Here is a 56,817-nt window from a genome sequence, read left to right as displayed (position 1 = left end):
CGAAATCCTCGCCGGCCGTGCGATGCACGGCGATGTAGGCCGAGCGCCGGCGGTACGCGGTCGACAGCCACAGCTCGTCCTCCGCCGCGAAGCGCACCTCGATCGGGAACGAGATGCGCCATCCGGCCCGGTCGATGGCGGCCCGCACCTCGGCGAAGGCCTCGACGACGTGCTCGGCGGAGATGGCGTACTCCATCTCGACGAACCGCACGGAGCGCCGCGTCGTGAACACCTTCGACGAGACGTCCGAGAATGCGCGCTCTCCCGACAGCACCGCGGCGGCCCGGTTCAGCACGGGCACGGCTGCGGGGACAGCGCGGCTGAATGCCGTCGTGGCCCCGAACACGCCGTTGGCCATGAACGACTCGTCGAACCAGCGCCGGGTCGACGAGAGCGGGGCGCGGCTCGCTCCGGCCGCGACTCTCGTGTTGCTCTTCGTCAGCGCGCGGTCGGTGTGCGGGAACCAGTAGAACTCGAAGTGGTCGGTCGTGGCGACGCGCTCGTCGAGCGTGCCGAGCACATCGTGCAGCGGCTCCGCCGTCTCGACGGCCGCGAGGTCGAAGGCTTCCACGCATTGCAGGGTGACCTCGACGAGCACGCCGAGAGCGCCGAGTCCGAGCGCGACGGCGGGCAGCAGCTCGGGTCGGTGATCCGCGTCGACGCGCAGCAGCTCGCCGTCGGCCGTCACGAGCACGGCGCCCCGCACCTGCGCCGCGATGCCGCGGAACCCGCGGCCGGTGCCGTGCGTGCCCGTCGAGATCGCACCGGCGATCGACTGCGCATCGATGTCCCCGACGTTCTCCATGGCGAGCGCGTACGGTGCGAGCAGCTCCGGAATCGCGTGCAACCTGGTCCCCGCGCGCAGCGTGACCGTGCGCGCAGCGGCATCGACGCGCACCAGACCGGTCATGCGGTCGAGCGTCATCTGCACCTCTTCGGGCTGCGCGATCCCGGTGAAGCTGTGCCCGGCGCCCACCGCCTTGACCCGATGGCCCGCAGCGGCCGCGATGCGCACGAGGGTGCTCACCTCGTCGGCGGAGGCGGGCGCGACGACCGACAGCGGGCGGGCTTCGACCGTGCGCCCCCAGTTGCGCCAGACTGTCTCGGACCCGGCTGACCTGCTCCGCCTCATAGGAATGCCTTCCCCTCGCCGCGGTACGTCGGCAGGCGCTCGACGATGCGGCCCTCCTCGACGCACACGAATTCGTTCACGTGCTCGCTGAGCTCCCCCGACTTCGCGTGGCGCAGCCAGACGCGGTCGCCGATGCCGAGCCGCCGCGCGGCCTCGCCGATGAGCGGGGTCTGCACCTCGCCCGCCATCTCACGCGCCGCCATGCGCAGCCCCGCGGGGTGCGCGACGAGAGGCAGCCGGTCGGTGCCGGGCGGGCCCGAGGCGACCCAGCCGCCGCCGAGCACCGTGACGCAGTCGGGGCGCGGCTTGCGCACAACACTGAGGGCGAACCCGGTCGCGGGTCTCGGGCTGAAACCCGCGTAGCCGTCGAAGTAGTGGCCGGCGAACAGACCGCTGCCCGCGGCGACCTCGGTCACCGACGCATCGGCGGCAGTGCTCTCCAGGGATCCCGTACCCCCGCCGTTCACGAACTCGAGCGGGGCGACCGCCGAGACCGCCGCCACCGTCTGCGTCCGCCGTTCCGCGATCTCGGCCCGGGACCGTCGCTTGATCGCGGCGATCGCGGCGTTCATGGCCCCGCGATGCGGGACACCGTCTGCGACGCCGGCGATCTGCGCCTCGTAGGCCATGAGCCCGACGAGGCGGAACCCGGGGCGACGGGCCACGACCTCGGCGAGCGCCCGCACCTCGTCGGGGGTGCCGAGCGGCGAACGGAGCACCCCCAGCCGCCCGAGCGGGGGAGGGCCTGGCCAGGAGGCGTCCAGCTCCAGGCAGATGCGGATCGGGGGCCGCTTCGCGGGCGGGGCGATCGCATCGATGAGGTCGAGCTGCGCGGAATCGTCGATCATGAGCGTGACACGCGCGGCCGCCCGCTCGTCCGCGGCGAGCCGAGCGATCGCCGCACGGTCGACGCTCGGGTAGCCGACGACGACATCGGCGCAATCGGTGGCCAGCCACAGCGCTTCGGGCAGGGTGAATGCGAGCGCGCCCGCATACCCCGGCATCCGCAGCACCCGTTCGATCGCGCCGCGCACGCGCAGCGACTTCGTCGCGAGGCGGATGGGCTTGCCCGATGCGCGGTAGACCATGCTCGCAGCGTTGGTGCGCAGCGCCTCCAGATCGAGCACCGCGAACGGCGGCTCCTCGTCGGCGGTCGCCGTGCTCCAGGCCTCCCAGAGAAGCGCATCCCGCCGAGATCGCCTGAGCACCATCGCCTCCTCGCGAGTCGCAGCGGCGGGCCTGAAACGACCGCCACTGCGCATAGAGTGTAGGTGGGCGCCGAGGCCGGATCAAGTGCCCTCGCATGCACCGGTCGGCACAGCGGCGCTCGTGTCACCAGGAGGCCTCATGAGCACCGAAAGCGCAGACGCCGGCATCGACGGAACGGAAGTCGTGCATGCCCCGAGCGACACGGCGCAGCTCCGCCACGCCTTCGACGCGGGGGTGACCCGGCCCCTCCGGTGGCGACGCCGGCAGCTGCGCGCGATCCGCCGCCTGCTGCTCGAGAACCGCTCCGAGATCGAGGCGGCGCTGCGCAACGACCTCGGCAAGCACGCGGCAGAAGCCGCCATCACCGAGACCGGCATCGTGCTCGGCGAGATCGCGCACGCCGAGAAGCATCTGCGGCGGTGGGCCCGGCCGCGCCGCGTCTCCCTGCCGCTGGTGCTCGCCCCGGCCTCGGGCCGCGTCGTCGCCGAACCGCTCGGCGTCGTGCTCGTCATCGGCCCCTGGAACTACCCGTTGCAGCTCATGCTCGGCCCGCTCGTCGGCGCGATCGCCGCCGGCAACGCCGCGGTGCTCAAGCCGAGCGAGATCGCGGCGGCGACGGCCGAGACGCTCGCCCGGCTGGTGCCGCGCTACCTCGACCCCCGTGCCGTGGCCGTCGCCCAGGGCGGCGCCGAGACGACCGGGAGGCTGCTCGAGCAGCGTTTCGACCACGTGTTCTTCACCGGCTCCGAACGCGTCGGCACCCTCGTCGCGCAGGCTGCCGCGCGCACGCTCACCCCCGTGACGCTCGAGCTCGGCGGCAAGTCTCCGGTCTACGTCGACGGCACCGTCGATCTCGCCGCCGCAGCGCGCCGCATCATGTGGGGCAAGCTGCTCAACGCCGGGCAGACCTGCGTCGCCCCCGACTACCTGCTCGCGACGCCGGAGACGGCGCGCGCCCTGCTGCCGCATCTCGAGCGCGCGGTGCACGAGATGTACGGTGCAGACCCCGAGTTGAGCGAGGACTACGGGCGCATCATCACCACCGGTCATGCCGAGCGCCTCGCCCGCCTGCTGCAGGGCCAGCAGCCCGCCTTCGGAGGCGGGGTCGCGGCCGAGCGGCGCTACGCCGCCCCCACCGTCATCGACGGCACCGACCCGGAGTCCCCGCTCATGCAGGAGGAGATCTTCGGCCCGATCCTCCCGATCGTCCACGTGCGATCCGCCGACGACGCTCGAGCGTTCATCAGGCGCCGCCCGAAACCGCTCTCGGCGTACGTCTTCACGGACGACCGCCGGGTGCGTCGCGCCTTCCTCGAGCAGACCTCTTCGGGCGCGCTCGCCTTCGGCGTGCCGGCGGCGCACTTGAGCGCCCCGAACCTGCCGTTCGGCGGCGTCGGCCCGAGCGGCATCGGCGGCTATCACGGCGAGCGCTCGTTCACCGCGTTCAGCCACCTGAAGTCCGTGCTCGACAAGCCGTTGAAGCCCGACACGCTGCGACTCGTCTACCCGCCGTATCGGGGCGCCGCGACCGCGCTCATCGTGCGCCTCATGACGGGAGCTCCGCGTCGTCGTGGCGCCCGCGCCCGACCGACCCGACCGGAATGACTCCGGCTCGGGCGGGTAGGCTGGCAGCAATGAGCACCATCGGACCGGACGAGATGAGCGCGGGCCTGCCCGACACCGTCGAGCTGCTGCGCGCGATGATCCGCGAGGCCTGCGTCAACGACGGCGCGCTCGACTCGGGGCAGGAGATCCGCAACGTCCGCGTGCTCCAGCGGTTCCTCGCCGAGGCCGCCGCGACCGAACGGGTCGACGTGCAGGTCTTCGAGGCCGCTCCCGGCCGGGCCTCGCTGATCGCCCGCGTGCACGGCACCGACCCCGATGCCCCCGCGCTCGGCCTGCTCGGCCACCTCGACGTCGTGCCCGTCGACCCCGAGGGCTGGAGCCGCAACCCCTTCGGCGGCGACCTCATCGACGGCGAGGTGTGGGGCCGCGGCGCCGTCGACATGCTCTACCTCACGGCCGCCTTCGCGACGGTGGTGCGAGACGCCGCGCTCGCCGCAGAGCCGCCCCGCGGCGACCTCGTGCTGCTCGCCGTGGCCGACGAGGAGGCCGGCAGCGAGCACGGCATCCACTGGCTCGTGCGCGAGCACCCCGACGTCGTGCGCGTCACCGAGGCGATCTCGGAGTCGGGAGGCATGCGCATGGGCGAGCACGTCGCCATCGAGGTGGCGGAGAAGGGATCGGCCGGCCGCCGCCTCGTCATCCGCGGCAGGCCCGGGCACGCCTCGACCCCGTACGGCGCCGCCGGCGCCGCCTACAAGGTGGGCGAAGTACTGCAGCGGCTCGCCGAGGTGCAGCCCGCAGCCGAGCTCGGCCCGCTCTGGGCATCGTTCGTCGCCGCCCGCATCGCCGACCCCGACCTCGCCGAAAAGCTGCTCGACCCGGTGCGACTCGACGCCGCGCTGCCGCAGCTCGGCGGCATCGCCGGCTACGCGCACGCGGTCTCACGCACCACGCTGTCGCCGACCGTCGTGCGCGCGGGGCGCGTGCACAACGTGATCCCCGCCGTCGGCACCATCGACCTCGACATCCGCACCCTCCCAGGCACCGGCGACGCCGAGGTCGACTCCCTGCTTGCGGCGGTGCTCGGCTCGCATGCCGAGCGCATCGAGATCCAGCACCTGCGCGGCTGGGCGGCGACGGCCTCGCCTGCCGACACCCCGCTCTACGGCGCGATCGAGCGCGCGGTGACCGCGGTATCGGGCGCGCCGGTCGTGCCGATCATGGCGGCGGGCGGCTCAGACAACCGCGTCATTCGCGAGCTCGGCATCCCTGCCTACGGCTTCGGGCTGCTCGGCCCGGGCTGGACGTACGAGCGCTACCGCGAGGGCGTGCACGGCAATGACGAGCGCATCGACCTCGAGTCGATCGAGTTGTCGCTGGCGGCGCTCAGGCTGATCGTCGCCGACCGCGTCGGGGCGCAGCCAGCCCCCTGAGTGGTTGCCGAAGGGCGAGTCTTCGCGGCGATCCCTGTCGAAACGTACGATTTCTCGCCCCTCGAGCCCCTAGCCGTAGCGCCGAGGAAGTAGATCGCGCTTGCATCCCAAAATGGGATGTATCATGAGATCATGAGCACCCAGATCGCCGTTCGCCTCCCGGAGCGCATGGTCGAATTTCTCGACAATGCCGTCGCCGAGGGTCGCGCATCGAGTCGTGCCGCGCTCGTGTCCTCTGCGATCGAGCGAGAGATGCGGCGCATGCTGGCCGAGCGCGATGTCGAGCTCTTGCAGCGCCATGGCGCAGCAGATGATCTCGACGGGCTCGTGGATTGGACCGCCTCGAATATTCGCATCGAGGATTGATCGTGCGCGAGATCTGCCTCGTGCGGCTCGATAAGACACGGCCCGCGGTGATCCTCACTCGGGAGATCGCGCGGCAGGCGATGACCAAGGTCACCATCGCCCCTATCACCTCGACGGTGAAGGGGCTGAGCAGCGAAGTGCTGGTCGGGCCCGAGAACGGCCTTGATCGCGTGAGCGCCGTATCTATAGACAACGTCATGACGGTGCCGGCCCATGCGCTCGGCCGGTCGATCGGGCTGCTCACCGAGCGCCAGGAGGCAGAACTCGCTCGAGCGATCGTGCTCGCCTTCGACCTCGATGTTCCCTTGCTGGGGCTCGACCGCTGAGCCGTTTCCTCGCCGCCAGGGGTTTCGGGGCGCGCTACCCGAAGACGATGCCCGGGTGCGTGAGGCGCCACCAGAAGTCGGGCTCGCTGATCGCGCCGCCCGTCACGACCGGCACCTCCTGCACCCCGGTGGGCGTCGCGACGCGCACGGTGCCGATCTCGCTGCCGGCCTCGCTCGCCGTCTGCGCGACGCCGAGCACGACCTCGAAGGTCGCCTCCTCGCCCGGCAGCATGACGGCGCTCGCCGACCCCGCGGTGATGAGCGGCACCGTCGAGCCGTCGATGAGGGTCGCCTCGCCGACGGTCGTGCCCTCGGCGAGCAGCGGCACCTCCTGCGGCAGCGGCGCCATCGCCTCGAGCATCTCCGCGCCCGAAGCCGCGCGCTCCTCGTTCGACTGGCGGCCGAGCGTCACCGAGATGTTGGTGATGGGGCGACCGAGGGCGTCGACCTGCTGCGACACGATGAGGTTGCGGCCGAAGGAGTTGAGCGTGCCGGTCTTCGTGCCGATGACGCCCGGCACGACGCCGAGCAGCGGGTTCGAGTTCTCGATGATGCCGACGCCCCAGGGCATGTCGGCGTACTTCATGCCGTTGAACTCGGCGATCGTCGGGTTCGCGAGGGCGAGTCGCGCCACGCGTACGAGGTCGGCGGCGCTCGCGACGTCCTCCGCCTCCATACCGGTCGGTTCGATCAGCGAGATCGACTCGAGGCCGTGCTCCGCCGTCCACGCGGCGAGCGCTTCGAGATACGCCTCGTTCGTGCCGAAGGTCCACAGCGCGTACGCGTGGGCGTAGTCGTTGGCCGAGGGCAGGAAGATGAACTTGAGCATGTCGCGCTGCGTGAGCTCGGTGCCGACAGGGATCGAGTACGCCACCCCGTCGACCGCGAGGTAGGAGTCGGTGCGCGCCGCGTCCTCCTCCGTCCACACGTAGGTGTCGCCCTCGGCTCCGGGCTCGAGGGGCTTGGCGTCCATGCACACGAGGATCGTGATGAGCTTGGTGATGCTGCCGAGCGGGTATGCGGTGTCGTCGTTCGCCCAGACCGCGTCGCTCTCCGCGAATCCGATGGCGGTCGGCAGCGTCTGCGCGTCGACCGCGGCCTGCGCGGCAGCAGCGTCGGCGATGACCGGTTGGGCGATATCGGCGGCGGGCGCGACCTCGGGTGCAGGGATCGGCGCTCGGGCCGCGGCGACCGCGTATCCCGCCCCGGCGACGACGATGGCTGTCACCAGGAGCGTCGTGGCGAGCCTGCGGGCGCGGCGGCGACGGCGGAGGCGGGCGTCTGTTGCTGGGGAACTCACCCCACCACCCTAACGAGCGCGCACCGTCCGACCCGGTGCACGGCCCCGGCGCTGCGGAATGTGCATGATGGGCTCCCGCGGTGATTCGCGATCCGGCATGATGAGAGCACCGCACCGAACAGATGGAGACTCCGCCATGACCGCGCTCATCGCAGGCTACGCCCGCACCCCGTTCGCCCGATTCACCGGCCAGCTGGCCGCGCAGCCGGCGACGGTGCTGGGAGCCGGTGCGGTCGCCGCTGCGCTCGAGCGTGCGGGCGTCTCGCCCGCGCAGGTCGACGCCGTGATTGCGGGTCAGGTGCTGCAGGCGGGAGCCGGGCAGAACCCGGCGCGCCAGACCGCGGTCGGTGCAGGGATCCCGTTCACCGTGCCCGCGCTGACCCTGAACGCGGTCTGCCTCTCGGGCATGGAAGCCGTGGCACATGCGGCCCGGCTCGTGAACGCCGGCGAGGCCGACATCGTCGTGGCGGTCGGGCAGGAGTCCATGTCGCTCGCGCCCCACATCGTGCCGATGCGCGCCGGGGTCAAGTACGGATCGGCGGCCCTCGTTGATACCGTCGATCACGACGGCCTCTCCGACGCGTTCGACCGGGTCGCGATGGGCGAGCTCACCGAGCAGGGCAATGGCCCGCTCGAGCTGACGCGCGAGGAGCAGGACGCGTTCGCGGCCGCCTCGCACCAGCGCGCAGCGGCCTCAGCCGCATTCTTCGCCGGCGAGATCGCGCCGTTCACGGTCGCGTCGCGCCGGGGCGAGACCGTGGTCTCGGCCGACGACGGCGTGCGCGAGAGCACGAGCACAGAGTCGCTCGCAGCCCTGCGCCCGGCATTCGCGCAGGGCGGAACCATCACCGCGGGCAACGCCTCCCAGATCACCGACGGCGCCGCGGCGCTCGTGATCGTGAGCGAGCAGGCGGCCTCCCGCCTCGGCCTCGCGCCGCTCGCGCGCATCGAGGCGACCGCGCTCGTCGCCGGCCCCGATACGCAGCTCCACTCGCAGCCGTCGCGCGCCATCGCGGCCGCGCTCGGCAGGGTAGCGGGCGGCGCCTCGGCCGCCGATCTCGTGGCCGTCGAGATCAACGAGGCCTTCGCCGCGGTCGGCATCCAGTCGACGCGCGAGCTCGGGCTCGACTCGGCCACCGTGAATCCGCACGGCGGGGCCATCGCCCTCGGCCATCCGATCGGGGCGTCGGGCGCCCGCATCGTCGGCACTCTCGCGCGCCAGCTCGCCGCTGCGGGCCCGGGCTCGCTCGGTGCCGCCGGTATCTGCGGCGGCGGCGGCCAGGGCAGCGCGGTCGTGCTGCGCGCGGTGTAGCGCCGGGCGCCCCCGCGGGCGAACTGTCCGGGTCGCCGGCGAACTGGAACCCGCGGCACCGCTGGGCCAGGATGGAGGCATGCGTCTCGTCCTGGTCCGACACGGACAAACCCCTCGAACGTCGCCGGTCTGCTCGATACCGCCGCCCCCGGGCCCGGCCTGACCGAGCTCGGGCTGCGGCAGGCGGCGGCGATCCCTGCCGCGTTCGCCGCCCGCGGCATCGACACGGTCGCGGTGTCGCCGCTCGTGCGCACTTCGCTCACCGCGGCGCCGCTCGCCGAGGCTCGGGCGCTCGAGCTCGGTGTGCTCGACGGCCTCAGCGAGGTGCGCGCCGGCGACCTCGAGATGCTCGGCGAGCACGAAGCCATCGGCACCTACATCTCGACGATCTTCGGATGGGTGCGGGGCGACACCGCGCGGCGCATGCCCGGCGGCGAGAGCGGGGCCGAGTTCTTCGCGCGGTACGATGCGGCGATCGAGCAGCTCGTCGCCACGGGCACGGAGTCGGCGGTGGTGGTGTCGCACGGCGCCGCGATCCGCGCATGGGCGGCGTTGCGCGCCCAGGGCGCCGATGTCGCGGTCGTCGAGCACCGGTCGATGCCGAACACGGGCTTCGTCGTGGTCGAAGGCGACTTCCGCCGCGGGTGGGATCTCGTCGAATGGTCGGAGCACCCGGCGGGCGGCGCCGAGCTCTCCTCGGGCCTCCTGCCCGACCCCACCGCCGCGCCGCTCGAGATGTAGCTCGTCAGCGCCGTGCCGGTGAGTTCATTCGGATGTGAGAGCTCGTTCGGACGTTCCCTCGCAGTTTCGTCCGAACGAGCTCTCAGATCCGACTGAAGTGACGCGGTGCGTCAGTCGAGTGCTCGCCACCCCTCGCTGCGCTCCGTGGGCTGCCGCCGTGTGCGGCACTGCGAGTGCTCGCCCGACGCGGTGCGTCAGTCGAGTGCTCGCACTCTCACCGACAGGCAAGTGGGGCAGCCCTCGAGCTTCTCGTACTCCGAGATCTCGACTTCGGTGACCGCGTAGCCGAAGCCGCGCAGCATCTCGGCCGTCTGCGGCGCCGAGGCCGAGATGAGCAGCTCGGAGTCGCTCAGGCAGACGACGGCGGTGCCGTGGGGCTCGGGCACCGCGACGAAGCGGCTGAAGACCGCCGGGTTGTCGACGAAGTCGGGGTAGCCGATGACGGTGCCGTCGGGCAGCGCCGTCACCGCGGTCTTGAGGTGCAGCACCTTCGTGACGGGCACCGCGACGACGTTGCCGCCCAGCGGTGCGAGGATGCGGCGCAGTTGCGCGACGCCCTCGGCGTTCGTGCGGCCGCCGCGGCCGACGTAGACGGTGTCGCCGATCTTCAGCACGTCGCCGCCGTCGAGCGTGCCGGGCGCCTGGATCTCGACCACCGGGCAGCCGAGCGCCTCGAGCGCGCGCCGGGTGCCGGCGGTCTCGGGCTTGCGGCTGTCGGCGCCGGGGCGCGAGATCACGGCGACGTTCTTGAACATCACGACCGTGTCCTCGATGAACACCGAGTCGGGGCAGTCGTCGGCGGCTTCGACCTCGACGGTCTTCCAGCCGTGCTGCTGCAGCGCCGCGACGTAGCCCTGCCACTGATCACGGGCGCGCTCCAGATCGACCGTCACCTTCTCGATGTGATCGACGATGCCGTTGTCGAGCAACGGGCTGGGCTGGCGCACGAGCGCAATCTTCGACATGAATTCTCCTACTCCCAAGATCTGGCTTTTTTCACGATTCAGGGTACCGGTTCGGGAATGCGGCGCAGAGCTAGGATGGTGATCGGGTCCTGATCGGGCCTGCATTGAGTTCAGAACAGGACGTAGAGGTTCATGGGTCGCGACGCCGCATTTGCCACCATTCAAGAAGCGTTGGAGACGGTCGACCCGACCCTGAGACCCGTGCTTGAGCGACTGCTGAAGAAGCTGGGCGATGCCGACCTCGATGCACGCGAGCCCCGCGACATCGTCGGCGCGGCCGGCTCGATGCACGAGCTCGCCTCGAAGCGCGCACCCGGCGAGACCCTCGTCTCGGTGTTCACGCCGACCCTCGCCGAGCACGGCTGGACCTCGCGCCGCACGATCGTCAACATCTGCACCGCCGACTCGCCGTTCCTCGTCGACTCGGTCGCCATGACCGTCGCCCAGCAGGGCCTCTCGGTGCACGCGCTGCTGCACCCCGTCGTCTCGGTGCGCCGCGACGACGACGGCACCCTGCTCGAGACCGACGCGCACGGCGGCGAGCTCGAATCGTGGATCCATCTCGAAGTCGACCGTATCCCGACCGAAGAGGGCCGCGTCGAGCTCACCGAGCGCCTGGACGGCGCCCTCGGCGATGTGCACGCCGCCGTCGGCGACTGGCAGGCCATGCGCCGCGCCTGCCTCGACATCATCACCGACCTGCGTACGGGCGCCCCGGCGACGGCCGACCCCGCGACGGTCGCGCCGACGATCGACTTCCTGAGCTGGCTGGCCGACGACAACTTCACCTTCCTCGGCTACCGCGAGCACGTGCTCGAGACCGATGAGAACGGCCTGGAGGTGCTGCGCTCGCTGCCGCAGTCGGGTCTCGGCATTCTGCGCAAGTCGACCGAGACCGTCGCCCATCTGACCCCCGAGGCCGAGCGCACCGCCCGCGAGCCGCGCCTCCTGACCATCACCAAGGCGAACTCGCGCGCCACGGTGCACCGCGACGTCTACCTCGACTACATCGGCCTGCGCACCTTCGACGCGGAGGGCAACGTCACCGGCGAACGCCGCTTCCTCGGCATGTTCACCTCGACCGCCTACGCCGCATCGGTGCTGACGCTCCCGATCGTCGCGAACAAGGTGCGCGCGGTGCAGGAGGCGTCGGGCTTCTCGCCGACCTCGCACTCGGGCAAGGACCTGCTGCAGGTGCTCGAGCAGTTCCCGCGCGACGAGCTGTTCCAGGATTCGGCCGAGCACCTGCTCGAGGTCGCGACCGAGGTGAGCCGCCTGCGCGAGCGCCGCCGTGCCCGCCTTTTCCTGCGCAGCGACGAGTTCGGCCGCTTCGTCTCGGCCCTCGTCTTCCTGCCCAGGGATCGCTACAACACCTCCGTGCGTCTGCGCGTCGAGGCGCTGCTGCGTTCGACCTTCGGCGCCGAGTTCGTCGATCATACGACCCGCGTCGGCGACTCCCCGCTCGCGCAGCTGCACTTCGTCGTGCGGCTGCCGAAGGGCGCGTCGATTCCCGAGGTCGACGAGACCGCGCTGCAGGCCGAGCTCGAGCGCGCCATCCGCGGCTGGGAGGAGGGCCTCGTCGACGCCCTGCACCAGACCGTGGGCGAGGAGGAGGCGGCGCAGCTGCTCGGCGAGTACGGCGACGCCTTCCCCGGCGCCTACAAGGAGGCCATCACCCCCGAGGAGGCGCTCGGCGACATCGCCCTGCTCGAGAGTCTCGAGGAGCGCGACTTCGCGGTGCGCCTCTACGAGCCCGAGACCGACGACCCGGGCCGACGCGTGCTGACGGTCGCCTCGCACCGCCAGTACCCGCTCACCCAGGTGCTGCCGATCCTCACCGACCTCGGCGTCGACGTCGTCGATGAGCACCCGTACACGATCACGCGCGCCGACGGGGGTATCCGCTACATCTCCGACTTCGGGCTCACCGCGCCCGACGTCGAGTCGTGGAGCGACCCCGCATGGGGCGCGACGTTCGAGGACGCCTTCGCGGCCTCCTGGACGGGCGAGGCCGAGAGCGACCGGCTCAACACCCTCGTGCTGTTCGCGGGGCTCGACTCGCGGCGCATCGTCATCTTGCGCGCCATCAGCATGTACCTCGGCCAGATCGGCTCGGCGTTCTCGGTGGAGTACATCGAACAGGCGCTCACCGCGAACCCCGAACTCGCCAAGGGGCTCGTGCGCCTCTTCGAGCTGCGCTTCGACCCGACCGAATCGAACGACCGCGACGCGCGCGTCGCCGAGCAGACCGCCGCGCTGCGCAGCGGCCTCGACGCTGTCTCGAGCCTCGACCACGACCGCATTCTGCGCTCCATGATCGGCGTCATTGAGGCGACGTGGCGCACCAACTTCTACCAGAAGGCGGCCGACGGCTCGGCGAAGCCGTGGGTGTCGATGAAGCTCGACTGCGCCCGCGTGCCCGGCCTGCCGAAGCCGCACCCGATGGCCGAGATCTGGGTGTACTCGCCCGAGGTCGAAGGCGTGCACATGCGCTTCGGAGCGGTCGCCCGCGGCGGCCTCCGCTGGAGCGACCGGCGCGAGGACTTCCGCACCGAGGTGCTCGGCCTCGTCAAGGCGCAGATGGTGAAGAACGCCGTCATCGTTCCCACCGGTTCGAAGGGCGGCTTCGTCGCGAAGCGCCTGCCGGCGCCGAGCGACCGCGCAGCCTGGCTCGAGGGCGGCAAGGCCGCCTATCGCACCTTCATCCGCGCGATGCTCGACATCACCGATAACCGCGACGGCGCCGAGGTGATCCCTCCAGTCGACGTCGTGCGCCACGACGGCGACGACCCGTACCTCGTGGTCGCCGCAGACAAGGGCACCGCCTCGTTCTCGGACATCGCCAACGCGATCTCAGAGGAGTACGGCTTCTGGCTCGGCGACGCCTTCGCGTCGGGCGGTTCGGCGGGCTACGACCACAAGGGCATGGGCATCACCGCCCGCGGTGCCTGGGAGTCGGTCAAGCGCCACTTCCGCGAGCTCGGGCACAACACGCAGGCCGAGGACTTCACGGTCGTCGGCGTCGGCGATATGTCGGGCGACGTGTTCGGCAACGGCATGCTGCGTTCCGAGCACATCCGCCTCGTGGCGGCGTTCGACCACCGGCACGTGTTCGTCGACCCGAACCCCGATGCGGCGTCGACCTTCGTCGAGCGCCAGCGCCTCTTCAACCTGCCCGGCTCGTCGTGGGACGACTTCGACCGTTCGGTCATGTCGCAGGGCGGCGGCGTGTTCCCGCTCTCGGCGAAGTCGGTCGAGCTCACCCCCGAGATCATCGAGGCGCTCGGCATCGACCCGTCGGTGAAGACTCTGACCCCGCTCGAGCTGAAGAAGGCCGTGCTGCTCGCGCCGGTCGACCTGCTGTGGAACGGTGCCATCGGCACTTACATCAAGTCGAGCGAGGAGACGAACGGCCAGATCGGCGACCGCGCGAACGACCCGGTACGCGTGAACGGCAACGAGCTGCGGGTGCGCGTCGTCGGCGAGGGCGGCAACCTCGGCGCCAGCCAGCGCGGGCGCATCGAGGCCGCGCTCTCCGGCGTCTCGATCAACACCGACGCGATCGACAACTCCGCGGGCGTCGGCACCTCCGATCGCGAGGTGAACATCAAGATCCTGCTCGGCGCCGTCGAGCGCGACGGTCGGCTCGAGCGCGAGGCGCGCAATGAGCTGCTGCACTCCATGACCGACGAGGTCGGCGTGCAGGTGCTGCGCGACAACTACGAGCAGAACGTGCTGCTCGGCAACTCCCGGTCGAATGCGGTCGAGATGCTGCCGTCGCACGAGCGTCTCATCGAGTGGCTCGAGGGGCGCGACGAGCTCGACCGCGAGCTCGAGTACCTGCCGAACCCGGCCGAGGTGGCGCGCCGCATCGAAGAAGGCCGGGGGCTCACGCGCCCCGAGTTCGCGGTGCTGCTCGCCTACTCGAAGCTCGCGCTCAAGCGCGACCTCGGGGAGACCGAGCTCTCGAGCGACCCCTGGTTCGACGCGCACACGCTCTCCGAATACTTCCCGGGGCCCATTCGTGAGCAGTACGAGGCCGACCTCTCGGGCCACCCGCTGCGCACCGAGATCATCGTGAACTCGGTCGTGAACTCGATGGTCAACCGCGGCGGCATCACCTTCGCCTACCGCGCCGCCGATGAGACCGGCGCGTCGAGCGAGCAGATCGCCCGGGCCTATGTCGCGGCACGCGAGATCTTCGACCTGCGCGGCTTCGTCGTCGACGTCGAGGCGACCGACAACGTCGTGCCCTCAGCCGTGCAGACCGATCTCTACCTCACCTTCCGCCGCCTGCTCGACCGCGCGACGCGCTGGTTCGTGCAGCACCGCCCCGAGGGCGTGAGCATCGGCGAGGAGATCGAGCTGTTCAGCGAGTCGGTGCAGCGCTTCACGGGTCGCATGGGCGAGCTGATGCGCGGCGAGGAGCTCGCCCGCTTCGAGGCCCGCGCGACGGAGTTCGAGGCGGCGGCCGTGCCGCAGGGCCTCGCACGTCTCGGCGCCGGCCTGCTCGAGGCGATGCCGCTGCTCGACATCATCGAGCGCTCGCGCGTGCGCGGTTGGGATCTCGAGGAGCTCGCGAAGGTCTACTACGTGCTCTCGGAGCGCGTGCACTTCGATGACACGCTCACCCGTGTGACCGCGCTGCCGCAGGACGACCGCTGGGGTTCGATGGCCCGTGCGGCCATGCGCGATGACCTCTACGCCGTGATGATCGAGCTCGCCTCGGCCGTCATGGAGAAGACCGAGTCGGGCGATCCCGAGGCGCGCGTCGAGGCCTGGGTCGAGCAGTCGGGCGAGGCCGGTCGCCGCGCCCTCGGCGAGGCGAGCGAAGCCGTGCACGCTGGCGAGGAGACCGGGCTCGCGACGCTGTCGGTCGCGCTGCGCCGCCTGCGCTCGCTGACGCGCTGACGCATCGACCGCCTGCAGCACGGGCCCGAACCCGTGCTGCAGGCGACAAAGGGTCGCAAGTTGGGGGATCCCTGTCCCGGGAACCCCAGATTGCGACCCTGTGCTGCGCTCGGCGGCGGGCATCGACGGGCACCGCAGGGATCACCGCCGCGCGGTAGCCTGGACCCATGACTGATGCCGCACCGACCTTCGATCTGCCGTGGGACGCATTGACGCCCGAAGCGGTCGGGAGCCTCTTCGGGGCGTCGCCCGTGCGCTGGTGGCTCTCGGGCGGTGCGGCGCTCGACCGCTGGCTCGGCGAACCCATCCGCGAACGCCGCAACATCGATGCGAGCGTCGTGCTCGCCGACCTCCCGGCGCTCATCGAGAGCCTGCCCGAGGGCGTCGACGCGTGGGCCGTGCGCGACGAGCGGCTCGTACCCTTCGCCGAGGTGACGGCCGAAGACGAGGTGCAGCCGGTGCTCGTGCGCGATATCGGGCGCGACGTCTGGGTGCTGCGCATCAACGTCGAAGACGGCGCCCCGCGCGCCTGGGTCTACAAGCGCGACCCGCGGCTGAATCTGGCGTGGGATCGCGCCGTGCTCGACCTCGACGGGATTCCGACCGGAGCCCCCGAGGTGCAGCTCGTGTGGAAGGCGCTGCGCCCGCGGCCCGAGGACGACGTCGACAAGGACGCGGTCGTGCCGAAGCTGTCCGACGAGGCGCGCGCCTGGTACGAGCGCTGCATCCTGTCGATCCACCCGCACTCGTCGTGGTCGATCCACGTGCGCAGCCCCTTCGCGCCGGCGAAGGCGAGCTGGAACCGCACGAAGCGCCAATAGCCCCGAGGGTCGCCCGGGCGCCGGGCCTCAGCGCGCGGCGACCGCCTGCAGCACGAGGGCGCGGAACCAGCGCTGCGCCGGCGACAGGCCCGCGTCGCTGCGCGTGTACAGCGACACGGGCGTGCTGTGCGCGGGCCAGGGGAGCTCGGCGAGCCGCAGCCCGGGGTACCAGCCGATGAACACTTCGGCGACGTGGCGCGGCACGAGCACGACGAGGTTCGTCGCCTCGAGCACGGCCGGCACGGTCGCGTACTCCTCGACGGTGAGCGCGACCCGCGGCATGAGGCCGTGGTCGGTGAGCGCCTGCAGGGGGAAGATGTGGCCGCCGCGGGCCGACACCCGCATGAAGCGGCGCCCCTCGAACATGTCGGGGCCGGTCTCGGGCAGCGGGTGCTCGCCCGAGGTGAGCGCCACGTACTCGACCGCGCGCACATGGCTGCGCCAGAGGCGAGGGCTCGCGATCATCGATACGGTCATCGCGAGGTCGACGGTGCCGCGGGTCAGCCCGTCCTCCACCTGATCGGAGTCGAGGCGGGAGACCTGCAGGTGCGGGAACGAACCGGCGCGGGCGAGGGCCGTCATGATCGGGGGGAGGAAGGTCTGCTCGCCGATCGAGGTGAGCCCGAGCTTCAGCTCGCCGCTGAACTCGGAGGGGTCGAAGGCGTCCGCCTCGTCGACGGTGGTGTCGATCTGGGCCAGGGCCTCGTGCAGCGGCCCGAAGAGCTGGGTCGCCTTGCCGGTCGGCACCATCGCGTGCCCCTCGCGCTGGAAGAGCGCGTCGTCGAACTGCTCGCGCAGGCGCCGCAGCGTGTAGCTGACGGTCGGCTGCGTGACGTGCAGCAGGTCGGCGACGGCCGTCACGCTGCGCAGCTCGTAGAGCGCGACGAAGGTGCGCAGGTGGTTCAGATCCGAAAGCGCCATGCATAGATTGTATCTATACAGGGATCCCTGAGTATCTATTCGACTATATGCATGAAGCGACCTAACCTGGAGGTCATCAGCCACTCAGTGATAAGGACGTCCCGCGTTGATCATCGATATTCACGGCCATTACACGACCGCTCCCGCACAGCTCGGCGCCTGGCGCGATCTGCAGATCGCGTTCGCCGATGGGACGGGCGAGGCGCCGGACCCGAAGACGCTGCATATCTCCGATGACGACATCCGCGAGACGATCGAGGCGAACCAGCTGCGCCTCATGAACGACCGCGGCAGCGACATCACGGTGTTCAGCCCCCGCGCCTCGTTCATGGCGCACCACATCGGCGACTTCGCGGTCAGCGAGACCTGGGCGCGCATCTGCAACGACCTCGTCGCCCGCGTCAGCGAGCTGTTCCCCGACCGCTTCCTCATGGGCGCCATGCTGCCCCAGTCGCCCGGCGTCGACCAGAAGACCACGCTCGACGAGCTTACCCGCGCGGTCGAGGAGCTCGGCGCGGTGACCGTCAACATCAATCCCGACCCCTCGGGCGGCAAGTGGTCGGCGCCCGCCATCACCGACCGCTCGTGGTACCCGATCTACGAGAAGCTCGTCGAGTACGAGATCCCTGCCATGGTGCACGTGAGCACCACCTGCCGCCCCGACGTCTTCCACACCACCGGAGACCACTACCTCGGCGCCGACACCACGGCGTTCATGCAGCTGCTCAAGGGCGACCTCTTCCGCGACTTCCCCGACCTGAAGCTCGTCATCCCGCACGGCGGCGGCGCGGTGCCCTACCACTGGGGGCGCTTCCGCGGCCTCGCCATGGCGCTCGGCAAGCCCGAGCTCGAAGAGCACCTGCTGAACAACGTCTACTTCGACACCTGCGTCTACCACCAGCCGGGCATCGACCTGCTCACCGACGTCATCCCGACCGACAACATCCTGTTCGCGAGCGAGATGATCGGCGCCGTGCGCGATGTCGACCCCCGCACCGGGCACTACTTCGACGACACCAAGCGCTACGTCGACGCGACGCCGAACCTGAGCGACGAGGCGCGTGCGCAGATCTTCGAGGGCAACGCCCGCCGTATCTACCCGCGCCTCGACCGCGCCCTGACCGCCCGCGGTCTCTGACACCGCCGAAGATCGAGAGAGGATCTCCATGCGCACCAACAACCTGGGTATCGTCCGGACCGCGATCGAGCGGCCCGACCCCGCCGAGGTCGCGCGTCTGTCGAAGTTCGGCGTCGCGACCATCCACGAGGCGATGGGCCGCGTCGGCCTCATGCGCCCCTACATCCGCCCCGTCTACCACGGCGCGAAGCTCTGCGGCCCCGCGGTGACCGTACTGCTGCAGCCCGGCGACAACTGGATGTTCCACGTCGTCGCCGAGCAGGTGCAGGAGGGCGACGTCGTCGTCGCCGGCTGCACCACCGAGAGCGAGGACGGCTTCTTCGGCGACCTGCTCGCGACCTCGCTCACCGCCCGCGGCTGCAAGGGCCTCGTCATCGACGGCGGCGTGCGCGATGTCGCCGACCTCGAGGAGATGGGCTTCCCCGTCTTCTCGCGCGCCATCAACGCGAAGGGCACCGTCAAGGCGACGCTCGGCTCGGTCAACGTGCCGGTCGTCGTGGCGAACGCGCTCGTGAACCCGGGCGATGTGGTCGTCGCCGATGTCGACGGCGTCGTTGTCGTGCCGCGCGAGTACGTGTCGGCGGTCGCCGATGCGAGCCAGAAGCGCGAGGACAACGAGGAGGCGAAGCGCCAGCAGTTCCGCGACGGCGTGCTCGGCCTCGACATCTACGGCATGCGCGAACGTCTCGCCGACGCCGGCATCGAGTACGTGGAGGGTTGAGCATGGCGCACGGAGACACCACCGGCGATTTCGAGAAGACCCCGGGCTGGCTCGACTGGTACGACGGGCCCGCGAAGCCCGCGTTCCAGCTGCCCGCGGGGGCGGTTGACGCCCACTGCCACGTCTTCGGGCCGGGCGAGCAGTTCCCGTACGCGCCCGAGCGCAAGTACACGCCCTGCGACGCCTCGGCCGAGCAGCTGTTCGCCCTGCGCGACCACCTCGGCTTCGAGCGCAACGTCATCGTGCAGGCCACCTGCCACGGCGCAGACAACCGGGCGCTGGTCGATGCACTCGAGCGCAGCGAGGGCCGGGCGCGCGGCGTCGCCACGGTGCGGCGCGACGTCACGGCCGAGCAGCTGGCCGAACTCCACGCGGCCGGCGTGCGCGGCGTGCGCTTCAACTTCGTGAAGCGCCTCGTCGATCGCGTACCGACCGATTCGCTCGAGGAGATCGTCGCGAAGATCGCGCCGCTCGGCTGGCACGTGGTCATCTACTTCGAGGCCGCCGACCTGCCCGAGCTCTACGACTTCTTCTCGGCCATCCCGACCGACGTGGTCGTCGACCACATGGGCCGCCCCGACGTCTCGAAGGATCCGGACGGACCGGATTTCGAGCTGTTCCTCCGGTTCATGCGCGAGAATCCGAATGTGTGGACGAAGGTCTCGTGCCCCGAGCGGCTGAGCATCACGGGCCCCCGGGCCCTCGCTGGGGAGCAGCACGCCTACACCGACGTCGTCCCGTTCGCCCGTCGCGTGGTCGAGGAGTTCCCCGACCGCGTGCTGTGGGGCACCGACTGGCCCCACCCCAATCTCAAGGACCACATGCCCGACGACGGGCTGCTGGTCGACTACATCCCCCGGATCGCGCCGACCCCCGAACTGCAGCGGCAGCTGCTGGTCGACAACCCCGCGCGACTCTACTGGCCCGAAGGAGCATGACATGGCACTCGACAAACCGTACAAGGACGTTCCCGGCACCATCATCTTCGACGCCGAGATGGCCCGGAAGGGCTACCACCTCAATCAGTTCTCGATGTCGCTGATGAAGCCCGAGAACCGCGAGCGCTTCCTCGCCGACCAGGAGGCCTACCTCGACGAGTGGCCGCTCTCGCCGAAGCAGCGCCAGGCCGTGCTCGACATGGATCTCAACTCCATGATGGAAGAGGGCGGCAACATCTACTTCCTGTCGAAGATCGGCGCGACCCACGGCCTCAGCTTCCAGCAGATGGCCGGCTCGATGACCGGCATGTCCGAGGCCGCGTACCGCGACATGATGGTGAACGGCGGTCGCCGCCCCGAGGGCGCGCGCGCCAAGGATCTCGACGGCTGGCAGCCGCCGAAGCCCGGCGAGAAGTCCGAGGTCATGCGCGAGAACCCGCCCGCCAAGTACACCTCGGCGCTCTTCACCTCGCACGTGCCCGCGATCGGCGCCGCGATGGATCTCGGCAAGACCGAGGAGCCGTACTGGAAGAAGGTGTTCACCGGGTACGAATGGACCCGCAAGTGGGCGCGCGAGAACCGCCCCGACGTCGTGATCCTCGTCTACAACGACCACGCGACCGCCTTCGACTCGTCGATCATCCCGACCTTCGTGCTCGGCACGGGCGTCGAATACCCGGTCGCCGACGAGGGCTACGGCCCGCGCCCGGTGCCCGACGTGAAGGGCTACCCCGAACTCGCCGCGCACATCGCGCAGTCGGTGATCCAGGACGACTTCGACCTCACCCTCGTCAACGAGATGGTCGTCGACCACGGCCTCACGGTGCCGCTGTCGCTCGTCTACGGCGAGATCGACCCGGCAGACGAGTGGCCCGTGCGCGTCATCCCGCTCGCCGTCAACGTCGTGCAGTACCCCGTGCCCTCGGGCCGCCGCTGCTACGAGCTCGGCAAGGCGCTGCGCCGCGCGCTCGACAAGTGGGACGGCCCCGAGCTCAACGTGCAGATCTGGGGCACCGGCGGCATGAGCCACCAGCTCCAGGGCCCCCGCGCCGGCCTCATCAACGAGGAGTGGGACAACGCTTTCCTCGACCACCTGATCGCCGACCCGCTGGGCCTCACCGAGTGGCATCACATGGAGTACGTCGACGAGGCGGGCTCCGAGGGCATCGAGCTCGTCGACTGGCTCATCGCCCGCGGCGCGATGGACGACCAGTTCGGCGGCGGCGCCCCGTCGGTCGACCACCGCTTCTACCACGTGCCCGCCTCGAACACGGCGGTCGGGCACCTGGTGCTGAGCAATCCGGTCGCCGGGACCGTCGACATCGCCGACGACGCGAATGTCGCCGAGCCGGTCGAGCAGGCGCCCGTCCCCGAGCCCGAGGCGACCGCAGCCATTGCGACCGCCTGAGATCATGATTCTGAATCGCGAAAGGGAGAGCGAATGAGCGACAAGATCCGCATTGCCGTCGTCGGCGCGAACGGCGCGTTCGGCATGAAGCACCTTGACGGCCTGAAGAACATCGAGGACGCGGAGGTGACGGTCGTCGCGGCGACGTCGCAGAAGAAGGCCGACGGCGTCGCCGCGAAGTACGGCGTGCCGAACGCCGTGGTGGGGCTCGAGGCCGTGCTCGAGCGCGACGACGTGGATGCGGTCATCCTGGCGACGCCGACCGGCATGCACGCCGAGCAGACGCAGGCCGTGCTCGCGGCCGGCAAGCACGTGCAGGTCGAGATCCCGCTCGCCGACTCCCTCGCCGACGCGGAGGCCGCGCTCGCCGCCGCCGATTCCGCCGCCGGGTCGGGGCTCGTCGCCATGGTCGGCCACACCCGTCGTTTCAACCCGTCGCACCAGCTCGTGCACGATCGCATCGTCGCGGGAGAGTTCAACGTGCAGCAGATGGACGTGCAGACGTACTTCTTCCGCCGCACGAACACGAATGCCAAGGGCGAGCCGCGCTCGTGGACCGACCACCTGCTGTGGCACCACGCCGCGCACACCGTCGACCTGTTCGCCTACCAGGCGGGCAAGATCGTCGAAGCGCACGCGATCCAGGGCCCCATCCACCCCGAGCTCGGCATCGCGATGGACATGTCGATCCAGCTCAAGAGCGAGAGCGGCGCGATCTGCACGCTCTCCCTCTCGTTCAACAACAACGGCCCGTTCGGCACGTTCTTCCGCTACATCGGCGACACCGAGACCTACATCGCGCGCTACGACGACCTGTTCAACGGTCGCGAAGAGCAGATCGATGTCTCGGGCGTCGCAGTCGGCATGAACGGCATCGAGCTGCAGGATCGCGAGTTCGTCAGCGCCATCCGCGAGGGCCGCGAGCCGAACTCGTCGCTCGCCCAGGTCATCGACTGCTACCGCGTGCTCGGCGCGCTCGAAGAGCAGCTCGCATGATGCTGCCCCGCACCGGCCTCGGATGCATGAACCTGAGCCACGCGTACGGCACCCCGCCCTCAGAGGCGGAGGGCCTCGCGGTGCTCGACGCCGCCTTCGAGGCCGGTGCGGGCTTGCTCGATACGGCCACCCTCTACGGCGGCGGCCGCAACGAGGAGCTCGTAGGCCGGGCTCTTCGCGGGCGTCGCGACGAGGTCGTGCTCGCGAGCAAGTGCGGCATGGCGATCGTCGACGGCGTCAAGAAGATCGACGGCCGCCCCGAGACGCTGCGCCAGCAGATCGACGCGTCGCTGCGGCGCCTCGACGTCGAGCACATCGACCTCTACTACCTGCACCGGTGGGACAAGCAGGTGCCCATCGCCGAGAGCGTCGGCGCCCTCGCCGAGATCCGCGACGCCGGCAAGATCGGCGCCATCGGCCTCTCCGAGGTGTCGGTGCAGCGGTTGCGCGAGGCGCAGGCCGAGACGCCGATCGCCGCGGTGCAGAACGAGTACTCGCTGTGGAGCCGCAACCCCGAACTCGGCATGCTCGACGCCACCCGCGAGACCGGCGTCGCGTTCGTCGCGTTCTCGCCGCTCGCGCGCGGTTTCCTGAGCGACGGCGTCGACGACCCGGCCGAGTTCGCCCCGAAGGACATCCGCCGCAACATGCCCCGCTTCCAGCCCGAGCACTGGCCGGCGAATGCCGCGCTGCTGCCGGCCTGGCGCGCCCTCGCTGTCGAGGCCGGGTGCACCCCGGGCCAGCTCGCCCTCGCCTGGGTGCTCTCGCGCGGCGACCACGTCACCGTCATTCCCGGCACCACGAGCATCGCGCACCTGCGCGAGAACGAGGCCGCGGCCGATCTCGCGATCGATGCCGCGCTCCTCGCGCGGGCGGGCGAGATCATCGGCACCGAGACGGTGTCGGGCCCCCGTTACAACGCGGCCTCGTCGGCCGAGGTCGACGCCGAGACCTTCGAGGTCGCGGCATGAGGGCGATCTCGTCGATGGCCACCCGCCACGTGCTGACGGCCCTCGGCGCCGAAGCCGGGCGGGCGGGCCTTCCCGGTCTCGAACTCGAGTCGGTGGGCGGCGTCGATGCGGCGACGCGCGTCGCCGCGGGCGAGCCGTTCGACCTCGTGTTCCTCGCATCGGGCGCGCTCTCGAAGCTCGCGCAGGCCGGGCATGTGCGCGCCGAGACGGTGACGCCGCTCGTCGTGTCCCAGGTCGCCGTCGCGGTGCCCGCACCGGGCGTCGAGGCGGCGGAGGCCCCCTCGAGGCCCGCGTTCGCCGATGCGGCCGCGCTGCGGGAGGCGCTCCGCGGCGCCGCGCGCATCGGGTACTCGACCGGGCCGAGCGGCACCGCGCTCGTCGGCATGATCGAGGAGTGGGGCCTCTCCGGTGAGATCGGCGAGCGCCTGACCCAGGCGCGGCCCGGCATCCCCGTCGCCCGTTCGCTCGCCGACGGAGAGGTCGACCTCGGCTTCCAGCAGCTGAGCGAGCTGGTCGGCGCCCCCGGCATCCGGATACTCGGCGTGATGCCCGCCGACTGCGCGATCGACACCGTGTTCTCCGGGGCGGTCGCCGCGACCGCCGCCGATGTCGCGGGGGCCGAAGCGGTGCTGCGCTTCTTCGGCTCGGCCGACGCCGCTCCCGTCAAGGCCGCGCACAGCTTCGCGGCGGCCTGACCCGGGCGTGGCCGAGGCGGCCGTTCTCACGGCGCGACAGCGGCCGAGGAGCGGGTGCACAACAGTGGAGAGGACGCGAAGGTGACGGATTCTGCGAGGGGCGTGCTGCTCAGGTTCGCTCCGGCGATCTACGGGCCGAACCTGCTCTTCGCACTCGGCGAGGGCGCGGTCGTGCCGCTGATCCCGGTGATCGCGACGAAGCTGGGCGCCGATCTGTCGCTGTCCGCGTTCATCGCGACCGCCCTCGTCGTCGGGCAGCTGTGCGGCAATCTGCCGGCCGGCTGGTTCGTCGCGCGCCTCGGCGAGCGCAAGACGATGGTGCTCGCGGCCGTGGTGGCGCTCGTCGGCGCGGCAGGCATCGGCCTCGCCCCGAACCTCGGCGTGCTCGCCGCGTCGGTGTTCGTCATCGGTCTCGCCGCGGCGGCGTTCGGCCTGGCGCGGCATGCGTTCATGGTGGTGCACGTGCCGCTGGCCTTCCGCGCCCGCGCGCTCGCGCTGCTCGGCGGCACCTTCCGTTTCGGCATGTTCGCGGGGCCCATGTGCGCCGCCCTGCTGCTGACCCTCACGGGCGCGACGGAGTCGGCCGCCTGGTTCTTCGTCGCCTGCCTCGTCGGCTGCGCGGCGCTGGCGGGTCTCGGGCCCGATCCCGAGCTCGAGATGCAGCGGCAGGAGTCGCGGGGCCCGGCCGATGCCGTGACCGCGACGGGCCCGATCGTCGGCCCGAGCGGGGTGCTCGCGACCATGTGGCGCCATCGCGGGGTGCTCGCGCGCATGGGCGTCTCGGCCTCGGCGCTGTCGGCGGTGCGCCAGTCGAGGCAGGTCGTGCTGCCGCTGTGGGGCGTCTCCCTCGGCCTCGACCCCGAGGCCATCGCGCTCGTCATCGGTGTGACCGGCGCGATCGACTTCGCGCTGTTCTACGCGAGCGGTCAAGTGATGGATCGCTTCGGGCGGCTGATGGCGGTGCTGCCTTCGATGCTGATCATGGGCCTCGGCTTCCTGCTGCTCGCCCTCTCGCACGACCTCCCGGGCGCCGGGGTCTGGTACGCGGCGATGGCGGTGCTCACGGGCGTCGGCAACGGCCTCTCGACCGGCATCCTGATGACGCTCGGTGCCGATCTGTCGCCGAGGGGCGACCCCGCGCCGTTCCTCGGGTCGTGGCGCCTCATCGGCGATGCGGGCGGTGCGGCGGCGCCGCTGCTGTTCTCGGCCCTCGCGGGGGTCGCTACGATCGGCATCGCGACGGCCGCGGTCGGCGTCATCTCGCTCGCCGGCGCCTGCGGGTTCGCGCGCTGGATCCCGCGCTACATCACCGCGAAGCGGTAGGCGCGACCGCCTCAGGGGAGGTGTTGCTCCAGGGATCGACGGGCGTATCGGCGCCGAACGACCGGACAGTCGAAGTGCAGTGATTCCGCTATCCGGTCGTTCCGCGCCTCTACGCCGGCCTCGCGTCAGGGGCCCGGAGCCAGGGTGCGGAGCCGAAGGTGCCGGCCGCAGCTCCCGGCGCTCAGACGTCGGTGCGCAGCGGCCAGCCCGTGTAGGCCTCGGCCAGATACTTCTGGCCCGCCTCGGAGTCGACGACCGAGCGCAGCTCTCCGAGCTGGCGCAGGCGGTCGAATTCGCTCGCCTCGGGCTGCAGGTGCAGCATGCTCGTCATCCACCACGAGAAGTGCTGCGACTTCCAGATGCGCTTGCGGGCGGCCTCGCTGTAGTTGTCGATGCCCGACGCGTCGTTCTCCGTGAGCAGGCGGCGCAGCGCCTCGTTGAGCAGCACGACGTCGGCGATGGCGAGGTTCATGCCCTTCGCGCCGGTCGGCGGCACGGTGTGCGCGGCATCGCCGACGAGGGCGACACGGCCGTGGCGCAGCTCGCTCGCGACGAAGCTGCGGAAGCGCAGCACATCGCGCTGGAAGATGTGCCCTTCCTCGAGATCGTGGCCGGGGGTGCGCCGCTGCAGGATGTCCCAGATCTCGCTCTCGCTCAGCGACTCGGGGTCGGTCAGCGGGTCGCACTGGAAGTACATGCGCTGCACCGAGGGGCTGCGCTGGCTGATGAGCGCGAAGCCGTCGGGCGAGTTGCTGTAGATGAGCTCCTCCGCGCTCATCGGCGCCTCGGCGAGTACGCCGAACCAGGCGAAGGGGTATTCGCGGAAGTGGCCCGACGAGCGCGAGCCCGTGACCGTGGGGCGTACGGCGCTGTGCGATCCGTCGGCGCCGACGACGAAGTCGGCGACGATCTCGAAGTCGTTCCCGTCGGCGTCGGTGCCGAGCACGCGGGGCGTGTCGGTCTCGGCGCCCTCGACGGCGGTCACCCGGGCGCCGAAGCGCAGATCCTGCCCGGCCTCGAGGCGGGCCGCGATGAGGTCTTTCAGCACCTCGTGCTGCGGGTAGAGCCATACGCTGCGGTCGATGAGGGTCTTGAAGTCGATGCGATGGGCCTCGTCGTCGAAGTGCAGCTCGATGCCGTCGTGGCGGTCGCCGATCTCGTGCACGCGGCTGTGCGGGATCTTCTCGAGCAGCTCGACGGTGCCCTGCTCGAGGATGCCGGCGCGGATGGTCGACTCGATCGATTCGCGGTCGCGCGAGTCGACGATGATCGAGTCGATGCCGGCCTCGGCGAGCATGTGCGAGAGGAGGAGGCCCGCGGGGCCTGCTCCGACGATGGCGACGCGGGTGCGTTCTGCGGTCATGGGGTGTCTCCTTCGACTCGGTCTGATGCCAGTGTGCGATGCCGTGCGCCCGCTCGCACATTCTTCCCAATCAATGAGAAACGACCGAGCCGGGGGGCGATCAGGGGCGGTTGGCGCGCAGCTGCTCCTCGATGCGCGCGGCAGCCCGTTTCAGCGACTCGACGGCTCCCGCGACCGGCGCATCCCGCGGCAGGATGACCGATAGCGCCGCGATCACGACGCCCGCATCGCGCACCGGCACCGCGACGCCCGTCGACACCGACTCGATCGAGCCGGGTGCGACGACGAGCCCCGTGCGCCTGATCTCGGCCAGGGATCGCCGCAGACGGTCGGGGTCGGTGATCGTCGCCGGCCCGACCGACGCGAGCGGAGCCGACAGCAGGCGATCCCTCACCCGCGCCGGGGCGAAGGCCAGCAGCACGAGGCCCGAAGACGAGGCGTGCAGGGGCAGGCGCCCGGCGATGCGCGTGATGTTGGCGCCGGCGTCGGGGTGCGAGAGGCGCTCGATGAACAGCGCCTCCTCCTGCTCGAGCACCGCGAGCTGCGTGTGCTCGCGGATCTCGGCCTGCACCGCCTCCATGTAGGGCAGCGCGGCTTGACGCAGCCGCAGCGCCGTCGAGCCGCGCAGGGCGAGCTCCCACAGGCGCATGCCGAGCCTGATGCGCCGATCCTCGTCGCGCTCGAGCATGCCGGCCTCGATGAGCTCGTCGATGAGGCGGTGCGCGGTCGACGAGGGGAGCCCGGCCCGACGCCCGATCTCGCTCGCCGATTGCAGCGTGCGGTCGGCCTCGAAGGTCTCGAGCACCCGCACCACGCGCGTGATCATCGAGTCGCCGCTCGCCGAATTCGCCATGCTGAAAGCATGCCACGTGCGGAGCTCGACCCGGGCCCCGCGATCCGCTAGCGTTTCGATTGGGCGGAAACGCGGCTTGCCGATGGGCACGAAGGAGTGTGAGATCGATCCATGTTGCCGAAACTCGAACCGACCGAGAACCAGTACGGCGCACCCGTTGCGCAGTTCATTCCCGCAGAGGTCACGGGCATCTTCGCGATGGAGCCCGAGCACCGCGCCGTCTGGGAGCTCGCGGAGCCGTACCTGAAGGTGCGCGACAACGACGCGCATACCGTCTACGCCTACGGGCTCGCCCGCACGATCTGCGCATCGGAGCCCGACGCCGACCCCGGCATCGTGCTGCCCGCCATCCTGCTGCACGACACGGGCTGGTCGCAGGTGCCCGAGGAGCTCGTGCTGCGGGCGATCAGCCCGGCGGGCGGCGACCCCGAACTCGTACTGCTGCACGAGCGGGAGGGGGTGCGCCTCGCTACCGGCATCCTCGAATCCCTCGGCTTCGCTCCGAATCGCATCGCCGAGATCGTCGATATCATCTCGACGCACGACAGCATGAAGGCGGCGAAGTCGCTCAACGATGCGATCGTGAAAGACGCCGACAAGCTCTGGCGCCTGAGCCCGCACGGCATCGACACAGTCATGGACTGGTTCGGCCTCGACCGCGCGGCAGCAGCGCGCCTCTGCTCGTGGCGCGTGCAGGATTTCGTGCATACCGACGCCGCACGGACCCTCGCGCGCGGCCTCGCCGCCATCGCCTCGATCGACGCCGCGCCCGAGCGGGTCGCGCTGGGCTGATGGAGGCGGGTAGTTGAGGCGGAGCGGATGAGGACCGGCGACCCGGGGCGCAGTGTGGCCTCCCGCATCTTCGCCGTGTTCGAGGCCTTCGAAGACCACGGCCCCCTGCTCTCGCTCACGCAGATCGCGGAGTACTCGGGCCTGCCGATATCGACGACGCACCGCATCGTCGCCGAGCTGCAGGAGTGGGGTGCGCTCGCGCGCGACGCGCACGGGCGCTATCAGGTCGGTCTGCGCCTGTGGGAGCTCGCGCAGAACGCGAGCCGACGGCTGCGCGAGGCGTCGCGGCCGTTCATCCAGGATCTCTTCTCGCTCACCGGCGAGACCGCGCACCTCGCCATCCGCGAGGGCAACGAGGTGCTCTACGTCGACCGCATCTACGGTTCCAAGCGCGTGCCGAAGGCGTCGCGCATCGGCGGCCGCCTGCCGCTACACGCGACCGCGGTCGGCAAAGTGCTGCTCGCCGGCGAAGAGCAGTGGTTCAAGGACGCCTATCTCGCGGGCGAACTGGTGAGCCTGACGCCGTATACGCACGTCGACCCCGTCGCGCTCGCCGCAGAGCTCGACGAGATCGCCGAGCAGGGCTTCGCGGTGGCGGGAGAAGAAGCGCGCACCGGAGCCTGCTCGATCGCCGTGCCGATGCTCGTGGGCCGCGGCTCGGTACCGAATATCGTGGATGCGGCGATCGGGCTCGTGTGCCCGCTCGACCAGTGGTCGAGCCTCACCAACCACCTGCCGGCGCTGCAGGGCATCGCTCGGCGCATCGAGCAGAACTTCCAGCCTCGACTCGGCTCCCTCGGTGCCACGAGCGACGACCCAAGTCGTTTCCGCTGAGTGGAAGCCTTGGTTCGCTCCCCGCGGGCCGCGACGCATACTTTCGACAGACGCATTTTCGAAGAAGAATTCGTGGAGGACAGGTCATGACCGCATCGGAGAGCGCCGCGCAGGGCGGCTGCCCCGTGGCTCACGGGCATCACGGCTTCGAGCCGTTCGCGCAGAAGGATCCCTTCCCCGCCTATGCGGAGCTGCGGCGCGAAGAGCCCGTCATGTTCGACGAGCGGGTGGGGTACTGGGTGGTCACCCGGTACGACGACGTGAAGGCCGTCTTCGACGACTGGGAGACCTTCAGCAGTGAGAACGCGCAGGCCCCCGTGCGCCAGCGCGGCGCGGAGACGAAGCGGATCATGGAGGAGGGCGGTTTCACGGCCTACTCGGGCCTCTCGGCCCGTCGACCGCCCGAGCACTCGCGCATCCGCAAGGTCGCGCAGAAGGCTTTCACCCCGCGCCGGTTCAAGGCGCTCGAGCCATCCATCCGCGAACACATCGTCACACGTCTCGAGGCCATGAAGGCGCGCCCCGAGGCGACGGGAGACTTCTTCGCCGACCTCGCCTACGACGTGCCGACCGTCACCATCCTCACGCTCATCGGCGCCGACACGAGCCAGGTCGACCTTTTCAAACAGTGGAGCGACTCGCGGGCCGCGATGACCTGGGGCGACCTCTCCGACGACGAGCAGATTCCGCACGCGCACAATCTCGTCGACTACTGGCAGGAGTGCCTGCGGCTCGTCGCGGACGCCCACGAGCACGAACGCGACACCCTCGTCGGCGACATGATCCGCGCGCAGCAGGCGGGCGACGAGATCAGCGACCACGAGATCGCCTCGGTCGTGTACAGTCTGCTCTTCGCCGGGCACGAGACGACCACGACCCTCATCGCGAATTCGCTGCGCGTGCTGCTCGCCCACCCCGAGCAGTGGCAGCGCATCATCGACGACCCGAGCCGCATCGCAGCGGCCGTCGACGAAGTGCTGCGCTACAGCGGCTCGATCGTCGCCTGGCGGCGCAAGGCCCTCCAGGACACAGAGGTCGGCGGCGTCGCGATCCCCGAGGGGGCCGAGCTGCTGCTCGTCATGGGCTCGGCCAACCGCGACGCCGAGCGCTTCGCCGACGGCGAGGCCTTCGACATCGGTCGCGAGAACGCCCGCGAGCACCTGAGCTTCGGCTTCGGCATCCACTACTGCCTCGGCAACATGCTCGCCAAGCTGCAGGCGAAGATCGCGATCGAAGAGACCGCCCGCCTGCTGCCCGGGCTGCGGCTCGCCGAGGGCGCGGACATCGGGTTCCGCGAGAACCTCTCGTTCCGGGTGCCCCTCGAGGTTCCCGTGACCTGGGCCGAGACCGAGGAGGCGGCGGCATGAACGCCATCGACACCCGCTACGTGCAGTTCTTCGACGCAGGGATCGCACCCGACCACGACCAGCTCGGCGGCAAGTGCGCCTCGCTCGTCACAATGACCGCGGCCGGCATGCCGGTGCCTCCGGGCTTCGCCGTCACGACCGCGGCCTACGACCTCTTCGTCACCGAATCCGGCCTCGCAGGCTTCATCGTCGGCGCGCTCGAGGGGCTCGACCCCGAGGATGTCGGGGTCATCGACCGCATCTCGCAGACGATCAGGGATCGCATCTGCGAGAGCCCCGTGCCCGAGGCGCTGTACGACGCCGTCTCGGCCGGCTGGGCCGAACTGCAGAGCCGCTTCCCGCAGCCGGTGCCGGTCGCGGTGCGCAGCTCGGCGACCGCGGAGGATCTGCCCGACGCGAGCTTCGCCGGTCAGCAGGACACCTATCTCTGGCTGACCGACGAGGCCGAGATGCGCGAGCACATCCGCAAATGCTGGGCCTCGCTCTACACGAGCCGCGCCATCACCTACCGGCTCAAGAACGACATCCCCGAAGAGGGCCTGTCGATGGCCGTCGCCGTGCAGAAGATGGTGTCGGCGCGCACCGCCGGCGTCGCGATGACGCTGAACCCGAGCACCGGAGACCGATCGAAGGTCGTCATCGACGCCTCCTGGGGCATCGGCGAGGCGGTCGTCTCGGGCTTCGTCACCCCCGACAACCTGATGCTCGACAAGGTGATGCTCAGCATCATCGAGGAGCACATCGGCGACAAGCACATCGAGATGGTGCCGGTCGCGGGCGAGAAGGGCCTCGTCGAACGGCCGGTCGAAGAAGCGCGCCGTACCGTGCGCTGCCTGAGCGACGCCGAGGTGCGCGCGGTGGCCGAGCTCGCCAAGCGCGCCGAGCAGCACTACGGCACTCCGCAGGATGTCGAGTGGGCGATCGACCACGACCTCCCCGACGGCGAGAACCTGCTGCTGCTCCAGGCGCGCCCCGAGACGGTGCACTCCTCGAAGCCGCAGGAGGCGAAGCCCGTCACCGCGACCATCGGCGTGAGCAGCCTCACCTCGATGCTCACGGGCTCGATCAAACTCCCCTGAACACATCACCTTACGAACAGGATCAGAACAATGACGTCAGAATCCCCGGCACACGCCCTCAAATCGTTCCCCAGCGCCGCCGACATCCCGGTGCCCGAGGGCGCCGAAGGGTGGGAGAAGCTCTACCCCTACTACCTGCCGTTCCGCGAGGGCGACGGCTCCGAGCACAAGTTCTGGTTCTGCGACAGCCAGCACTGGCCGACCGCGTACAAGCCGTTCGAGACGATCGGCGGCGAGTTCGCCGTGAAGTGCCTCGGCCAGTACAACACCCGCCACCTGCTCATCCCGCCGGCCAACGGCATCGAATTCAAGGTGCACCTCGGCTACCTCTACATGAGCCCCGTCGCAGTGGCGCCCGAGGACATGGCGGCCCGCGTTCCCGAATTCGAGCGCCGCGTCGGCCACTACTTCGGCAACTGGGAGCGCCTGCTCGACGACTGGCGCGTCAAGGTGCGCGGCACAATCGCCGATATGGAGGCGCTGAGCTTCGCACCGCTGCCCGACATGGTGCCGTTCGAGGACATCGAGAGCGGCAAGGCGAAGGACGGCTCGGAGGTGCTGCTCGAGGGCTACGACCGCCTCATCCAGCTCGCCTACCAGAACTGGCAGTACCACTTCGAGTTCCTGAACCTCGGCTATCTCGCCTACCTCGACTTCTTCAACTTCGCGAAGGAGGCCTTCCCGGGCATCCCCGACCAGGCCATCGCCAAGATGGTGCAGGGCGTCGACATGGAGCTCTTCCGCCCCGACGACGAGCTCAAGACGCTCGCGACGCTCGCCTCGGAGCTCGGGCTGCAGAGCGCGTTCGAGAACACCGACGACGTGGCCGGCACGCTCTCGGCCGTCGGCGCGCTGCCCGGCGGTGAGCGCTGGCTCGCCCGCTACGAGGAGGCGCAGGATCCCTGGTTCAACTTCACGGTCGGCAACGGCTTCTACGGGCACGACAAGTACTGGAACGAGTACCAGGAGATCCCGCTCGGCTACATCAGGGACTACATGCGCCGGGTCGATGCGGGCCAGACCATCCTGCGCCCGAAGGAGGAGCTGATCGCCGAACGCGACCGCATCATCGGCGAATACCGCGGCATGCTCGACGCCGACAACGCGGCCGTCTTCGACGCCAAGTGCGGCCTCGCCGCGACGGCCTACCCCTATGTCGAGAACCACAACTTCTACATCGAGCACTGGACGATGGGCGTCTTCTGGCGGAAGGTCCGCGAGCTCGGCCGCGTCTTCGTCGCAGCAGGGTTCTGGGACGACGAGAGCGACATCCTCTACCTCACCCGTAACGAGGTGCGCGACGCCCTCTTCGACTACGTCACCGGTTGGGCCGTCGGGTGCGACTCGGTCGGCCCGCAGTACTGGCCGGCCGAGATCGCCCGCCGTGCGAAGATCGTCGACGCGCTGCAGGGCCAGCGGCCCCAGCCAGCCCTCGGCACGCCGCCCGCAGAGATCACCGAGCCGTTCACCCAGATGCTCTGGGGCATCACGACCGAGCAGGTGCAGACCTGGCTCGAAGACGACGATGCCGACGACAGCGGTGCGATCAAGGGCATGGCCGCATCGCCGGGCCTCGTCGAGGGCCGCGCGCGCGTCGTCTACCACGCCGACGACCTCGGAGAGGTGCAGGACGGCGAGATCCTCGTCGCCACCATCACGGCACCGTCGTGGGGGCCGGTGTTCGGCAAGATCAAGGCCACCGTCACCGATATCGGCGGCATGATGAGCCACGCGGCCATCGTCTGCCGCGAGTACGGCCTCCCGGCGGTCACGGGAACCGGCAACGGCTCGACGAGCATCCGCACCGGCCAGCTCATCCGCGTCGACGGCAACGCCGGCCGCGTCGAAGTGCTCGAGGGGTGACCGGTATGACGCAGGCATCCGCAGCAGCCGGCCGCACCGTCCTCGTGACGGGCGCGGCCGGCGGCCTCGGGCGGTCGTTCGCCCTGGGATTCGCCGAGCGCGGCTACGCCGTCGCCGTCGCCGATGTCGATGAGTCGGGGGCCGCGGAGACCGCGGCGCTCATCGCCGACGCCGGCGGCCGCGCCTGGCACGGCCGCCTCGACGTGACCTCGGTGGGTTCGACCGAGGAGGTCGCCGCCGCGGTCGCCGAGTTCGGCGGCGGGCGCATCGATGTGCTCGTCAACAACGCCGCCCTCTACGCGGGCATCACCCGCGCCCCCATCGAGGAGCTCGACCCGGCCGAGTGGGATCGGGTCATGGCGGTGAATGCGAAGGGGCCGTGGCTCATGACCCGCGCCGCGAGCCCGCACCTCGGCGCCGGCTCGAGCGTTGTCAACATCGCCTCGGCGACCGTCATGTCGGGGTCGGCGCAGTGGGCGCACTACGTCTCGTCGAAGGGCGCGGTCATCGCGCTCACCCGGGTCATGGCGAAGGAGCTGGGCGTGCGCGAGATCACCGTCAATGCGATCGCCCCGGGGTTCACCCTCACCGAGGCGAGCTACGGGCACATGGCCGATGCCGACAGCTACGGCGTCGATCGCGGCGCCCTGCACCGGGCCAGCACGCCCGAGGACATCGTCGGCGCAGCGCTATTCCTCGCCGGCCCCGACGCGGCCTTCATCAGCGGCCAGACCCTCGTCGTCGACGGCGGCCGGCAGTTCATCTGACAACGAAGCAACGAAGCAAAGGAGCAGTCATGCCTCAGGTAACTTTCACCGATTCGAGCGGCGCCGAGACCGTTATCGCGGCGAACGTCGGCGACTCCGTCATGGAGACCGCGGTGCGCAACGGCATCACGGGCATCGTCGCCGAGTGCGGGGGATCCCTGTCGTGCGCCACCTGCCACGTCTTCGTGCGCGAGGATCAGCTCGCCTCGCTGGCCCCGATGGAGGAGATGGAGGACGAGATGCTCTGGGGCACTTCGGTCGACCGCCAGGACAACTCGCGCCTGAGCTGCCAGCTGCGCATTGATGAGGGCTCCGATCTGCACGTGACCCTGCCCGAGACCCAGGTCTGATCGTGACCGCCCCCGCCTCGTCTTCCGAGCACGGCCTGCTCATCATCGGTTCGTCGCAGGCCGGCGTGCAGCTCGCGGTGTCGCTGAGAGCGCTCGGCTACGAGCCGCCGATCCGACTGCTCGGCGATGAGGATCACCGACCGTATCAGCGACCGGCCCTCTCGAAGGAGTTCCTGCAGGACAAGATCTCGAAGGAGTCCCTCATCTTCCGCACGCAGGAGTACTGGGACGAGCACCGCATCGAGGTCGTCAAGGGCGAGTGGATCGTGCGGCTGGACCAGCGGCCCGACGGCTCGGGCACCGCGATCTCGGCGACGGGTGCGACCTTCGACTATGACCGCCTCGCGTTGGCGGTGGGCGCCCGCGCCCGCCACCTCGAGAAGCCGGGGGCGATGCTCGACGGCGTGCTCTACCTGCGCAACGCCGACGACGCCCTCGACCTCAAGGCGCGCGTCGCCCGGGCCCAGAGCATCGTCGTGGTCGGCGGCGGCTTCATCGGCATCGAAGCGGCCGCGAGCCTGCACTCGATGGGGAAGACCGTGACGCTCATCGACCGCGGCGACCGGCTCGTGCGGCGGGCAGTCGGCCCCGAGACGTCCGACTTCATCCTGCGCCATCACCGCGGGCAGGGCATCGACATCCGCCTCGGCACCGATATCGACGAGATCGTCGGGATGGACGGCCGGGTGCGCGCGGTGCGTGCGGGCGGCGAAGAGATCGCCGCCGATATCGTGCTGGTGGGCATCGGTGTGATCCCGAACACCGGGCTCGCCGAGCAGCTGGGCCTCGAGGTGTCGAACGGCATCGTCGTCGACCGGTACGCGACCGCATCCGATGGCAGCACGCTCGCCATCGGCGACTGCGCGAACCTGCCGAACCCCATCCCGGGGGCGCCCGAGGGGGAGCGCGTGCGGTTCGAGAGCGTGAACCACGCGATCGAGCAGGCGAAGGTCGCGGCCTACGCGCTCACCGGACGCCAGGCCGAGTACGAGAACATCCCGTGGTTCTGGTCGAACCAGGCCGACCTCAAGCTCCAGATCGCCGGCGTCTCGACGGGCTACGATCGCGTCGTCGACCGCAGCCCCGAGGGCCCGAACAAGTTCTCGCTGCTCTACTACCGCGGCGACCGGCTCATCGCGGCCGATTGCATCAACGCGCCCCTCGATTTCATGATGGTGCGCCAAACGCTCACCCAGGGCATCAACCTCTCCGCCGAAGCCGTTGCCGACCCGGCGACTCCGCTGAAGACGCTCATCGCGGCGTCGCAGAATTCCTAGGGAAGTGACCATCATGCAGACGCATCCTCTGCCCCAGCTGCCGATCCGGGCCGCGGGGCCGGTCGACACCTCGCCCATTTCGAGCACCCCCGCCGCGGGCGACGACCTCGACCCGATCTGGGCCGCCGTCGTACCCGAGACGCGGGCGCGCTCGAACGACATCCATCTGCCGATCTCGTTGGCCTACGCCGAGCGACTGCTCGCCGCCCACCCCGAGGCCGATGCGCTGCTCGTGCGGGTCGCCATCCTGCTGCACGACACCGGCTGGGGGCGCGTCGACGAAGACCGCATCCTCTCGGAGGGATTCACCGGCGACTGGCGCAAGGCCGACATCCGGTACCAGCACGAGCAGCAGGGCTGCGAGATCGCCCGCGAAGTGCTGCCGCCGCTCGGCTACGACGTCGGCTTCGTCGAGGCGGTCTGCGCCATCATCGACGGGCACGACACCCGGCCGGTGGCGCACTCGCTCGAGGATGCGCTCGTGCGCGACGCCGACCGGCTCTGGCGCTTCGATCATGCGGGCATCGCGCTCGCGTCGGGCTGGTTCGGCCTCGACCCCGCGACCTACACTGCGCGCCTGCGATCCGAGATCGTGCCCGAGCTCTTGAGCGAGGCCGCGATCGAGATGGCGCGCGCCGACCTCGATCGTTCGGACGCGCTGCTCAAGACGGCGGTGCTGCGATGAGCGGGGCGGGCGCGGCTGCGGGGGCGCCGAGCATCGAGCCCGGCGGCCCTCGCGAATCGACGTGGCACCCGACCGACCAGTTCATCGGGGGCGCCTGGGTGCCCTCGCACGGCACCGAGCGCATCGACGTCGTCGACCCCGCCACCGGCGAAGCGTGGGCGAGCGTGCCCGCCGGCGACGCCGCAGACGTCGACGCCGCAGTCCAAGCCGCCCGTGCCGCCTTCGTCGAAGGGCCGTGGGCGCGGATGCGCCCGAGCGAGCGCGCCGCGGTGCTGCTGCGCTTCGCCGACGAGGTCGAGGCGCGGGCCGACGAGCTTTCGGCGACGAACACCCGCGAGAACGGTTCGCCGGTCGCCGAATCCGGAGGAGCCGCCGCGAATGCCGCCGGCATCCTGAGCTACTACGCGTCGCTCGCGGGCCACCTCGAGCAGGAGGACGTGCGGGAGTTCCCGAACGGGTCGGGTCGAAGCGTCGTGCGCCGCGACCCGCTGGGGGTCTGCGCCCTGATCGCGCCGTGGAACTTCCCGATCAACCTCGTCGTCATCAAGCTCGCGCCGGCGCTCCTCGCCGGCAATTCGGTCGTCATCAAGCCGGCCTCACCCACCCCGCTGTCGATCCGGCACATCGTTCTGGCCGCTGCCGCTGCCGGCGTACCCGACGGAGTCGTCAACCTCATCACCGGCCCGGGCCGCATGGGCGACGTGCTCGTCAAGCACCCGCTCGTGAACAAGGTGGCCTTCACCGGGTCGACCGAAGTCGGCCGCCGCATCGCCGCGGCGTGCGGCGAGCTGCTGAGGCCGGTCACGCTCGAGCTCGGAGGCAAGTCGGCCGCGATCCTGCTCGATGACGTCGATCTCGACGCGTTCGCCGAGGTGTTCGTTCGTTCGAGCATGCGCAACACGGGGCAGACCTGCTACATCTCGACGCGCATCCTCGCTCCCGAGTCGCGGTACGAGGAGATCGTAGCGCGCATCACCGAGGTGGTCGAGAGCAGCCCGCAGGGAGATCCGTTCGACCCGTCGACGGTGTTCGGGCCGGTCGCGAACCGCCCGCAGTACGAGTCGGTGCTCGAGCACCTCGAATCGGCGAGGGCCGAGGGCGCGAGGTTCGCGACGGGCGGCGAGCCGCTGCCGGGGCCGGGCTTCTTCGTGGCCCCGACGGTGCTCGCCGACGTCACACCGGGGATGCGCGTCGCCCGCGAGGAGATCTTCGGCCCGGTCGTCACGGTGCAGCGGTACTCGACCGAGGATGAGGCGATCGAGCTCGCCAACAGCACTCCCTTCGGGCTCGGCGGCATCGTCTTCTCGGCCGACCCCGACCGGGCCTTCGCGGTCGCCGAGCAGGTCGACAGCGGGTCGGTCGGCGTGAACTTCTTCGCCTCGAACCACGCCGCGCCGTTCGGCGGTCGGCACGACTCGGGTCTCGGCGTGGAGTACGGCATCGAGGGCCTCGAGCAGTACGTCTCGTACAAGTCGATCCACCGCAAATAGGCGAGCGCGGTCCCGTGTCGGTGCGCTCCGCCGGGTGAGCGGGACGCTGCGGGCGCGGCTGCCGGACTCGGCTCCGGTGACGCTACCCGTCGAGCTCGTCGAGCATCTCGAGCCCGCGTTCGGCCCAGGCGATCTCGGTGTCGGCGCGCGAGATCTTGCCCTCGTAGGCGAAAGTCTTGAAGGCGGCCACGCGATCCCTGTCGGCCGGGTCAGTCACGGCGAAGCGGCGCTGGATCGCGGGGCTCGTGCGATCCCTGATCTCGTCGATCTGCCGCTGCGCGACGCGCTTCACTTCGCGGAACGCCTCCCGGTGCTCGATGAGTCGTCCGCGCGCCGACTCGGCATCGCCCCACTCGAAGTAGGCGGCGAGCAGGTGGGCCTGATCGCGTTCGGGCGCGTAGCTGAGCGGTGTGCGCTGCCAGGTCGCGAGCGCGGCCCGCCCCGCATCGGTGATCGAGTACTGGGTCTTCGTCGCCTGCTTCCTGCCCCACGGCACCTGCTCGGCCTCGAGCAGCCCTTCCGCCTGCATCTTGCGCAGCTCGGGGTAGATCTGCGAATCGGGCGCGTGCCAGAGGTGGCCGACCGATCCCCTGAACTGCTTCGCCGCGTCGTACCCGGTGAGCGGGCCGGCCGAGATGAGCGCGAGGAGCGCCGAGCGAAGACTCACTGCGGGGGTCCTTTCGTCATGACTCATATTCTCGCGCAAAACCAAATACCTATGTATATAGTTATTCGAGAACTTCGACCGGAAGCCGTCGACTGAGCAAGGGAGCTCGCAATGAATGCCGAATCGTCGTCCACCGTGGCCAAGCTGCTGTCGTACCCGTTGAACGGTTGGTACGTCGCGGCGTGGGATCACGAGGTCACCGCGAAGACGATCCTCTCGCGCACCATCGCGGGCCGGCCGCTCGCGATCTACCGCACGCAGGACGGCCGCCCGGTCGCCCTCGCAGACGCCTGCTGGCACCGCCTCGCCCCGCTCTCGCAGGGCAGGCTCATGGGCAACGACGAGATCCAGTGCCCCTACCACGGCCTGCGCTTCAACTCGGCCGGCCGCTGCACGGGCATGCCCGCGCAGGAGACCCTGAACCCGTCGGCGACCGTGCCGTCGTTTCCCGTCGTCGACCGCTACCGCTACGTCTGGGTGTGGCTCGGCGACCCGACCCTCGCCGACCCGTCGACCATCCCCGACATGCACCAGATGGACGACGCCGAGTGGACCGGCGATGGCCGCACGATCTACGCGCCCTGCAACTACCAGCTCGTGCTCGACAACCTCATGGATCTCACGCACGAGGAGTTCGTGCACAGCTCCTCGATCGGGCAGGAAGAACTCAGTGAGTCGGAGTTCAAGGTCACGCATACCGAGGACTCGGTGACCGTGACCCGGTGGATGCGCGATATCGATGCGCCGCCGTTCTGGCTGAAGAACATGCGCGACAAATTCCCCGACTTCGAGGGCAAGGTCGACCGCTGGCAAATCATCCACTACACCTACCCCTCGACGATCTGCATCGACGTGGGCGTCGCGAAGGCCGGCACCGGCGCCCCCGAGGGCGACCGCTCGCAGGGCGTGAACGGTTACGTGATGAACACGATCAGCCCCGAGCAGGATCGCAGCTGCCACTACTTCTGGTCGTTCCAGCGCAACTACCGCCTCGACAGCCAGCTCATCACGACGCAGCTGCGCGACGGCGTGCACGGCGTCTTCGGTGAGGACGAGCGCATGCTGAAGGCGCAGCAGGACGCGATCGACCTGAACCCCGACTACGAATTCACCAGCCTCAACATCGACGCCGGCGGCATGTGGGTGCGCCGTCTGCTCGAGCGGGCGATGGAGGCCGAGGGGCGCTCCACGACCGCGGCCCCCCGCGGCTTCCGCTCGGTCGGCAAGGCGCCCGCCGCCGTCGGGGCCGGGGAGTAGTCGTGGCCGACAAGCAGTCCGAATGGCAGTGGGCGACGGTCGTCGAGGCGAGCGAGATCGCGACCGGAGTGCTCAGGATCGAACTGAGCCCCGAGCAGCCGACCCCGGTGAAGCCCGGCGAGCACGTCGATGTGGCGGTCGAACTCGACGACCGCGGCGATGAGCGCTCGTACTCGATCGCGGGCGCCAGCGCGAGCGGTGACCGCATCGCGCTCAGTGTCTACGAGGCGCCGATGTCGCGCGGCGGCTCGCGCTTCATGCACGGACTCTCCGCGGGCGATCGGCTCAGGATCACCAAGCCGCTGCAGGACTTCCCGCTGCGTGTGGGGGCGCCGTCGTACACGCTCGTCGCGGGCGGAGTCGGCATCACCGCGATCCGCGGCATGGCCTCGCTGCTGAAGCGCCTCGGCGCCGACTACACCGTGCACTACGTCGGCAACTCGCCCGAGCGCATGGCCTACCTCGACAGCCTCGTCGAAGAGCACGGCGACCGCCTCGTGCCGCACATCACCGCCCAGCGCGGTCGCATGAGCGTCGCGGAGCTGATCGAATCGGTGCCGCGCGACGCCGAGCTCTACATGTGCGGGCCGATCCGCCTCATGGAGGAGATCAAGCGCACGTGGGAGCGCGGTGAGCGCGATATGACAGCGCTGCGCTTCGAGACCTTCGGCAACTCGGGCTGGTTCGAGCCCGAAGCGTTCGAGGTGAGCGTGCCGCAGTACGACGTGACGGTGCAGGTGCAGGCGGGCGAATCGATGCTCGAGGCGCTCGAGAACGCTGGCGTCGACATGATGTTCGACTGCCGGCGCGGCGAGTGCGGCCTCTGCGAGGTCGACATCCTGCAGGTCGAGGGCAAGGTGGATCACCGCGACGTCTTCTACTCGGAGCGGCAGAAGGCGCCGAACAAGAAGATGTGCTGCTGTGTCTCGCGCATGGCGGGCGGCTGCCCGGGGAAGCCCGCGCGGGTGGTCATCGAGACGAGCTGAGCCGGCGAGGCGGGCTCGGGGTCAGGCCCGGGGGTCGGCGAGCGTGCGCAGTGCGGAGAAGAGCGCATCGCGGTCGTCGGCGCTCGGCAGCTGCGCGAACCACCCCTGGTCGCTCTCGACGACGCTGTCGCGGGCTCGAGCGGCGAGCTCCCGCCCCGACTCGGTCGCGATGACGACCTTCGCGCGGCGGTCGTTCGGGTCGGGCTCGCGGCGCACCAGATCGCGGCGCTCGAGCTGATCGATGAGGGCGACGATCTGGCTCGGGTCGAGTCGCAGGAACTCCGACAGCTCGCGCTGCGACGGTCGTGCGTCGGCCGCCGCGATCGCGAGCAGCGAGTACGAGCGCGCCTGCAGCCCGTACTCGGCGAGCACGTCGTGCATGCGGGCCAGCGATAGGGCGTTGGCGCGGGCCAGCAGGAATGCCGGGTCCTTGCCGACCTGCGTGTCCCAGAGGCGGTCCGAGCTCATCGAGCCGTGCGAGGGGGCAGTGGCTGACGCGGCGGCCGCCTCCCTCGAAGGTGCGGTGGTGGTCATGCGCTTCATTGTATTCTCCAACCCCGAAATACTGGAAGTTCATAATGGTTGACTTTTTCAAGTATTTACTGTTTCATGAAACCATCTGATTCGAAGGAGCGTCAATGACCACGATGATTCCGTACGCGGAACTCCCTGATTACGTCGGCAAGGACCTCGGGTACACCGACTGGTTCGAGATCACGCAGGAGCGGGTGAACCAGTTCGCGGACGCCGCCGACGACCACCAGTGGATCCACACCGACCCCGAGCGCGCGGCCGACGGCCCGTTCGGCGGCGCGATCGCACACGGCTTCCTGACCCTGTCGCTGCTCATCCCGCTGCAGACCGAGCTCTTCGACGTCGACGGCGTCACCACCAAGGTGAACTACGGCCTCGACAAGGTGCGCTTCATCTCGCCGGTCAAGGTCGGCGCGAAGATCAGGGCGACCGCCGTGATCGCCGAGGCGAACGAGGTGCCGGGCGGCACGCAGCTCGTCATCGACGTCACGATCGAGATCGAGGGCGGATCGAAGCCCGCCGTCGTCGCGCGCAGCCTGCAACGCTTCTACGCCTGACCTCCCACCCGAATCAGCGCCACCGAACCCTCTCGAACCCCGAGAACCGCTCAGTTACAAAGGAGTCACTGAATATGAAGAAGAAGCGTCTTGCCGTCGTCGCCGCACTCGCGACGACGACGGCCCTGCTGCTGACCGCCTGCTCCGGCGGGTCCACCGGATCCGACGAAGCGGCGAAGAGCAGCGGCGACGGCCTCACCAAGGTCACCGTCGGAGTGCTGCCGATCGCCCCCTCCGCCGTCGTGCAGATGGGCATCGACGAGGGCATCTTCGAGAAGAACGGCCTCGAGGTCGAGCTGCAGAGCGGCCAGGGCGGCACCGCCCTGCTGCCCGCCGTCTCGAGCGGCTCGATGGAGTTCGCGGTCGGCAACGAGCTCGCCGTGCTGCTCGCGGCGAGCCAGGGCATCGACATGCGCATCGTCACCGGCTTTTCGAGCAACGTGCAGAACCCCGACGACCCCGAGGATCAGGCGCCTTCGGCCGTCGTCGTCAAGAGCGACTCGGGCATCGAGTCGTGGAAGGACCTCGAAGGCAAGACCGTCGCGGTCAACGTCTTCAAGGGCCTCGGCGACCTCAGCATCATGGCGCAGGTCGAGGCCGATGGCGGCGACCCCTCGAAGATCAACTTCACCGAGATCGGCTTCCCCGACCAGACCGCGCAGCTCGAGAGCGGCCACATCGACGCGGCCTGGATCCCCGAGCCCTTCCTCAGCGGCGCGAAGGCCACCGAGGGCATCGAGCAGCTCGGCGACCCGCTGCGCATCATCGACAACCTCAACACGATGGTCACCTTCACCTCGGGCAAGTTCGCCGATGAGCACCCCGACGTGGTGAAGGCCTTCGCCAAGTCGATCACCGAGTCCGCCGACCTCGCCATGAGCGATACCGACGCGTTCCGCGCCGCGATCGTCGACTTCACCGGCATGGACGCCGCGGTCGTCGACAAGGTGAACCTCGAGTACATGTCGGGCGACGTCAACCGCGAGATGCTCGAACAGCTCAACGACCTCGCCGTGAAGTACGGCGTCATCGAAGAGGCCCCCGACCTCGACAAGGTCATCTTCAAGTAATCCGCCCGAGGGCCCGGCAGTGCTGCGACGCGGTGCCGGGCCCTCGTCGCGACGGCCGGCACCACCGAAGGACACAGCTGTGCAGCATCAAGGCATCGGCACATGGATCGCCCGCAAAGCGACCCGTTACTCTGACGACATCGCTCTCGTGTACCGTGACCAGCGCATCACCTATGGCGCGTTCGCGGAGCGCATCGACCGCCTTGCGAACGCGCTCTTCGTGGGCGGCGTCGCGCGCGGCGACCGGGTCGCGTACCTCGGCAACAACCATCCGGCCTTCCTCGAGACGCTCTTCGCAGTCGCGACCCTCGGTGCGATCTTCGTTCCGCTCAACACCCGCCTGGCCGCCCCCGAGATCGAGTACGCGCTCGACGACTCGGGCTCGACCGTGCTCATCTTCCACGAGAACCTGCAGGGCGTCGCCCTCGCGGGCAGCGCCGCGACCGGCGTCACGCGCCGAATGATGGTCGAGGAGGCCGGCGGCGACCTCGCGACCGACGGCGTGGAGGACTACGACACCGTGCTGCGCGATGCCGGCACCGAACGGTACGACGTGCTCGTCGGCCTCGACGACCGCGCCATGATCCTCTACACTTCGGGCACCACCGGGCGCCCGAAGGGGGCCGTGCTCACCCATGGCAACTTCACCTGGAACAGCTTCAACGCGATCGTCGACAAGGAGATCACGAAGCACGATCGCGTGCTGCTGATCTCGCCGCTCTTCCACGTCGCGGCGCTCGGCATGGGCGCCCTGCCGTCGCTCCTGCAGGGCGGCATGCTCGTGCTGCACGAGAAGTTCGACCCGGGCCACGTGCTCGAGACCATCGAGGCCGAGCGCATCACGATGCTCTCGGGCGTGCCGACCACGTTCCAGCTGATCCAGGAGCACCCGGCCTGGGAGACCACCGACATCTCGAGCCTCACCGGGCTCACCTGCGGCGGATCGGCCGTGCCGCTGCGCGTCATCGAAGCGTACGAGCAGCGCGGCCTCGCCTTCGCGGCCAGTTACGGCATGACCGAGACGTCTCCCGGCGCGACGGCGATGCCACCGCAGATGACGCGCGCGAAGCCGGGGTCATCGGGCCTCACGCACTTCTTCAGCGACATCCGCGTCATCGATGAGACCGGCGCCGAGGTGCCCGCCGGGGTAGACGGCGAGATCTGCATGATGGGCCCGAACGTCATCGCCGAGTACTGGCAGAACTCCGAAGCGACCGAGGCCGCCTTCGTCGACGGCTGGTTCCGCTCGGGCGATATCGGCCACCTCGACGAAGACGGCTACATCTACATCTCCGACCGTCTCAAGGACATGATCATCTCGGGCGGTGAGAACATCTACCCGGCCGAGGTCGAGGCGATCGTCATGGAGCGCCCCGAGGTCGGTGCCGTCGCGATCATCGGGGTGCCCGATGACAAGTGGGGCGAGGTGCCGCTCGCGGTCGTCGAGCTGAAGGAGGGCGCGCGGCCCGACGCGCCGTCGATCATGGCGCATCTGGCCGGCCGGCTCGCGAAGTACAAGATTCCGAGGCGCGTCGAGTTCGTCGACGAGTTCCCCCGCACGGCGAGCGGCAAGATCCGCAAGGCCGACTTGCGGCGGCAGTACGGGTAGGGCGGCGTCGTGAGGCGGCGGTCGCCGCGGAGGGGATGCTGATGCGCGCACCCTCGCACGTCGGGAGTTCCGGGCATATCTCGCCGGGCCTCATGATCGCCCTCGGGTACGTGTCGATGGCGGCGTCGCTGTCGACCGACCTGTACCTCCCCTCATTCCCAGGGATCGCCGAGCACTTCGCCGTCGGCCCGTCGATCGTGCAGCTGACGCTGACCGCATTCATGCTCGGCGCGGCACTCGGCCAGCTCGTCATCGGCGCGCTGTCGGACGCGCTCGGCCGGAGACCGACGCTCATCGTCGGTCTCGCGGTCTTCGCCGCCTGCGCCTGCGCAGCGGCGATCAGCCCGTCGATCGAGCTGCTCATCGCCGCGCGTTTCGTGCAGGGCTTCGCGGGCTCCGCGGGCGCCGTGCTCGCACGGGCCGTCATCGCCGACCTGCTGCCGTCCGCCGAGACCGCGCGGGCGTACGGCACGCTGTTCGTGATGATCGCACTCGGCCCCGCCGTCGCGAACCCCTTCGGCGGCTGGCTCACCGAGCTCGGCGGTTGGCGCACCCCGCTCGCCGGCCTCGCCGTACTCACGGCGGGCATGTTCGCGGTCGCCGTGCTCGCCGTCCCCGAGAGCCTCCCGAACGGTCACCGGCAGAGGTTCCATGCCGGCCGGCTGCTCGGCAACCTGAAACGGCTCGCCTGCACGCCGTCGTTCGCGGGTTTCGCTGCCGCCTTCGGTCTGGCGTATGCGGGCATGATGGCCTACATCAGTGCGTCGTCGTTCATCGTGCAGGACGTCTTCGGGCTCTCGCCGCTCGGCTACTCGCTCACCTTCGCACTGAGCTCGGCGACGTTCATGTGCGGCGCGTGGGTCAGCCGTCGGCTCGTGCCCCGGTTCGGCGGCGTCGCGACCCTCCGGGTCGGGCAGATCGTGCAGCTGTCGGCTTCGGGTCTCGGCATCGTGCTCGTCCTCACGGGAGCCTTCCCGTTCGGCGCCTACCTCCTGGTCGTCACGGGCTTCACCTGCGGCACCGGTCTGATCATGCCGACGTCGTCGGCGCTCGCGGTCGCGCAGGCGGTCGGCGTCGTGGGGGCGGGGTCGGCGCTCGTCGGGTTCAGCCAGTTCATCTTCGCTGCGATCGGAACACCCCTCGGCGGGCTATTCGGCACGGGCACGGCGCTGCCGACGCTCATCGCGATGGCGGGTTTCGCGCTGCTCTCGTTCGTGCTCGCCGGCGTCTCCATCCGACGAGCGCGCTGAGATTCCGGCTGGCGCCCGCCGGAGCCCGTTGTATCAAGAGGGCTCCGGCGACGTCGATTCAGTCGGTGATCTTGTACAGGCTTCGCGCGTTCTCGCCGAGAATCTTCGCAAGGTTCTCGTCACTGATACCGGGGAGGCCCATCTCCTTGCCGATCCGGTCGAGGTTCCTGATCGTGTCGAGATATCCGGTCGAGAACGGGTTCTCCGAGCCGTACAGCAACTTGTCGTAGGGGTTGAGGCAACCGAAGTCGTGGATGATCTGATAGACCTTGCGCGGATGCCAGAACCCCAAGGCGCTCACATCGCCGAAGAAATTCTCGTGCCGGGCGATGACGGCCGCGGCTTCATCGGTCCAGGGATTGCCGAGGTGGCACATCACCACCTTGAGGTTCGGAAACCTGCGGCCTACGTCGTCGAGCAGCCAAGGCCGTTGGAAATCCATCTTCGCGGAGGCCACCGGCGTCCAGCCCATATGGAAGTGCACGGGAACATCGAGCGCCTGTGCGGCTTCGTAGACGGGCTCCACCGCAGGATCCCGGGGGTCGTAGTGCTGGTATGTCGGGAACAGCTTGATCGCGCGAAAGTCGTGTTCCTTGACCATGCGTTCGACCTCGGTGGCAGCACCCCAGGGGTCGGCTACTGGGTCAACGCTCGCGATTCCGAGCAGCCTGCCGTTCGACTCGCGTACTACGCTGGCGACGTAGTCGTTGCTGACGTTGTAAGGCCGTTGTTCGGGCGTGAGCACGCGGTTCCAGTCGCCGGCCATGATCAATCCGAGGTCGACGCCGGTCGCGTCGAGCGTGTCGACGAGGCCGAGCGTATCGCGCTTCTCGCCGGAGATCGGGCCGGTATTGTAGATATTTCCGCGATCGTCCCAGTTCTTCCGGAGTTCCGAGTACACCCACGCGGACACGTGCTTGTTCGGTTCTCCGACATGGAGATGGTTGTCTACCGTGAACATTCTTATCCCTTCCAGTACAGAGTCGAGTAGTCGGGGCCGTCCGTCAGGATGCCGTACCGCTTCGCGCTACCGGCGATCTTCGGCATTTCGACGAGCCCGCCGCCGAATACCGGGATCGGCATCTCGGACACGACCGCCTCCGGGAGGTCGAGATAGCCGGGAAGCGAAGCTCGGGCTTCATCCGTATGCGCATTCGTGTACTCAGCGGCTTCCGCCATTGCTGCGATGAACTTCTCGGCGGTCTGCGGATGCTCGGCGAGCCATCCGCTGGCGGCGAAGTATCCGCCCACCGCTTCGCCGGCGTACAGTTCGGAATAGGGATGTGCGATCGGCTTCAGCTTGTCCGCGTTGAGTTCGAGGAATGGCGTGACGAGAAAGCCAGCATCGACGTTGCCGGTCTCGACGGCGGCCGGGATCTCAGGGAAAGCGATTTCTACGAACTGCACGGATTCGGGATCTGCCCCGGCGGCTTCGACCGCGTCGCGTACAGCGAGCTCGCTGATACTCGCCAGCGCGTTGATCGCGACGGTCTTCCCCGCGAGGTCCGCGGCGGATTCGATGGAGGAGTCGGTGGATGCGACGATCGACGACATGTCGGCCGTCGGGTCGGAATCGACGATGAACGAGGAGGTCAGTACTTGTACCGGAACGTTCTGCTCAGCGCCGATCGCGACCGAAAGCAGGTTCCCGTCGCCGATGTCGATGCTCCCGGAGAGCGCCGCGGGTACCATGGCTGCGCCGCCGTTGAACTTCTCGAGTTCGATATCGAGTCCGTGCTTCTCGAATATGCCGTTCTCGTCTCCCAGGACGAAAGGTGCGTCGGCAACGCTTCTGAGCACGCCGACCCTGATGGTCTCAAGACCGGAAGCAGGTGCTGCATCGTCTTGGGGTGCGCCTTCCGATGCGCAGGACGACAGCAGTACGAGCCCGCACAGGGCGGCCGCAGCAGTCTGCCAGATTCGTGATGTCTTCATTGACGTTCCTTCCGGGAGGGGGGTGTGCCTCGGGGCGCCGGGAGCGCTGCACTGCGCGCTTACCGCCAGAGCTGACGATGCGTCTAGCTGCGTCCTGATGCATGGGATCGGCGGGCGAGCTGGATGATCTCCGAAGCGATGCGCTCTGCGAGGTCGGGGTCTCTCGCCGAGATCGCATCGACGAGCGCATCGTGCTTGAGATTGAGCTCGCTGTTCTCGACGGCGAACGGGCTGGAGAGCGTACTGACCATGTCCGAGATGTGGCCGGCCAGGTCGTCGATGCTCTCGTGCATGTCTGCGAGAAGCTGATTTCTGCTCGCGCGGAGCAGCGCGCGATGGAACTCGACTTCATGGCGCACATAATCCGCGGTGGTTTCAGAACAATTGCGGGCGCTGAGCGAGGCCCTGAGTGCGCTGAGATCGGCCTCGTCCGCGTTCATTGCCGCGAGTCTGGCACCGCGAACCTCGAGAAGGTCGCGAACCTCGTAGACCTCCTCGACGCGATACCTGCCGATCTGCCGACGAAGTACTGCCTGAATCTCGCTGCCCGAGACCACGTATGTCCCGTCGCCGGCGCGGGATTCGAGCAGCCCCGCATGCACGAGTGAACGCAGAGCCTCTCGAATGGTTCCGCGGCTGATGCCCATGGCCCGGGCGAGTTCGAACTCGCCGGGAATCTTCGACCCCACCGGCCATTCCCCATCGGCGATGAGCTGACGCATTTGAACTACGGCCTGGGTGGCGAGAGGAACGTTCCGGGTCGGGCTATGGAGACTCATAGATGTGACCCTTCTTGATCGGAGGCGTGTTTCGGGAAGTCGGATCAATTCTTCTCGCGCAGATGTCAAATGTCAAACATTTAACATCGGAATTGTCGAGTCGCAATGAAGTCGGCTTCTCGTCAGCGATGCGATCGTTGCAGGCTTTCGGCTTCGCGGAGACTGCGGTGCCGTACTACACGAAGGCGGAGGCGCCGGTGAGCGCGCGGCCCACGATCAGCGAGTTCACCTCATGGGTGCCCTCGTACGAGTAGACGGCCTCGGCGTCGGCGAAGAAGCGCGCCACGTCGGTGTCGATGACGATACCGTTGCCGCCGACGACCTCTCGCGCGAGCGCGACCGTCTCGCGGGCGCGCAGCGACGTCCACATCTTCGCGAGCGACGAGTTCGCGTCGCTGAAGACGCCGCGGTCCTGCAGCTCCGAGATCTGGCAGACCATGCCCAGCGACGCGACGACATTGCCCGCCATGCGGGCGAGCTTCTCCTGGATGAGCTGGAAGCCCGCGAGCGGGCGGCCGAACTGCTCGCGCTCGCGCACGTAGCGCGTCGCGGCCTCGAGGGCGCCGGCCTGCAGACCCGCGGCGATCCAGGCGACATCGGCGCGCAGGGTGCCCATGATCGAGGCGACATCGCGCCACGAGTCGATGCGCTGCAGGCGCGCGCTCTCGGGCACGCGCACATCGGTCAGCGTGAAGTCGGCGTTCTGCATCGGCCTGAGCGACACCTTGCCGGTGATCGTCGAGAGTTCGACGCCATCGGCGGTGCGCGGCACGAGGAAGCACTTGACCTGACCGTCGGCGGTGTCGCGGGCGAACACGGCGATCACGTCGGCGCTCACGGCGCCGCCGATCCACCGCTTGTGCCCGTTCAGCACCCACTCGTCGCCGTGACGGGTCGCAGACGTCGTCATGCCGCCGGCGATGTCGCTGCCGTGCTCGGGCTCGGTGAGGGCGAAGACGCCCGTGAGGTCGAAGTCGCGGATGCGTGGGTCGAGCTCCGCCGCCTGCTCGGGCGAACCGCCCTGCTGCACGGTGGCGCGGAACAGCCCGGCCTGCGCGTTGTAGACGGTCGCGACCGAGACGTCGGTGCGGGCGAGCACGTAGGTGCGAAAGCCCTTGTAGAGCGACGAGGCCGCCTCCTCGGCGGTCACGCCCTCGGGCTCCATGAGCTTCAGCGGGGCGAGGGCGCCGATGATGCCGGGGGGCATCGTGGCCGTGTCCCAGGCCTCGTTGATGAGGGGCTTCACCTCGTCGTCGAGCGCGCGCTGCAGGCGTCCGAGCGATGCCAGCGCGGCATCGCTGAGCCGGCCGGCCGCGAACTGGAAGGGGTCGATGCCGATGGGGCCGTGCGGCGCGATCTCGGGGTCGCGCAGCTCGCCGGCGCTCATGCCGTACCGCCCAGACGCAGCAGGCGCACGGCGTTGTCCTTGACGATGCCGGGCATCGCCTCGGGCTTGAGGCTCGTCTGCTCGATGTCGCTCAGCCACCGGTCGGGGCTCAGCATCGGGTAGTCGCTGCCGAACAGCACCCGCTTCTTGAGATACGTGCCGGCGGCGCGCACGAGACTCTCGGGGAAGTACTTCGGGCTCCACCCCGAGAGGTCGATCCAGGTGTTGTGCTTGTGCGTGGCGACCGAGATCGCCTCGTCCTGCCACGGCACCGAGGGGTGGGCCATGATGATCTGCAGGTCGCCGAACTCGGCCGCGACGTCGTCGAGCAGCATCGGGTTCGAGAGGCCGAGGCGCAGGCCGCGCCCGCCCTTCATCCCCGCGCCGATGCCGGTCTGGCCGGTGTGGAAGAGCGCGATCGAGCCCGCCTCCTCGAGCGCCCGATAGAGCGGGAAGTACGCGTCGTCGCTCGGGTCGAAGCCCTGCACCGTCGGGTGGAACTTGAAGCCCCGCACCCCGTGCTCCTCGATCAGGCGCCGGGCCCGGTCGACGGCCTCGGCGCCGAGGTGCGGGTCGACCGACCCGAAGGGGATCAGCACGTCGTTGTTGCGCGCCGCCCCCTCCGCGATGTCCGCGCTCGAGATCGGCGCGTGCCCGAGGTTCGTGGTCGCGTCGACGGTGAAGACGACGGCGGCCATCTTGCGCTCGCGATAGTACTCGGCGACCGAGTCGAGCTCGGGCTGCAGCCCGCCGTTCTTGAAGTACGCGGCCGCGGCTTCGGCGAGGTCGTCGGGCAGCGAGTTCTGGCCGTGCGCATCCATCTCGATGTGCACGTGCATGTCGATCGCGACGAGCTCGTCGACGTCGATCGCGGGTTCGTAACGGGTCATCGTCGGTCTCCTTGCGCGAGTGCCGGGCTTCGAGCCTACGCCCGGGCCGGGGGCTGCAGCTCGTCGGGCAGAGCCGGGAACTTCTCGCCGACGGACTGGACGTTCTCACCGATCAGCACGCCGCCCTCGCCGGCGTACGCCTCGGCGTCCCACCCGCCCTCGTGGTATGCGGTCGCGACGGGCTCGGGATGGCCCCAGACCTGCAGGCGGTCACCGCCCACGCCGATGGCCTGGCCGGTGACGCCCGCGGCGTCGTCGGATGCGAGGTAGGCGATGAGCGGTGCGACATCGCCCGCGTCGCCGAAGCCGAGATCGTGGCGGAAGAACGCGGGCATGACCTCGCCCTGCGCCTCGGCCTCGACTGCTGCGTGGAAGTACGGGACGGTGGCGGTCATCGCGGTCGCGGCGACGGGGATGACGGCGTTGGCGGTGATCCCGGCCCTCTTGAGCTCGAGCGCCCACGTGCGCACCATACCGACGATGCCCGCCTTCGCGGCGGCGTAGTTGGTCTGGCCGAAGTTGCCGCGCTGGCCGGTGGGGGAGCCGATCGCGATGATACGGCCGCCCTCGCCCTGCTCGCGCATGTAGGCGGCGGCCTCGCGCACGCAGGTGAAGGTGCCGCGCAGGTGCACGTCGATGACGAGGTCGAAGTCTTCGTCGCTCATCTTCCAGAGCACGGTATCGCGCAGCACGCCGGCATTGGTGACGAGGATGTCGAGACGACCGAAGGTCTCGACCGCGGCGGCGACGAGCTGCTGCGCGGTCTCGGTCGGGCCGACGGGGGCGACGACCGCGGTGGCCTTGCCGCCGACGGTCTCGATGGAGGCGACGGCCTCCGCAGCGGTGGCGGCGTCGACATCGTTGATGACGACGGACGCGCCCTGCCGGGCGAGCTCCTGCGCGTAGGCGAGACCCAGGCCGCGGCCCGATCCGGTGACGATGGCGACCTTGCCGGCGAGTGTCATGAAAACTCCTTCGTTTGCGGTAGTTCTATCAGATCGCATTCCATTGAAAAAGTCAATCATTGCAGAAGTCACGCGAGAGCGGAGCGATCCCTGACGCCAATAGATATGGGATCCGCCGAAGATCGGGCCGTTCCGCGGGAGGAACGACAGATCTGCGGCAGATCCCATATGGACCGGCGGCTTCCGGAGAAGCGTTCCGGGTCAGTGCGAGAGGCCGGCCTCCGCCACCGAGCGGGCGCCCTTCTTCGCGGCCTGCACGAGCTCGTACACGTGCGTGCGCAGGCGCGAGAACTCGGGGTGGCTGCGGGTCTCGAGCTGACTGCGATGATCACCGAGATCGACCTTCACGTCCTCGAGGATGATCGTCGGGCGGCCCGAGAGCACGAGCACGCGCTCGCCGAGGTAGATCGCCTCGTCGATGTCGTGCGTGACGAACACCACGGTGACCTTCAGCCGCTCCCAGAGCGAACGCACCAGATCTTCGAGCTCGAAGCGGGTCTGCGCATCGACGGCAGCGAACGGCTCGTCCATGAGCAGCACCGCCGGCTCGTACGCGACCGCGCGGGCGATCGCGACGCGCTGCTGCATGCCGCCCGAGAGCTGCCAGGGGTACTTGTCGCCGTCGTCGGGCAGGCTCACGGCCTCGAGCGCTTCGCGTACGAGCTCCTTGCGCCTCGCCGCGGGCACTTTCTTCTCCTTGAGCGGCAGCTCGACGTTCTGCGCGACGGTGAGCCACGGGAACAGCGAACGGCCGTACTCCTGCAGTACGACGGCCAGACCGGGCGGCGGGCCCGAGATGACCTTATCGGCGAGCACGACCTCGCCGCGGCTCGGGGCGAGGAGGCCCGCGAGGCAGCGCAGCAGTGTCGTCTTTCCGGCGCCCGAGGGGCCGACGATGCAGACGAGCTCGCCGGCGGCGATCGTGAAGTCGAGGCGCTGGATGGCCTCGACCGGTTCGCCGCGACCCGTGTAGGTCTTGCCCAGATCGCGGACCTCGAGAGTCGCGGATGTAATAGTGGAGTCGGTCATGGTTTACGCACCTCCGCGTTGCGTATTGAGGTACCCGTAGTACCACTTGAGGATGGCGCCGGTGACGACGCGGAAGACGAGAGCGAAGAACAGGCCGAGCAGGCCGAGCAGGATCACGCCGCCCCACATCTCGGGGATGGCGAAGCTGCGCTGGAACTGCACGATGGAGAAACCGAGGCCGTCCTTCGCAGCGAACATCTCGCTGATCACCATCAGGATGATGCCGATCGAGAGCGCCTGGCGGGCGCCCGTCACGGCCTGCGGGCTCGAACCCGGCAGGATCAGCTTGAAGAGGCGCCCGTGCCAGGTGAAGCGGTAGCTCATCGAGATGTCCTTCAGCACCGGATCGAGCGCGCGCACGCCCTCGACGGTGTTCAGCAGGATCGGCCACACGCAGCCGATCGCGATGACCGCGATCTTCATGCTGTCGCCGATGCCCATGAAGAGCATGAAGATCGGCACGAGCACGGGCGGCGGGATCGCGCGGAAGAACTCGAGCACCGGCTCGACGGTCGCGCGGAGCTTGCGCGACGATCCGATCGCGATGCCGAGCACGATGCCGATGACGAGCGCGATGCCGAAGCCGGCGATGATGCGCCAGAAGCTCGGGATCACGTCTTTCATGAAGCGGGTCTCGCCGAACGAGTCGCCGCCGAACCAGGTCGGCCCGAACTCGGCGAAGGTGGTCTGCAGCGGCGGGTTCAGGTAGTTGGTGCTGTTCGCCGAGGCGAACCACCAGATCGCGAGCAGGATCACCGGTAGCGCGATCATCATCAGGATGCGTCGAATCGCGCCGGCTGCGCGATTCGGCTTCTTGCCGCGCTTCGCGATGGTCTTGAGAACGGTCGTGGTCACGAGTTCACCTCCATGCGGATCGAGGGGTGCCACGACAGTGTGCGGCGCTCGATGACGCGCGCGAGCAGGTTGACGAGCACGCCGAGCACGCCGGCGACGATGACGTAGGCGTACATGGGGGCGACCTGACCCGATTCGCGCGAGAGCGCGAGGGCGCCGCCGATGCCGGTGCCGCTGATGAGCAGCTCGCCGGTGACGGTGAGGATCAGGGCAACGGAGGCGGCGAGGCGCAGACCGGTCATCGCGAACGGCAGCGTCGTGGGCCAGATCACCGTGCGGATGCGGGTGAGGGGGCGGAATCGGTAGGAGCGCGCCGTGTCGGATGCGACCGGGTCGACATCCTGCACACCGGCCATGACCTGCATGAGTACCTGCCAGAAGCTCGCGTAGATGACGAGCAGCAGCGTCGACTGGATGCCGGTGCCGAGCGTGAGCACGGCGACGGGGATCAGCGCGACCGAGGGCACGGGGCGCAGGAACTCGACCGTCGAAGCGGTGAACTCGCGCAGGAAACCGACGGTGCCGAGGAGTACGCCGATGACGACGCCCGCGACGAGCGAGATGGCGAGGCCGATGCCCCAGGTGAAGACGGTGCTGCCGAGCTGCTTCCAGAACTCCGCGGTCGACGCGGCCTGGCCGAGGGCCACGAGCATCTCGGAGACGGGTGGCAGGTAGCGGGCATCGATGATGCCGAGCCTCGGAATGAGCTCGAGCAGCACGAGCATGATGGCGACGCCCACCAGGCCGAGCCCCCAGTTGGGGAGGCCCGGCCTCGTGGCGCCTGACTTGGCTGTCGACATCGGAGGGTTACGGCAGCAGCTGCGTGATGTCGACGGCCTCGTCGACCATGCCGTACTTCAGGGCGAGATCGGCGAGCAACTGCACGCTGTCGGTGTTGATCTCGGTGTCGAAGCGGGGCATCGTCATCGTGGCCTTGATGTCGTCGTCGATCTTCGTGTACTGATCGAGGATCGCGCGGGTCGCGTCGGGGTTCTCTTCTGCGAAGGCGAGCGACTTCTGCATCGCCTTCGTGAACGATGCGACGACCTCGGGGTTCTCAGCGGCGTAGGGCTTGCTGGTGAAGTACGCCGAGATCATGAGGTCGGGGTCGGTCTCCATGAAATTCCAGGAGACGACGCGGGCGCCGTCGTTGAGCGCGCGGGTGAGGTGCGGCTCGAGGATCCACGCGGCGTCGACCTGCTTGCTCGACACTGCGGCGGGCATGTCGGGGAAGCCCATCTCGACGAACTGCAGCGACTCGGGGTCGCCGCCGTCGTTCTCGACGACGTTGCGGATCGTCGAGTCGCCGATGTTGTTCAGGGTGTTGACCGCGACGGTGTGGCCGGCGAGATCGGCGCTCGACTGGATGTCGGAGTCGCCCGGCACGACGACGGCACCGATGTCGGGCTCGGTGCCGGTGCTGAAGTTCGCGGCGCTCACGGCCTGCAGCGGCACGCCGTTGGCGGTGCCGAGCAGCAGCGAGGTGACGTTGCTGAAGCCGAACTGGTAGTCGCCCGAGACGACGGCCGGCGTGATGGCGGCGCCGCCCTGCGCGAGCTCGAGCGTGACGTCGAGGCCCTCCTCCTCGAAGAAGCCTTCGTCGACGCCGACGTAGATCGCGGCGACATCGACGATCGGCATGACGCCGACGGTGATGGGGGTGAGCCCGCCCGACTCCCCCTCGCCGCCCGAGGCCGGGGCCTCGGAGCCGCCACCGCTGCACGCGGTGAGAGCGAGGGCGCCCGCTGCGGCGAGTGCGAGCAGCGTTGCAGATTTGCGCATGAGAGTTCTCCTTCGAACCGTTCGAGGCCTGAATGCCAGGTCGCTCACCGAAAGCTCGATCCGCCGACGCGACGAATCATAGGATTTTCCAACATTTGAAAAAACCTTCTATCCACGTTAGACCGCGATCTCCGCTACGTCAAAACCCTCTCGCAGAAGAGACCGTTTCGTAATGAAGTCTCGCATGCGGCCCGCGCCGGCGACAGGTCCTCGCGGCAGTGGCGGCGGCGATCCCTGGAGAATCGGCCTTCGTCGCGGCTCAGCGGTCGAGCACGAAACGACGGCGCCCGACGGCGACCCCGACCGCGAACTGCACCGCCGCAGCCGCCCACAGCACCGTGAACGCGAGCGCCCAATCGCCCTGCGTGCCGAGCAGCCAGCCGAAGACGGCGGGCCCGACCCCCGCGATCAGGTACCCCACCGACTGCGCCATGCCCGAGAGGGCAGTCGAGTGCGAACTCGTGCGGGCGCGGGTCGCCATGAGCGTGAGTGACATCGTGAGCTGCGCGCCGCAGGTGAGCCCGCCGATCACGATCCATGCCGGGAGCGCGGCCGGTGCGACGATGAGCCCCGCCCAGGCGATCGTGCCGAATGCGGGTAGTAGTGCGGGCAGCCACCGGCGCAGCCCGCCGCGGGCGAGGGCGGGCATGAGCAGCGACCCCGCGATACCGAGGAACTGGAAGATCATGAGCCCGACGCCGGCCGCGACCGCCGACACCCCGAGCGAGACCTGGTAGAGCGGGAACCAAGCGGCCAGCACGTAGAAGATGGTCGACTGCGTGCCCATGTACAGCGACACGAGCCAGGCCACCGGGTCGCCCCAGATGCGCCGCCCCGCTTGATCGCCGCCCGGGCCCTGCGGCTCGCCGGCCTCCGTGCTCGCCACGGCCCGGCGCGGCGCGTTCGACCGGGTGGCCCGCATCCAGACGACGAGCGCGACAGGGATCAGCGCGCCGGTCGCCAGGAGCGCTGCCCGCCATCCGATCGGCGCGCCGCCGCTCTCGAATTCGGAGATCGGCACCACGATGCCCGCGCCCACCGCGCCGAGCCCGCCGAGCAGCGCCGAGTAGACACCCATCACGAGGGGGATGCGGTTCGGGAAGTCGCGCTTGATCACCGCGGGCAGCAGCACGTTGCTGATCGCGAGCCCGAGGCCGGTGATCGCGGTGCCCACCCAGAGGTTCGCGGGGGAGCCGGGGAGCGACCGCCAGACCGTGCCGGCCGCGAGCACTGCGAGCGACCACGAGACCGCGTTCGTCATGCCGATGCGGGCCGCGACGCCGTGGGCGAGCGGCGAGAAGAGCCCCCAGGTGAGCAGCACGAGCGAACCGAGCAGGCCGAGTACCGCGGTG

52 protein-coding genes (2 of these 52 running past the window's edge) are annotated in these 56,817 nt (G+C 69.5%); 32 read left to right on the top strand and 20 right to left on the bottom strand.

The window, feature by feature from the left end; all coding sequences use genetic code 11:
• Together NHL51_RS04940 and NHL51_RS04935 are read right to left on the bottom strand one after the other, a co-directional pair.
• Positions 1–1,132, bottom strand: partial view of a D-arabinono-1,4-lactone oxidase gene (locus NHL51_RS04940; RefSeq protein ID WP_434142140.1) — the 5' portion only. Its footprint begins 197 nt before the window's first position; 1,132 of the gene's 1,329 nt are visible here — the first part of the coding sequence; the start codon lies at positions 1,130–1,132; its stop codon lies off the left edge, out of view.
• Positions 1,129–2,343 (bottom strand): alanine racemase, encoded by a 1,215-nt coding sequence (locus tag NHL51_RS04935; RefSeq protein ID WP_434142139.1) that lies wholly within the window; start codon positions 2,341–2,343, stop codon positions 1,129–1,131. Before NHL51_RS04935 ends, NHL51_RS04940 begins: the two co-directional genes overlap by 4 nt.
• 136 nt (positions 2,344–2,479) lie before the next feature.
• Here NHL51_RS04935 and NHL51_RS04930 point away from each other — a divergent pair, with 136 nt between their 5' ends.
• From NHL51_RS04930 to NHL51_RS04915, 4 genes are all read left to right on the top strand, one after another.
• Positions 2,480–3,946, top strand: coding sequence for an aldehyde dehydrogenase family protein (locus NHL51_RS04930; protein WP_434142137.1), 1,467 nt, complete (start codon positions 2,480–2,482; stop codon positions 3,944–3,946).
• Between the two features lie 29 nt (positions 3,947–3,975).
• Positions 3,976–5,340, top strand: a complete 1,365-nt coding sequence (locus NHL51_RS04925) for a M20/M25/M40 family metallo-hydrolase (RefSeq protein ID WP_434142135.1) — start codon at positions 3,976–3,978, stop codon at positions 5,338–5,340.
• Between the two features lie 132 nt (positions 5,341–5,472).
• Positions 5,473–5,706, top strand: coding sequence for a ribbon-helix-helix domain-containing protein (locus NHL51_RS04920; RefSeq protein ID WP_434142134.1), 234 nt, complete (start codon positions 5,473–5,475; stop codon positions 5,704–5,706).
• Positions 5,707–5,708: 2 nt separating this feature from the next.
• Complete coding sequence (locus NHL51_RS04915; protein WP_434142132.1) at positions 5,709–6,032, top strand: type II toxin-antitoxin system PemK/MazF family toxin; 324 nt, start codon at positions 5,709–5,711, stop codon at positions 6,030–6,032.
• 34 nt (positions 6,033–6,066) lie between these two features.
• Here NHL51_RS04915 and NHL51_RS04910 read toward each other — a convergent pair whose 3' ends face one another.
• Positions 6,067–7,332 (bottom strand): D-alanyl-D-alanine carboxypeptidase family protein, encoded by a 1,266-nt coding sequence (locus tag NHL51_RS04910; RefSeq protein WP_434142130.1) that lies wholly within the window; start codon positions 7,330–7,332, stop codon positions 6,067–6,069.
• Between the two features lie 136 nt (positions 7,333–7,468).
• Here NHL51_RS04910 and NHL51_RS04905 point away from each other — a divergent pair, with 136 nt between their 5' ends.
• Together NHL51_RS04905 and NHL51_RS04900 are read left to right on the top strand one after the other, a co-directional pair.
• Positions 7,469–8,644, top strand: a complete 1,176-nt coding sequence (locus NHL51_RS04905; RefSeq protein ID WP_434142128.1) for an acetyl-CoA C-acyltransferase — start codon at positions 7,469–7,471, stop codon at positions 8,642–8,644.
• 129 nt (positions 8,645–8,773) lie between these two features.
• Complete coding sequence (locus tag NHL51_RS04900) at positions 8,774–9,385, top strand: histidine phosphatase family protein (RefSeq protein ID WP_434142204.1); 612 nt, start codon at positions 8,774–8,776, stop codon at positions 9,383–9,385.
• A gap of 194 nt (positions 9,386–9,579) precedes the next feature.
• On the opposite strand, the gene ddaH is transcribed toward NHL51_RS04900, so the two are convergent.
• Positions 9,580–10,350 (bottom strand): dimethylargininase, encoded by a 771-nt coding sequence (gene ddaH, locus NHL51_RS04895; RefSeq protein ID WP_434142127.1) that lies wholly within the window; start codon positions 10,348–10,350, stop codon positions 9,580–9,582.
• Between the two features lie 201 nt (positions 10,351–10,551).
• Here ddaH and NHL51_RS04890 point away from each other — a divergent pair, with 201 nt between their 5' ends.
• Together NHL51_RS04890 and NHL51_RS04885 are read left to right on the top strand one after the other, a co-directional pair.
• Entirely contained in the window at positions 10,552–15,261 is a 4,710-nt protein-coding gene (locus tag NHL51_RS04890; RefSeq protein ID WP_434142125.1) for an NAD-glutamate dehydrogenase, read from the top strand.
• Positions 15,262–15,428: 167 nt separating this feature from the next.
• On the top strand, positions 15,429–16,082 hold the full coding sequence (locus NHL51_RS04885) for a hypothetical protein (protein ID WP_434142123.1): 654 nt from the start codon (positions 15,429–15,431) through the stop codon (positions 16,080–16,082).
• A gap of 27 nt (positions 16,083–16,109) precedes the next feature.
• On the opposite strand, the gene NHL51_RS04880 is transcribed toward NHL51_RS04885, so the two are convergent.
• On the bottom strand, positions 16,110–17,003 hold the full coding sequence (locus NHL51_RS04880) for a LysR family transcriptional regulator (RefSeq protein WP_434142121.1): 894 nt from the start codon (positions 17,001–17,003) through the stop codon (positions 16,110–16,112).
• Positions 17,004–17,109: 106 nt separating this feature from the next.
• Here NHL51_RS04880 and NHL51_RS04875 point away from each other — a divergent pair, with 106 nt between their 5' ends.
• From NHL51_RS04875 to NHL51_RS04840, 8 genes are all read left to right on the top strand, one after another.
• On the top strand, positions 17,110–18,141 hold the full coding sequence (locus NHL51_RS04875) for an amidohydrolase family protein (RefSeq protein ID WP_434142119.1): 1,032 nt from the start codon (positions 17,110–17,112) through the stop codon (positions 18,139–18,141).
• A 28-nt stretch (positions 18,142–18,169) separates the two neighbouring features.
• Positions 18,170–18,862 (top strand): 4-carboxy-4-hydroxy-2-oxoadipate aldolase/oxaloacetate decarboxylase, encoded by a 693-nt coding sequence (ligK, locus tag NHL51_RS04870; RefSeq protein ID WP_434142117.1) that lies wholly within the window; start codon positions 18,170–18,172, stop codon positions 18,860–18,862.
• 2 nt (positions 18,863–18,864) lie between these two features.
• Positions 18,865–19,800, top strand: a complete 936-nt coding sequence (locus NHL51_RS04865) for an amidohydrolase family protein (protein WP_434142115.1) — start codon at positions 18,865–18,867, stop codon at positions 19,798–19,800.
• Between the two features lies 1 nt (position 19,801).
• Complete coding sequence (locus NHL51_RS04860; RefSeq protein WP_434142114.1) at positions 19,802–21,208, top strand: protocatechuate 4,5-dioxygenase subunit alpha/beta; 1,407 nt, start codon at positions 19,802–19,804, stop codon at positions 21,206–21,208.
• A 33-nt stretch (positions 21,209–21,241) separates the two neighbouring features.
• Entirely contained in the window at positions 21,242–22,204 is a 963-nt protein-coding gene (locus NHL51_RS04855) for a Gfo/Idh/MocA family oxidoreductase (protein ID WP_434142113.1), read from the top strand.
• Positions 22,201–23,175: an aldo/keto reductase gene (locus tag NHL51_RS04850; protein WP_434142110.1), complete on the top strand. Its 975-nt coding sequence runs from the start codon at positions 22,201–22,203 to the stop codon at positions 23,173–23,175. Before NHL51_RS04855 ends, NHL51_RS04850 begins: the two co-directional genes overlap by 4 nt.
• Positions 23,172–23,870 (top strand): substrate-binding domain-containing protein, encoded by a 699-nt coding sequence (locus NHL51_RS04845; protein WP_434142109.1) that lies wholly within the window; start codon positions 23,172–23,174, stop codon positions 23,868–23,870. The genes NHL51_RS04850 and NHL51_RS04845 overlap by 4 nt, the downstream gene beginning before the upstream one ends.
• Before the next feature lie 81 nt (positions 23,871–23,951).
• Entirely contained in the window at positions 23,952–25,193 is a 1,242-nt protein-coding gene (locus NHL51_RS04840) for an MFS transporter (RefSeq protein WP_434142108.1), read from the top strand.
• 181 nt (positions 25,194–25,374) lie between these two features.
• Here the strand turns inward: NHL51_RS04840 and NHL51_RS04835 are convergent, their stop codons facing one another.
• Positions 25,375–26,556: a 4-hydroxybenzoate 3-monooxygenase gene (locus NHL51_RS04835; RefSeq protein WP_434142105.1), complete on the bottom strand. Its 1,182-nt coding sequence runs from the start codon at positions 26,554–26,556 to the stop codon at positions 25,375–25,377.
• Positions 26,557–26,656: 100 nt separating this feature from the next.
• Positions 26,657–27,409, bottom strand: a complete 753-nt coding sequence (locus tag NHL51_RS04830; RefSeq protein WP_434142104.1) for an IclR family transcriptional regulator — start codon at positions 27,407–27,409, stop codon at positions 26,657–26,659.
• A 111-nt stretch (positions 27,410–27,520) separates the two neighbouring features.
• Here NHL51_RS04830 and NHL51_RS04825 point away from each other — a divergent pair, with 111 nt between their 5' ends.
• From NHL51_RS04825 to NHL51_RS04780, 10 genes are all read left to right on the top strand, one after another.
• Positions 27,521–28,201 (top strand): HD domain-containing protein, encoded by a 681-nt coding sequence (locus tag NHL51_RS04825; RefSeq protein ID WP_434142101.1) that lies wholly within the window; start codon positions 27,521–27,523, stop codon positions 28,199–28,201.
• 27 nt (positions 28,202–28,228) lie between these two features.
• Positions 28,229–29,035, top strand: a complete 807-nt coding sequence (locus NHL51_RS04820) for an IclR family transcriptional regulator (protein WP_434142100.1) — start codon at positions 28,229–28,231, stop codon at positions 29,033–29,035.
• 86 nt (positions 29,036–29,121) lie between these two features.
• Positions 29,122–30,402, top strand: a complete 1,281-nt coding sequence (locus NHL51_RS04815) for a cytochrome P450 (protein ID WP_434142099.1) — start codon at positions 29,122–29,124, stop codon at positions 30,400–30,402.
• Positions 30,399–31,481, top strand: coding sequence for a PEP/pyruvate-binding domain-containing protein (locus NHL51_RS04810; RefSeq protein ID WP_434142097.1), 1,083 nt, complete (start codon positions 30,399–30,401; stop codon positions 31,479–31,481). The genes NHL51_RS04815 and NHL51_RS04810 overlap by 4 nt, the downstream gene beginning before the upstream one ends.
• Positions 31,482–31,511: 30 nt before the next feature.
• Positions 31,512–33,344 carry a PEP-utilizing enzyme gene (locus tag NHL51_RS04805; protein WP_434142095.1) on the top strand — a complete coding sequence of 611 codons (1,833 nt, stop codon included), beginning with the start codon at positions 31,512–31,514 and terminating at the stop codon, positions 33,342–33,344.
• Positions 33,345–33,349: 5 nt separating this feature from the next.
• Entirely contained in the window at positions 33,350–34,111 is a 762-nt protein-coding gene (locus NHL51_RS04800) for an SDR family NAD(P)-dependent oxidoreductase (protein ID WP_434142094.1), read from the top strand.
• Positions 34,112–34,140: 29 nt separating this feature from the next.
• Entirely contained in the window at positions 34,141–34,461 is a 321-nt protein-coding gene (locus NHL51_RS04795; RefSeq protein ID WP_434142092.1) for a 2Fe-2S iron-sulfur cluster-binding protein, read from the top strand.
• A gap of 2 nt (positions 34,462–34,463) precedes the next feature.
• The gene (locus NHL51_RS04790) at positions 34,464–35,738 is read left to right on the top strand and encodes an NAD(P)/FAD-dependent oxidoreductase (protein ID WP_434142091.1); all 1,275 of its coding nucleotides are present in this window, start codon (positions 34,464–34,466) and stop codon (positions 35,736–35,738) included.
• Between the two features lie 13 nt (positions 35,739–35,751).
• Positions 35,752–36,423 carry an HD domain-containing protein gene (locus NHL51_RS04785; protein WP_434142089.1) on the top strand — a complete coding sequence of 224 codons (672 nt, stop codon included), beginning with the start codon at positions 35,752–35,754 and terminating at the stop codon, positions 36,421–36,423.
• Positions 36,420–37,913, top strand: coding sequence for an aldehyde dehydrogenase family protein (locus NHL51_RS04780; protein ID WP_434142087.1), 1,494 nt, complete (start codon positions 36,420–36,422; stop codon positions 37,911–37,913). The genes NHL51_RS04785 and NHL51_RS04780 overlap by 4 nt, the downstream gene beginning before the upstream one ends.
• 82 nt (positions 37,914–37,995) lie before the next feature.
• Here NHL51_RS04780 and NHL51_RS04775 read toward each other — a convergent pair whose 3' ends face one another.
• Positions 37,996–38,580, bottom strand: coding sequence for a PadR family transcriptional regulator (locus NHL51_RS04775; RefSeq protein WP_434142085.1), 585 nt, complete (start codon positions 38,578–38,580; stop codon positions 37,996–37,998).
• Between the two features lie 111 nt (positions 38,581–38,691).
• Here NHL51_RS04775 and NHL51_RS04770 point away from each other — a divergent pair, with 111 nt between their 5' ends.
• Positions 38,692–39,837: a Rieske 2Fe-2S domain-containing protein gene (locus NHL51_RS04770; RefSeq protein ID WP_434142084.1), complete on the top strand. Its 1,146-nt coding sequence runs from the start codon at positions 38,692–38,694 to the stop codon at positions 39,835–39,837.
• Between the two features lie 2 nt (positions 39,838–39,839).
• A complete protein-coding gene (locus tag NHL51_RS04765) occupies positions 39,840–40,823 on the top strand; it encodes a PDR/VanB family oxidoreductase (RefSeq protein WP_434142083.1) in 984 nt (327 codons plus the stop codon).
• Between the two features lie 21 nt (positions 40,824–40,844).
• On the opposite strand, the gene NHL51_RS04760 is transcribed toward NHL51_RS04765, so the two are convergent.
• Positions 40,845–41,357, bottom strand: a complete 513-nt coding sequence (locus NHL51_RS04760; RefSeq protein WP_434142082.1) for a MarR family winged helix-turn-helix transcriptional regulator — start codon at positions 41,355–41,357, stop codon at positions 40,845–40,847.
• Between the two features lie 104 nt (positions 41,358–41,461).
• Here NHL51_RS04760 and NHL51_RS04755 point away from each other — a divergent pair, with 104 nt between their 5' ends.
• From NHL51_RS04755 to NHL51_RS04740, 4 genes are all read left to right on the top strand, one after another.
• A complete protein-coding gene (locus NHL51_RS04755; protein ID WP_434142081.1) occupies positions 41,462–41,914 on the top strand; it encodes a MaoC family dehydratase in 453 nt (150 codons plus the stop codon).
• Between the two features lie 74 nt (positions 41,915–41,988).
• The gene (locus tag NHL51_RS04750) at positions 41,989–42,984 is read left to right on the top strand and encodes an ABC transporter substrate-binding protein (RefSeq protein WP_434142079.1); all 996 of its coding nucleotides are present in this window, start codon (positions 41,989–41,991) and stop codon (positions 42,982–42,984) included.
• A gap of 79 nt (positions 42,985–43,063) precedes the next feature.
• Positions 43,064–44,593: an acyl-CoA synthetase gene (locus NHL51_RS04745; RefSeq protein ID WP_434142076.1), complete on the top strand. Its 1,530-nt coding sequence runs from the start codon at positions 43,064–43,066 to the stop codon at positions 44,591–44,593.
• Positions 44,594–44,634: 41 nt separating this feature from the next.
• Positions 44,635–45,843 (top strand): multidrug effflux MFS transporter, encoded by a 1,209-nt coding sequence (locus NHL51_RS04740; RefSeq protein ID WP_434142074.1) that lies wholly within the window; start codon positions 44,635–44,637, stop codon positions 45,841–45,843.
• Between the two features lie 58 nt (positions 45,844–45,901).
• On the opposite strand, the gene NHL51_RS04735 is transcribed toward NHL51_RS04740, so the two are convergent.
• The 11 genes from NHL51_RS04735 to NHL51_RS04685 form a co-directional block, all read right to left on the bottom strand.
• Entirely contained in the window at positions 45,902–46,804 is a 903-nt protein-coding gene (locus NHL51_RS04735; protein WP_434142071.1) for an amidohydrolase family protein, read from the bottom strand.
• A 2-nt stretch (positions 46,805–46,806) separates the two neighbouring features.
• Positions 46,807–47,778 (bottom strand): ABC transporter substrate-binding protein, encoded by a 972-nt coding sequence (locus NHL51_RS04730; protein ID WP_434142069.1) that lies wholly within the window; start codon positions 47,776–47,778, stop codon positions 46,807–46,809.
• 83 nt (positions 47,779–47,861) lie between these two features.
• Positions 47,862–48,557, bottom strand: coding sequence for a FadR/GntR family transcriptional regulator (locus NHL51_RS04725; protein WP_434142067.1), 696 nt, complete (start codon positions 48,555–48,557; stop codon positions 47,862–47,864).
• A 175-nt stretch (positions 48,558–48,732) separates the two neighbouring features.
• Positions 48,733–49,944: an acyl-CoA dehydrogenase family protein gene (locus NHL51_RS04720; RefSeq protein ID WP_434142065.1), complete on the bottom strand. Its 1,212-nt coding sequence runs from the start codon at positions 49,942–49,944 to the stop codon at positions 48,733–48,735.
• Positions 49,941–50,834 (bottom strand): amidohydrolase family protein, encoded by an 894-nt coding sequence (locus NHL51_RS04715; protein ID WP_434142064.1) that lies wholly within the window; start codon positions 50,832–50,834, stop codon positions 49,941–49,943. Before NHL51_RS04715 ends, NHL51_RS04720 begins: the two co-directional genes overlap by 4 nt.
• A 35-nt stretch (positions 50,835–50,869) precedes the next feature.
• On the bottom strand, positions 50,870–51,799 hold the full coding sequence (locus NHL51_RS04710; RefSeq protein WP_434142063.1) for an SDR family NAD(P)-dependent oxidoreductase: 930 nt from the start codon (positions 51,797–51,799) through the stop codon (positions 50,870–50,872).
• A 201-nt stretch (positions 51,800–52,000) separates the two neighbouring features.
• Entirely contained in the window at positions 52,001–52,828 is an 828-nt protein-coding gene (locus NHL51_RS04705; RefSeq protein ID WP_434142062.1) for an ABC transporter ATP-binding protein, read from the bottom strand.
• 3 nt (positions 52,829–52,831) lie between these two features.
• Complete coding sequence (locus NHL51_RS04700; protein WP_434142061.1) at positions 52,832–53,683, bottom strand: ABC transporter permease; 852 nt, start codon at positions 53,681–53,683, stop codon at positions 52,832–52,834.
• Complete coding sequence (locus NHL51_RS04695; protein ID WP_434142059.1) at positions 53,680–54,483, bottom strand: ABC transporter permease; 804 nt, start codon at positions 54,481–54,483, stop codon at positions 53,680–53,682. The genes NHL51_RS04700 and NHL51_RS04695 overlap by 4 nt, the downstream gene beginning before the upstream one ends.
• Positions 54,484–54,490: 7 nt before the next feature.
• Positions 54,491–55,465, bottom strand: coding sequence for an ABC transporter substrate-binding protein (locus NHL51_RS04690; protein WP_434142056.1), 975 nt, complete (start codon positions 55,463–55,465; stop codon positions 54,491–54,493).
• A 259-nt stretch (positions 55,466–55,724) separates the two neighbouring features.
• Positions 55,725–56,817 carry the 3' portion of an MFS transporter gene (locus NHL51_RS04685; protein ID WP_434142055.1) on the bottom strand. 161 nt of this gene lie beyond the right edge of the window, so the window shows 1,093 of its 1,254 coding nt (coding positions 162–1,254); its start codon lies off the right edge, out of view; it ends in the stop codon at positions 55,725–55,727.

The organism is Leucobacter sp. gxy201 (genome assembly GCF_051043335.1).
Classification (GTDB): Bacteria; Actinomycetota; Actinomycetes; order Actinomycetales; family Microbacteriaceae; genus Leucobacter.
Note: the sequence above shows the minus strand (reverse complement) of the source record. Positions and strands in the feature narration are given on the sequence as shown.

What these genes read in the sequence shown, in the direction of transcription:
- NHL51_RS04935 (WP_434142139.1), bottom strand. Translation starts at nt 2,343, where the DNA reads ATGGTGCTCAGGCGATCTCGGCGGGATGCGCTTCTCTGGGAGGCCTGG.
- NHL51_RS04930 (WP_434142137.1), top strand. Translation starts at nt 2,480, where the DNA reads ATGAGCACCGAAAGCGCAGACGCCGGCATCGACGGAACGGAAGTCGTG.
- NHL51_RS04925 (WP_434142135.1), top strand. Translation starts at nt 3,976, where the DNA reads ATGAGCACCATCGGACCGGACGAGATGAGCGCGGGCCTGCCCGACACC.
- NHL51_RS04920 (WP_434142134.1), top strand. Translation starts at nt 5,473, where the DNA reads ATGAGCACCCAGATCGCCGTTCGCCTCCCGGAGCGCATGGTCGAATTT.
- NHL51_RS04905 (WP_434142128.1), top strand. Translation starts at nt 7,469, where the DNA reads ATGACCGCGCTCATCGCAGGCTACGCCCGCACCCCGTTCGCCCGATTC.
- ddaH (WP_434142127.1), bottom strand. Translation starts at nt 10,350, where the DNA reads ATGTCGAAGATTGCGCTCGTGCGCCAGCCCAGCCCGTTGCTCGACAAC.
- NHL51_RS04885 (WP_434142123.1), top strand. Translation starts at nt 15,429, where the DNA reads ATGACTGATGCCGCACCGACCTTCGATCTGCCGTGGGACGCATTGACG.
- NHL51_RS04880 (WP_434142121.1), bottom strand. Translation starts at nt 17,003, where the DNA reads ATGGCGCTTTCGGATCTGAACCACCTGCGCACCTTCGTCGCGCTCTAC.
- ligK (WP_434142117.1), top strand. Translation starts at nt 18,170, where the DNA reads ATGCGCACCAACAACCTGGGTATCGTCCGGACCGCGATCGAGCGGCCC.
- NHL51_RS04865 (WP_434142115.1), top strand. Translation starts at nt 18,865, where the DNA reads ATGGCGCACGGAGACACCACCGGCGATTTCGAGAAGACCCCGGGCTGG.
- NHL51_RS04860 (WP_434142114.1), top strand. Translation starts at nt 19,802, where the DNA reads ATGGCACTCGACAAACCGTACAAGGACGTTCCCGGCACCATCATCTTC.
- NHL51_RS04855 (WP_434142113.1), top strand. Translation starts at nt 21,242, where the DNA reads ATGAGCGACAAGATCCGCATTGCCGTCGTCGGCGCGAACGGCGCGTTC.
- NHL51_RS04850 (WP_434142110.1), top strand. Translation starts at nt 22,201, where the DNA reads ATGATGCTGCCCCGCACCGGCCTCGGATGCATGAACCTGAGCCACGCG.
- NHL51_RS04845 (WP_434142109.1), top strand. Translation starts at nt 23,172, where the DNA reads ATGAGGGCGATCTCGTCGATGGCCACCCGCCACGTGCTGACGGCCCTC.
- NHL51_RS04835 (WP_434142105.1), bottom strand. Translation starts at nt 26,556, where the DNA reads ATGACCGCAGAACGCACCCGCGTCGCCATCGTCGGAGCAGGCCCCGCG.
- NHL51_RS04830 (WP_434142104.1), bottom strand. Translation starts at nt 27,409, where the DNA reads ATGGCGAATTCGGCGAGCGGCGACTCGATGATCACGCGCGTGGTGCGG.
- NHL51_RS04825 (WP_434142101.1), top strand. Translation starts at nt 27,521, where the DNA reads ATGTTGCCGAAACTCGAACCGACCGAGAACCAGTACGGCGCACCCGTT.
- NHL51_RS04820 (WP_434142100.1), top strand. Translation starts at nt 28,229, where the DNA reads ATGAGGACCGGCGACCCGGGGCGCAGTGTGGCCTCCCGCATCTTCGCC.
- NHL51_RS04815 (WP_434142099.1), top strand. Translation starts at nt 29,122, where the DNA reads ATGACCGCATCGGAGAGCGCCGCGCAGGGCGGCTGCCCCGTGGCTCAC.
- NHL51_RS04810 (WP_434142097.1), top strand. Translation starts at nt 30,399, where the DNA reads ATGAACGCCATCGACACCCGCTACGTGCAGTTCTTCGACGCAGGGATC.
- NHL51_RS04805 (WP_434142095.1), top strand. Translation starts at nt 31,512, where the DNA reads ATGACGTCAGAATCCCCGGCACACGCCCTCAAATCGTTCCCCAGCGCC.
- NHL51_RS04800 (WP_434142094.1), top strand. Translation starts at nt 33,350, where the DNA reads ATGACGCAGGCATCCGCAGCAGCCGGCCGCACCGTCCTCGTGACGGGC.
- NHL51_RS04795 (WP_434142092.1), top strand. Translation starts at nt 34,141, where the DNA reads ATGCCTCAGGTAACTTTCACCGATTCGAGCGGCGCCGAGACCGTTATC.
- NHL51_RS04785 (WP_434142089.1), top strand. Translation starts at nt 35,752, where the DNA reads ATGCAGACGCATCCTCTGCCCCAGCTGCCGATCCGGGCCGCGGGGCCG.
- NHL51_RS04780 (WP_434142087.1), top strand. Translation starts at nt 36,420, where the DNA reads ATGAGCGGGGCGGGCGCGGCTGCGGGGGCGCCGAGCATCGAGCCCGGC.
- NHL51_RS04770 (WP_434142084.1), top strand. Translation starts at nt 38,692, where the DNA reads ATGAATGCCGAATCGTCGTCCACCGTGGCCAAGCTGCTGTCGTACCCG.
- NHL51_RS04760 (WP_434142082.1), bottom strand. Translation starts at nt 41,357, where the DNA reads ATGACCACCACCGCACCTTCGAGGGAGGCGGCCGCCGCGTCAGCCACT.
- NHL51_RS04755 (WP_434142081.1), top strand. Translation starts at nt 41,462, where the DNA reads ATGACCACGATGATTCCGTACGCGGAACTCCCTGATTACGTCGGCAAG.
- NHL51_RS04750 (WP_434142079.1), top strand. Translation starts at nt 41,989, where the DNA reads ATGAAGAAGAAGCGTCTTGCCGTCGTCGCCGCACTCGCGACGACGACG.
- NHL51_RS04740 (WP_434142074.1), top strand. Translation starts at nt 44,635, where the DNA reads ATGCGCGCACCCTCGCACGTCGGGAGTTCCGGGCATATCTCGCCGGGC.
- NHL51_RS04735 (WP_434142071.1), bottom strand. Translation starts at nt 46,804, where the DNA reads ATGTTCACGGTAGACAACCATCTCCATGTCGGAGAACCGAACAAGCAC.
- NHL51_RS04730 (WP_434142069.1), bottom strand. Translation starts at nt 47,778, where the DNA reads ATGAAGACATCACGAATCTGGCAGACTGCTGCGGCCGCCCTGTGCGGG.
- NHL51_RS04725 (WP_434142067.1), bottom strand. Translation starts at nt 48,557, where the DNA reads ATGAGTCTCCATAGCCCGACCCGGAACGTTCCTCTCGCCACCCAGGCC.
- NHL51_RS04720 (WP_434142065.1), bottom strand. Translation starts at nt 49,944, where the DNA reads ATGAGCGCCGGCGAGCTGCGCGACCCCGAGATCGCGCCGCACGGCCCC.
- NHL51_RS04715 (WP_434142064.1), bottom strand. Translation starts at nt 50,834, where the DNA reads ATGACCCGTTACGAACCCGCGATCGACGTCGACGAGCTCGTCGCGATC.
- NHL51_RS04710 (WP_434142063.1), bottom strand. Translation starts at nt 51,799, where the DNA reads ATGACACTCGCCGGCAAGGTCGCCATCGTCACCGGATCGGGCCGCGGC.
- NHL51_RS04705 (WP_434142062.1), bottom strand. Translation starts at nt 52,828, where the DNA reads ATGACCGACTCCACTATTACATCCGCGACTCTCGAGGTCCGCGATCTG.
- NHL51_RS04695 (WP_434142059.1), bottom strand. Translation starts at nt 54,483, where the DNA reads ATGTCGACAGCCAAGTCAGGCGCCACGAGGCCGGGCCTCCCCAACTGG.
- NHL51_RS04690 (WP_434142056.1), bottom strand. Translation starts at nt 55,465, where the DNA reads ATGCGCAAATCTGCAACGCTGCTCGCACTCGCCGCAGCGGGCGCCCTC.